This window comes from Faecalibacterium longum (genome assembly GCF_040094125.1).
Lineage (GTDB): Bacteria > Bacillota > Clostridia > Oscillospirales > Ruminococcaceae > Faecalibacterium > Faecalibacterium longum.
Genome location: NZ_JBBNIH010000157.1, coordinates 1 through 57,671, shown reverse-complemented (window position 1 = coordinate 57,671; position 57,671 = coordinate 1). Strand labels below are relative to the sequence as shown.

Here is a 57,671-nt window from a genome sequence, read left to right as displayed (position 1 = left end):
CCAGTATATAAGCTGTGGGCGCTGCTGATCGCGCTGGGCGGCGCAGCCGTGATGTTCGGCGCGGCAAAGAAGGTCTGCCCGCCCCGGGTGGTGGAGCATGAAGTGCCTTTCCACACCGGCAGCGGCGATGTGGACGAGATGCTGGCCGACATCCAGCAGAAGCTGGACGCCCTCCACGCGCTGAACGAGGCCCTGCCCGACCCGGAGCTTTCCGCCGCCATGACCCGGATGGAAAAGGCAGGCCACTCCATCATGGAGACGGTGGAGGCCAGTCCCGCCAAGGCAAAGCAGATACGCCGCTTTGCGAACTACTATCTGCCCGACGCGGTGAATGTGCTGGAGCAGTACGCAAAACTCGCCCGCCAGGGCGTGCGGGGCGAAAATGCCGCTTCGATTCGGGCAGAGGTGGAGCGGAACGCGGCTTCCATCGCCACTGCATTCGAAAACCAGCTGGATGCACTGTATGCCGCTGAAAGCATGGACCTCTCGGCGGATCTGACGGTATTGCAGAATATGCTCAAAGGACAAGGCTTAGGCTAAACGTCTGATTTGGAAAGGAAGGAATCTCCCATGGCTGATAATACGTTCAATTTTGACTTAGACGCACCCGCTGTTCCCACCCTGACCCTCGACCCGGTGGAAGCACCTGCCGCCGAGGAAAAGCAGCCCGAACCCGCTGCGGCCCCCGAGGCCGAACAGGTCAAGCTCAGCCCCGAGGAGCAGGCGATGGTGGACGCCTTCGCTCAGAAGATCGACATCACCAACAGCCAGCAGGTGCTGCAGTACGGTTCCGCCTGCCAGAAGAAGATCGGTGACTTCTCCGAGGCGGCACTTTCCAAAGTGTCCACCAAAGACCTTGGCGAGGTGGGCGGCATGATCACCGACCTTATCGGGGAGCTGAAGAACTTTGACGCCGCCGAAGAGGAAAAGGGCATCCTCGGCTTCTTCAAGAAAAAGGGTAACCAGCTCGACAACATGAAGACCAAGTACAGCAAAGCGGAAACGAACGTCGAGACCATCCAGTCCGCCCTCGAAAAGCATCAGGTGCAGCTGCTCAAGGATATTGCGATGCTGGACAAGATGTATGAGCTGAACATGGCCTATTTCAAAGAGCTGAGCATGTATATCCTCGCGGGCAAGAAGAAGCTGGCCGACTTCCGCGCCCACGAGCTGCAGCAGGCGATGGACAAGGCAAAGGCTTCCGGCCTGCCTGAGGACGCACAGGCCGCACGCGATCTGGCCGACCAGTGCGAGCGCTTTGAGAAAAAGCTCTACGACCTTGAGCTGACCCGCACCATCAGCCTGCAGATGGGTCCTCAGATCCGGCTTTTGCAGAACAATAACTCCATGATGGCCGAGAAGATACAGTCCACCATCGTCAACACCATCCCCCTGTGGAAGAACCAGATGGTGCTGGCACTGGGTCTGGCCCACAGCCAGCAGGCTATGCAGGCCGAACGTGCCGTCACCGACATGACCAACGAGCTGCTGAAAAAGAACGCCGACGCCCTCAAGATGGGCACCATCGAGACGGCCAAGGAGTCTCAGCGCGGTGTTGTGGACATCGAGACCCTGCAGCAGACCAACAAGAGCCTGATCGAAACGCTGGACGAGCTGAACAAGATCCAGAGCGAGGGCCGCGCAAAGCGTGCCGCTGCCGAGCAGGAGCTCACCCGCATCGAAGACGAGCTGAAACAGAAGATGATGGAGATCCGGAGCTGAAATGGCAAACGCAGATTTTTCCAGACAACAGAATCAACCCACCGGCGGCTTTGACGCTTCCAGCTATCGCGCCGCAGCGCCCGCCGAGGAGGAAGTGCGGCTGACGCCCTTCCAGCAGAAGCTGGCAAGCCTCGAAAAGGCCCTGCCTGCCGCGCTGAGCAAGCAGGCCGTGGCCGTGGCGCTTTGCATCGTGGTGATGCTGGGGTGCTTTGTCGGCTTTGGCGGGGCGAAGCTCCGGGCAAAGTACGACACGGTGAAGAACGGGTTCACCACTGGCGTGGCCGCAGACAGCGGCTATACCCTGAATGAGGAGTTGACCACACGGCTCAACACGGCCGCCAACATCATCACCACCGCGTCCAACACACTGGGTGCAGACCGCACCGAAGTGCAGACGGCACAGGCTGCGCTGGACTCTTTTTCCGCCTGCCTCGGGGCGGTGCAGTCCGATGGCAAGATTCACGCACCGGACTCTCTGAGTGTTTACACCGGCGGCAGGATGCATATGCTCTACCAGTCGAACGAGACGCTTGGCACAGCCATCGGCCAGCTCTACGCAAAATTGCAGGAGCAGGCCGCAGACCCCATGAAGATGGGCGCAGTGCAGGGGCAGTACAGCCAGTTCAACAGTGCGCAAACCATCATCAGCAACCTGCATTATAACGATGCAGTCCAGAGCTACCAAAAAGACGTCGGCGGCTTCCCGGCCAGCGTGCTGGGCAAACTGTTCGGCATACAGGAGGTGGAACTTTTCGCATGAAGACGATGAAAACATTCTCCCGCCGCATTGCGGCACTGCTTCTTGTCGTGACCGTCGGCATCACGGCGCTGGCACCGGCGGCTTCGGCCTCCAGCATCCAGCTGCCCAGCCTGCCGAAAGATCAATGCGTGGTGGACGCCGCCGGTGTGCTGAGCGACAGCACCACCTCGGAGCTCGAGACCCTCAACGCACAGCTCTCTTCCAGCTGCGACGGCGCACAGATCGGCGTGCTGACCGTGGACTACACCGGCAGCGCCACCACCGAGGACTACGCCACTGAAGCCTTCAACACCTGGGGCATCGGCAGTTCCAGCAAGAACAACGACGTACTCATCCTGCTGGTGATGCAGTCGGACCAGTACGCCGACGGTGACTACTATCTGACCTACGGTGACGGCTTCCGCAGCACCATGCTGGCCGACCAGGCAAGCACCCTCGTGCAGACCATGGAGGACGATTTCGCCGCCAAGAAGTACGACGCCGCCGTCCTCACCTGCGCCACCAATGTGGCCAATACCATCGCAGAGGTGTACGGGGTCACTCTGAGCGGCGGGACCATCTATTCCGACGGCTCTGACACCCAGACCACCCGGCCCTCTGTCGAGCCCGTCCCGCCCCAGAAGCACTACTCCATCTGGGAAAACTTTATCGGCGGCATTTTCTCCATGCTTGCTTATATCATCCTGTTTATCGCAGTTTTCTTTATCTTTATCACCCCTCTCGGCCACTCCTTCGGCTGGTTCTGGGGGCCGTTTGGCTGGTTCGGCGCACGGCGTTGGCACAGAGGCCCGCGCCCTCCCCGCGGCCCTTACGATGACTTCGGCCCCGGCGGTGGTTTTTATGGCGGCCCTCGCGGCCCGAGAGGCCCACGGGGGCCGCGTCCTCCCCGCGGCGGCGGCTTCGGTGGAAGCGGCTTTGGCGGTATGGGCGGCGGCTCCGGTTTTGGCGGAGCCGGGCGCGGCGGCGGCAGCTTCGGCGGCTTCGGCGGCATGGGCGGCGGCAGCAGCCACGGCGGCGGAGCCGGACGCGGACGCTGATTCGATAACTAAAAAGGCACCGTGCTTCGAGCAGAAGCACGGTGCCTTTTGCTTTATTTCGGCTGGTTACTGTCCTTGATGAACTTCATAATACAGCATCCCATCACGATGACAGGAAGCACGATTCGCAGGCCCATCGGGTCGTCCCAGCTGATGAACTCGTCTATAAAGTACCCTGCGAGCCATGCCGCCAGTGTAAAAACGGTTGCCCATCCATAACTCATATTACCGCCTCCAATCTTACTTGATGCAGCTCGAGCAGGGGCTGTAGCCTGCGGCCACGGCCTCATCATAGCTGGAGAAGAGGATCTGGTTCTTCTCTGCCGGGAGGTTGGCGCAGCTGGGCAGATGGAACTTTTTGCTGTTCACGTTGCCGATGTACGCCTGCTGGGCCGTGCTGGATGCTGCCGGGTCAGTGGGGTTCAGCTCAGCGTCGGTGGCAAAGTGTTCCGTTGCCACCGTGTAGTTCTGGCCGTCGCTGCCGATGGTGATGGTGCCTTGCAGGTCGGTGCGGTAGACGTCCACCTTTGCGTCCCGCAGGATGCTTAACGTCTCCTCGTGGGGGTGGCCGTACTTGTTGCCTGTGCCGCAGGAGATGACGCCCATTTCGGGCAGCACTGCGTTCAGAAACAGGTAGCTGGTGCTGGTGCTGGAGCCGTGGTGCCCTACCTGCAGCACATCGGCTTTCAGGTTGGCACCGCTGTTTACAAGGTCAGTCTCGGCGGTATTTTCCATGTCGCCGGTCAGCAGAAAGCTGGTGACGCCGTAGTCGATGCGCAGCACCAGCGAGGTGTTGTTGGTCTCGCTGTACTGCGTTACCGGGCCCAGCAGGGTAACGGTGGCGCTGCCCAGCGGCCAGACGGTGCCCACGGAGGGCACTTCCAGCTGCAAGCCCTGCTGCTGGGTGTACTTGACAAAATCGTTGAAGCATTTGGTGCTGCCCTCGGTCACAGGGCTGTAAGCGTGCCCCGCCGGGAATTTTGCCATTACGGCGGCAAGCCCGCCTACATGGTCCTCGTGGGCGTGAGAGCAGAACACATATTGCAGCTGCTCGACCCCCTGACTCTGCAAGTAGGAGACTACCAGACTGCCGTCGTCCACATTGCCGCCGTCGTAGAGCATGAACTGTCCGTCACACTCCACCAGCACGCTCAGCGCCTGCCCCACGTCGATGAAGTGCATCTGGAAGGCGGCGTCCTGCCCGTCGGAAGGCGTCGTTTCGGTCTGAGAAGCTGCCGGGTTCGGCATGACGTCGCCGCTGCCTCCCGGGACGATGGAAGAGGTGTCACAGCCCACGAGGCCCAGCGCAAGGGCTGCGGCCAGCGCCAGCGCAGCGAGGCGGCTCATGAGCGTTTGAGCGGTCACTTTTTCTTTTTTGAAGTTTTCCACGATGTATTCTCTTTCTGTTGATTGCTTTTCGGTTTATGCGCAGGAGCCGAATGGGGCGCAAAACGTGCGCCGGGGCTGGGCTGACGGCCTGCCGGGGCGGCGGAGCGGCTCTGCGGCTTGCCGCCCTTTCCTCTGGGCCGGACGGTGTAGGTGCCGTCGCTGTGGATGGTCACATCGGCGGCCTCGGCTCTGCGGGCCGAACGCTGGACCGCAATGCGGCCCTCAGCGGGAACCAGCAGGGGGATGAGGTCTTCGCGGTGGGTCATTTTCAGCGCCTTGATGACCTTTTCGGCGTTGCGGGGCTCATAATACTGGAGCAGGGCGCGCTGAAGCGCCTTGCCCTCAGCGGTCTTTTCCACAAACACCGGCTTCAAAGTGTAGGGGTCGAGGCCGGTGTAGAACATACAGGTGCTCACGGTGCCGGGCGTGGGATAAAAATCCTGCACCTGCTCGGGGCGCATATGGTTCTTGTAGAGGTATTCGGCCAGATAGACGGCATCCTTGAGGGTGCTGCCCGGGTGGCTGGACATGAGATACGGCACGAGGTACTGCTTTTTTCCTGCCTTCCTGCTCAGCTCGTAGAACTTATCCTTGAACTTGTTGAAGGTTTCGATCGGCGGCTTGCCCATGTAGGCGAGGGTGTTGGGGGCGCAGTGCTCCGGCGCGACTTTCAGCTGGCCGGAAACGTGGTACTCCACCAGCTCCTTAAAGAAAGTGTCATCGGGGTCGGCCATCAGGTAATCGAAGCGGATGCCGCTGCGGATGAACACCTTCTTGACGCCGGGCAGCTCCCGGACGCGACGGAGGATTTTCAGGTAATCGCTGTGGTCCACGATCATGTGGGAACAGGTGGTGGGGGCGAGGCAGTGCTTGCCGCCGTTGCACATACCCCGCAGCATCTGCTCGCGGCAGGATGGGAAACGGAAGTTGGCGGTGGGGCCGCCGATGTCGTGGATGTAGCCCTTGAAATCCGGCTCGTGGGTCATCCGCTCTGCTTCGGCCACGATGCTGTCGGCGCTGCGGCTGGTGACGCGTCGGCCCTGATGCAGCTGGATGGCGCAGAAATTGCAGCCGCCGAAGCAGCCGCGGTTCTGGATGATGGAGAACTGCACCTCGCGGATGGCAGGCACACCGCCCATGGCCTCGTAGATGGGGTGGTAGCGGCGGGTGTAAGGCAGGGCGTAGACCTTATCCAGCTCCCAGCGGACGAGGGGCTTTGCGGGGATGTTCTGCACGAGGTACTTCTCGCTCTGCTTCTGGACGATGATATTGCCGCTGACGACGTCCTGATTGTCCATCTGGATGCGGCAGGCTTTCGCATAAGCCACCTTATCGGAGGCGACCTTCCTGAAGCCCGCGCACTCCACATACCGCTCGGGCAGGTGGTCGAAGTCGGTCAGGTAGCAGGTGCCGTCCACATCGGTGATGCTCTCCACCGGCTCCCCTGCCGCCAGACGGCGGGCAATTTCCACGGTCTGGTGTTCACCCATGCCGAAGCTGATGATGTCCGCGCCAGAGTCCTCGGCGATGCTGGGCAGGACGGTGTCCAGCCAGTAGTCGTAGTGGGCAAAGCGGCGGAGCGATGCTTCCAGACCGCCCAGAATGACGGGCAGGTCGGGGTATGCCTGCTTGGCAAGTCTGGTGTAGACGGTGGCGCTGCGGTCGGGCCGTGCGCCGCCCTTGCCGCCGGGCGAATACTCGTCCTCCGCGCGGGGGATCTTTGCGACGGAATAGTGACTCACCATGCTGTCCACATTGCCGCCGCCGATGAAGAAGCCGTACTTCGGCTTTCCGAACCGCTTGAAGTCCTCGCAGTCGGTGTAGCGGGGCTGGGCCAGCACGCCCACCTTGTAGCCCTCGGCTTCCAGCAGGCGGCTGATGATGGCGGTGCCAAAGCTGGGGTGGTCCACATAGGCGTCGCCGCCCACCACCACGAAGTCCAGCTGGTCCCATCCCCGGGCCTCCATGTCGGCCCGGCTGATGGGGAGAAATTCGGTGTAATGTTCCATAGTTATCCTTTTTCTTTCATTATGCCTGCCCTATACAGCAGGGCTCTATTGCTTCCGAAATCAAAAATTCTATTCCTATTCATCCAGCGTGAGCCTGTCCGGTACGCCAGTGGCTTCCCTGGTAGGGGAGCTGGCAAAGCCGTCCGGCTTTGACTGAGAGGTTATTCATCCGGCTGATTCATCTGCATTTCCAGCCACTGCTGGCGGCTGATGAGGACAGCGCGGGGCTTTGCGCCCTCGTAGGGGCCGATAATGCCCTTTTCTTCCATCTCGTCCATGATGCGGGCGGCGCGGGCATAACCCAGCTTGCAGCGGCGCTGCAGCAGGCTGGTAGACGCCTGGCCGGCGTCGATGACCACCTCCACGGCCTGCTTGAGCATCGGGTCACTGCCGCCCTCCTCGTCGGAGTCGGCAGAGCTGCTGCCCTTCTTGCCGTCCTGGATGGCGTGTTTTTCCATAGCCTCTATCATGGCTTCGTCGTACTGGACGGTGGCGCTCTTCTTGATGAAGTCCAGCACACGGCTGATCTCCTCATCCCGCACAAAGGTACCCTGGATACGGGTGGGCTTGGGTGCGCCCACGGGCATGAAGAGCATATCGCCCATGCCCAGCAGCTTTTCGGCACCGGCACCGTCGAGGATGGTGCGGCTGTCCACCTGACTGGACACGGCGAAGGCGATGCGGCTGGGGATATTGGCCTTGATGAGGCCGGTGATGACGTCCACGCTGGGGCGCTGGGTCGCCACGATGAGGTGCATACCGGCGGCGCGGGCCTTCTGGGCGATGCGGCAGATGGAGTCTTCGACATCCTTGCCGACGACCATCATCAAATCGGCCAGCTCGTCGATGATGATGGCGATATAGGGCATCTTCTCGAGGTTCGGGTCCGTTGCAGCCAGCTTATTGAAGGACTTGATGTCGCGGACGTTGTTCTCCGCGAAGAGGTGGTAGCGGCGCTCCATCTCCTGCACTGCGCCGCCCAGTGCGCCGGCCGCCTTGCGGGGCTCGGTGACGACGGGCATCAGCAGGTGGGGGATGCCGTTGTACTCAGCCAGCTCGACGACCTTGGGGTCGATGAGCAGGAGCTTGACGTCCTCGGGGCTGGAGCGGAACAACAGGCTCATGATGATGCTGTTGACACAGACCGATTTACCGCTGCCGGTGCTGCCCGCGATGAGCAGATGGGGCATCTTGCACAGGTCGGCCACCTGGGCCACACCGGCGATGTCCTTGCCCAGCGCAATGCCCATCGGCGAGGTCATCCGCAAAAAGCTCTGGCTCTCAAAGACGCTGCGGATGTAGACCGGCGTTTTCTTATGGTTCGGCACCTCGATGCCCACGGCAGGCTTGCCGGGGATGGGTGCCTCCATGCGGACATCGGCCACCGCCAGGTTCAGGGCGATGTCGTCCGCCAGCGAAGTGATGCGGCTTATCTTGACACCCGCCATGGGCTGGACTTCATACCGGGTGACCGACGGGCCGCGGGAAATATCCAGCACACGGGTGCGGACGCCGAAACTTTCCAGCGTGTCCACCAGCTTCTGGGCGTTGGCTTTCAGCTCGTCTTCCGCGCCGGAGTCGCTTTCCTCCGGGGCGCGCTCGAACAGCTCGATGGACGGGTACTGATACTGGAAGCTCTCCTCCGTCTCCGCCTCTTCGGCGGGGGCGTTCGCGGCCTGCTCCTCGGAGACAGCAGGCTTTTCCATGGCGGCTGCCACCAGCGTGTTGAGGTCTTTTTCCTCCACCGGGTCGCTGGTGATGCTGATCCAGCCGTCCTCATCCGGCTCAGAGCGGAACGCCACCGCATTCTCGGCGCTGACCGGCTGCGGGGCCGGTTCCGGAGTCGGGGTCAAATCATAGAGCGGGATGCCGAAAGAGAGCGGCGGCTCAGGTGCGGGCTGCTGTTCCGGCTCTTCTGCCGGGGCAGCGGGCGTGACGGTAGGTGTCACCGTCGGCTCGGGCTGGGCCGTGAAGAAGTCCTCAGCGGCAGTATCCACAGCGTCCGGGACGATGGGAGTCACGGTGGCGCGGATGGGCGCACGGCGGAGCGGGTCCATGCCGAAGGTGCCGCCGGGGCCGAGGATGATGGGCTCGATAGGCTCACTGCCGCCCTCGGTGACGGTGGTATGGTCAGGGCCTAAGTCAATATCAAAGGGCGCACGAGGCCGGGACTTTTCCACCTGTACGGGGGCAGGCTCGGGCTGAGGCGGGGTCTGCGCTTCCGGTGCGGGCGCAGGGGCAGGCTCCGCCTGTTCGCCGCCCTGCATCACCTGATGGCCCCAGTGGAAGACGCCAGCCAGCCAGCCGGGAGGCTGGATATGGAAGGCGGGCGCGGCAGGCTCTTCGCCGCCGTAGTAGTCCTCGCCTTCGCCCACTTCGTCTTCCGGCAGGTCGTCGTCATAGTCTTCATATTCCTCTGCCGCGGCCTCCTCAGCGGCGCGTTCTGCCAGACGCTCAGCCCGGCGGGCGGCATTCTGCTCGTGGACGGCAAGGCCCTTTTCGTGGACGCTGCCGCCCACGTTGCAGAGCCACTGCCAGCACTCGGCGGGCGTAACGTCAAAAATGTACAGACTGGCGCAGGCCGCCAGCGCCGCCATGACCAGATTGGCGGCGGGTCTGCCGCAGAGCAGCAGGAGCGTCCCGCCCAGCACAGCGCCCAGCGCACCGCCCGAGAGCCATGCGCTCATACCATTATGATAACAGGCGGCAGTCATCTGCGCGGCGGTCTGGTCGGTGGGGATGTCAGAAAAGACGATAACCGTGCCGCTGGCGAAGATGAGCCCCAGCACCAGCTTTGCGATATGGGGCAGAAGGTCTTCGCCCCGGGTGTAGAGGATGGCCAGATAGCACAGCGCTGCGCCCAGCACGAAACTTCCGCAGCCGAACACGCCGAACAGGACATCGTGCATCGTGCGCCAAGCCGAGCTGCCCGGCACGAAAGCCAGCGCCATGAGCACCAGCCCCGCAAACAGGGTGATGAGCCCCGCGGGCATCCGGTCCTGTGTCCGGTTCTTGCGGCGCGAGGCTGTGCTGCGCCCGGAGGTCTTGCGTTTTCTCTTTGCCATGTTTCCTAAAACCCGTTCCTTATTTTATATCATGAAGCAGGGCGCGCTCAGGGCGGCTCTGTCGGTGACGATGGAAGAATTTCGATACTACTCGATTCTTTCATTGTACCACGGGAAAAGTCAAATGGCAATTTATTTCCCCTCGATTTCTCGGTAGAGCCATGCCAGCGCGTCCGACAGCCCGCCCAGCTCGTCGATAAGCTTTTCCCGCACGGCTTTTCGGCCATCCAGCACGGTACCCACGTCCATGACCAGCTCGCCCGTGCGCATCATCAGCTCGGTGTACCGCTTCTCCGAGATGCCGCTGTGGGACGCCACGAAGCCGGTGATGCGCTCCTGCATCTGCTCGAACCAGCGCATGGTCTGGGGCACGCCCAGTATCATGCCGGAATGGCGGACGGGGTGGACCGTCATGGTGGCAGTAGGCACGATGAAGCTCCGCTGGGCGCTGACGGCCAGCGGGATGCCGATGGAGTGGCCCCCGCCCAGCACCACCGCCGCACTGGGCTTGGAGATGCTGGCGATGAGCTCCGCCAGCGCAAGCCCCGCCTCCACATCCCCGCCCACCGTATTGAGCAGGACCAGCAGGCCCTCGATGGCGGGGTCCTCCTGCACGGCCACCAGCTGGGGGATGACGTGCTCATACTTGGTGGTCTTCTGGCCCTGAGGCGCTTCCACATGGCCCTCCACCTGCCCGATGACCGTCAGGCAGTGGATGGCGTGAGCTCCCCGGGTACGGTAAACGCTGCCCATATCCTCGATCTGCTCTTTTTCCAGCCGCTGCTGCTCCACGGGGATGTTCTTCTCTTCTTGTGACATTCTGCGTATCCTCCTTTTTGCTTCATTTCAGCTTGTCCGGCATTCCTGCCGGTTATACTTCGGCAAAGATTTCTTTTCTTTCTCAAAAAAATGTGCCAAATGGTTTGACATTCTGTCTTCGCGCTGTATACTTTATACTAGAGATAAGATTGTCAAATATGTATCATTATTGTACAAGAAAGTACAAATCTTTTGCCGGAGCACTCTGCCGCTGCGCACTTCTCCCCGGCAATGCTGCGGATAAAAAGAAAGGAGACCCCCCTATGAACACTCCCGGCAAAGCTTCTCTGCCCGTCATCAAGCGCCTGCCCAAATACTATCGCTACCTGCGCACCCTGAAGAACGACGGCATCACCAGCATCTCGTCCCGTGAGCTGGCCGCCCAGATGGGTACCACTGCCTCTCAGGTGCGGCAGGACTTCAACTGCATCGGCGACGTGAATGGCCGTCAGGGCATCGGCTACTCGGTGGAGAACCTGCTGAGCATCCTTGAGCATCTGCTCTTTGGCAACGGCGACCTCCTGCCCACCATCCTTATTGGCTGCGGCCGTCTGGGCAAGGCTGTGAGCCGCTTCATCACCACCGACACCAACGGCTACAAGCTCATCGCCGCCTTCGACAATGCCCCCGACGAGGTAGGCAAAGAGATCAACGGCATCCAGATTTTACACATTGATGAGCTGGAAGCTTTCTGCGCCGAGCACCACCCCGAGGTGGCTGTGCTCTGTCTGCCCCGCAGCGGCGCAGAGGAGATCAGCGGCCGTCTGGTGGCTCTGGGCATTCAGGGCTTCTGGAACTTCTCCCACTACGATCTGTCTGTCTCCTACCCCGACGTGGTGGTGGAGAACGTCCACCTCGGCGACAGCCTGATGAGCCTGGGCTATCGGCTGCGCAATCAGGACTGAGCACATACTATCAATAATACAGGCCCTCTCCGTCAGGCTTTGGCTGAGAGAGTCCTTTCATGAGGAGACTTTTTCGACATGGCAAAGCTTTATTTCCGTTACGGCGCAATGAACAGCGGCAAGAGCACCGCGCTGATGCAGGTGGCCCACAACTACGAGGAGCAGGGGATGCGGGTGCTCATCCTCAAGCCGAAGGTGGACACCAAGGGCAGCGGCGACCTCGTGAGCCGTCTGGGCGTCCGCCGCCCTGCCGACCTGCTGGTGCCGCCGGACATGGACCTGGTGGAGGCCGTCCGGGCCGCCAGCAGCGAGGGTCGGCCTCTGGCCTGTGTGCTCTGTGACGAGAGCCAGTTCCTCACTGCCGAGCAGGCCGAGCAGCTGTTCATGGTGACGGTAGAGCTGAACATCCCCGTCATCTGCTACGGCCTGCGCTCCGACTTCTCCCTCAAGGGCTTCCCCGGCTCCACCCGGCTTCTGGAGCTGGCCCACACCATCGAGGAGATGAAGACCATCTGCACCTGCGGCCGCAAGGCCACCTGCAACTGCCGCAAGGTCAACGGCCGCTTCGTCTTTGAGGGCGAACAGGTAGCCATCGACCTTGAGAACGACGTCCAGTACGTCAGCATGTGTCCCCAGTGCTATTTCCGGGAGCGCAGCGCCTTCTACGCCGCCCGCCGGTGACTCTTTTTCCTGATTTTATGCCGTCCGCACGCCGGACGGCATTTTTGTATCTTTTCTGCATCCGTGATATATCAGTCGCGCCCCAATTCGCGCGTTTTTTGCACTATTGATATATCAGCTCAGGGTCGGAACTTTCTGTTATCGTCGCTTTTGATGTATACAACGCTCTTTCAACAAATTCTGCCTCGGCTACAAAATTCTTGCAATTCAGGCCAATCTTCTCCTGTTGCATCCCAGTTTTCTATGCAAATCGTTGAAGTATACAAGTTGCACAGTTTTTCGGTCCAAGTTTATTCATTATGGCAATGACGTCAAAACCGGGCAAAAAATAAGCGCAATATTTGTACGTTTTCTGCCGTTATCACTACAATTTGCATCTTTCTTTTTTTTCTTGCCTTTGGTATCATATTTGTATACAACGGATGCTTTGCAGAGGCATCCATGCAAGAAGATGTTTTCTACATAGGAGGAGAACGAAAATGAGCAAGGCAATTTCTCGTCGTGACTTTCTGAAGGTCTCTGGCGCTGTGGGTGCTGCCGGCCTGCTGGCCGCCTGCGGCGGCTCCAGCAACACTGGTTCTACCGCCACTTCCACCGCTGCTTCTTCCGCAGCAGCTTCTGTGGCCGGTCTGTCTTCTGACCCCGTCACCCTGACCATGAGCTGGTGGGGCGGCGAGTCCCGTCACAATGCTTACCAGGAGGCCATCAAGGCTTTCTCTGCTGAGCACAGCACCATCACCGTCAACCCCACCTTCGCTGCATGGTCCGGCTGGGAGGACACCATGTCCACCAAGTTCGCAGGCGGCGTCGCTGAGGATGTCTGCCAGATCAACTGGAACTGGCTGTACAACTACTCCAAGAGCGGCCAGACCTTCATCGACCTGAACAGCGTCTCCGACTATCTGGACCTGACCCAGTGGGACGAGGCCAAGCTGGCTGCCTGCAACGTGGCAAACGCCCAGCAGTGCGTGCCTGTCTCCATGACCGGCCGTATCTTCTACTGGAACAAGACCACCTTCGACAAGGCCGGCATCTCCTTCCCCACCACTCTGGACGAGCTGATGGCTGCCGGCAAGACCTTCCAGGAGAAGCTGGGCGATGACTACTATCCCCTGCACCTGGGCGCATACGACCGTATGATCCTGATGGTCTTCTACCTCGAGTCCAAGTACGGCAAGGACTGGGCAGACCCCACCACCTCTACCCTGAACTACGACGCTGACCAGATCGCTGAGGGCATCGACTTCATCAAGAGCCTGGTGGATGGTCACGTCATCATGAGCCTGCCCACCTACTACGGCTCCAACGGCGACAACGCCGCTCACCAGTCCACCGAGTGGATTACCGGCAAGCTGGCCGGCTGCTTCGAGTGGGACTCCTCCGCTACCAAGTACGCTGACGCTCTGGACGAGGAGAACAAGGCTGGCTTCACCGTGGGCGAGGAGATCAAGTTCGGCGATTACAACGGCGGCTTCTCCAAGGTCTCCATGGGTCTGGCCATCACCAAGACCTGCGAGCATCCCGCAGAGGCAGCTACCCTCATCAACTTCCTGCTGAACGAGGAGAAGGGCGCTTCCATCATGGGTTCTGAGTGCGGCATCCCCGCCTCCAAGGCTGGTCTGGCTGCTGCTCAGGCTGCCGGCGCCGTCAAGGAGCTGGTCGCTGAGGCAAACGGCAAGGTCATGGCCTTCGTTTCCAACCAGCTGGACCCCCTGTTCGAGTCCAACGACCTGAAGGCTACCGGCACCGGCATCTATCAGGAAGTGTTCGACACTCTGGATTACGACAATGCTTCCGGCGCTGACCTGGTCGATACCCTGCTGGACGGCATGGAGTCTGTCGGCTACTCCGTCTAATTTCCGCCTCACGGACTTTTTGCGGCCCGCACACGCGCGGTGTTGACACAGGCCGCCCCGCATAAAGGAGTCTTGCAAGGGGCATCCCTTCCACCTACGGACGGATGCCCCTTTTTTGCAAGACGGTGATGACATTTTTTTGACAAAAATGTGTCCAAACTATTGTGCGGCGTACGAGACATATCCTTATAAAAGGAGGATTCCCGGATGAAAGAAAGCAAAGCGCCCTCTCTCGGGCGTACCCCGGCCCAGAAGTTTTTTGACAAATGGCAGGGCCTGTTCTACCTGATCCCCTGGATCATCGGCTTCGTCGTCTTTAAGGCCATTCCGTTCGGCCAGTCTCTGTACTACAGCTTTACGGATATGGACTTCTTCAACGGCATCCATCAGTATGGCATCATGAACTATGTGGACGCCTTTACCACTCCCAAGATCACCAAGGCGCTCATCACCACCTTCAAGTACAGCTTCATCACTGTGCCTCTGAAGCTGGTCTTCGCACTGTTCATCGCCTACATCCTGAACTTCAAGATTGCCTGCGTGAACGTGTTCCGCACCGTCTACTACATTCCCTCCATCCTCGGCGGCTCTGTTGCTATCGCCGTGCTGTGGAAGGCCGTGTTCCGTGATGACGGTCTGGTCAACACCCTCATCCGTATGCTGACCTTCGGCCACTTCCAGGGTCCTTCCTGGCTGAGCGACCCCGGCTACGCACTGTGGATCATCTGCTTCCTGCGTATCTGGCAGTTCGGCTCCGCCATGGTGCTGTTCCTCGCCGCTCTGAAGGGCGTGCCGGCCGACCTGTACGAGGCTGCCACCATCGACGGCGCTGGCAAATGGAAACAGTTCTTCTCCATCACCGTCCCGATGATCACCCCCATCATCTTCTACAACCTGGTCACTCAGATCTGCCAGGCTTTCCAGGAGTTCAATGGCCCGTTCATCATCACCAACGGCGGTCCCCGCGGTTCCACCACCCTCATCTCCATTCTGGTCTACAACTACGCATTCAAGTCCAACCAGATGGGCATGGCTTCCGCACTGGCATGGATCATGTTCGTCATCGTCTGCATCCTGACGATCATCGCCTTCACCAGCCAGAAGAAGTGGGTCTACTACTCGGATGAAAGGTAAGGTGTGACAGTATGGGAATGAAAGCTTCTAACGCCATCGCGACGTTTTTCAAGTACTTCGTCCTGATCCTGGTGGGCCTCATCATGATCTATCCCCTGCTGTGGATGATCAGCGCCACCTTTAAGGACAACAGCGAGATCTTTGCAGGCATCGGCCTGTGGATCAAGAACCCCACTCTGGAGGGCTACAAGAACGCGCTGAACAACTTCGGCGGTTCCATCAACATCCTGCAGGCCATGCTGAACACTTACAGCTACGTTCTGCCCAAGGTCATCTGCACCGTGGTCTCCTCCTGCATTGCAGCTTACGGCTTTGGCCGCTTCGACTTCCCGGGCCGGAAGATCCTGTTCAGCATCATGCTGGCCACCCTGTTCCTGCCTCAGGTCGTCCTGAACGTGCCTCAGTTCCTGCTGTACACCAAGTTCGGCTGGGTCAACAGCCCGTTCTATCTGGCCATCTGGGTCCACTGCGCATTCGCAACTGAGACCTATTTCGTCTACCAGCTGGTGCAGTTCATGCGCAACGTCCCCCGCGACCTGGACGAGGCTGCCGCCATCGACGGCTGCTCCTCCTTCCAGACCCTGTACAAGGTCATCGTCCCGATGCTGATGCCCGCTCTGGTGTCCTGCGCACTGTTCCAGTTCATGTGGAGCTGCAACGACTTCATGGGTCCCCTGCTTTACGTCCAGACCCCTGCAAAGTACCCCATGTCCCTGTTCGTCAAGCTGTCCATGGACGGTGATACGGGCTTTGCCTGGAACCGTATTCTGGCCCTGTCCCTGATCTCTATCCTGCCGCAGCTCATCGTGTTCTTCTGCGCACAGGATCAGTTCGTCGAAGGTATCTCCGCCGGTGCTGTCAAGGGCTAAGCTGAAGCCCCCGCCGCTCGGATAATCCCGACAAACATGAATGCCCCCTGTGCCTCTTCCCGTAGAGAGGACGCAGGGGGCATTTTTTGCGGAGGTATCAACCTCTCAGTCTCGCTATCGCTCGACAGCTCCCCTACCGAGGGGAGCCTCTGGCGAAGAGGTGAAGCTTTATGAAATGCCAAGGCCTCTCCTCGATAGGAGAGGTGGCACGCCGTCAGGCGTGACGGAGAGGTTTATTTCCTACTTTTTCTATATTGCAGCGGCCCGACGCCCATCGTCTCCCGAAAAACGCGGCGGAAGTGGGCCGCAGAGGCGAAACCGGTCTGCTCGGCCACGCTGCCGATGCTCAGCTCTGTCGTTTCCAGAAGCTTCTGTGCCGCCTCGATGCGGCGGGCGTTGATGTAGTCCACGATGGACTGCCCCGTCACCCGCCGGAACAGCCGGCTCAGATAGTAGGGCGAGATGTAGAATCGCGCTGCCACCTCGGTGAGGGAAAGCTTCTGCTGGTAGTTTGCCGCAAGGTAGGCGCATATCTGCTCCACCGTCTCGTTGCGGGGGCGGGCATCGGCGGCGCTCTGCGCCCGGTGCTCCTGCTCCACATAGTGGAGCGTCAGTGCCAGATACAGCCCGCCGGGATACTCCGGCTCGCCCATGGCGCCCCGCATCATCTCCAGCAGCGTCCGCAGACGGCTGGCCCACTGGACGCTGCCGTAAAGGACCATCTGACTTCCCGGTGCAAAAAGGCGGAGGAAATCTTCGCCGGTGGCGTTCTTCATCTCGTGGAGCACTGCCAGCGGGAACTCGCACCCCAGCATTTCCGGCTGGGTGTGGCCTGCCTGCGATACCACCCACGCCCCTGGCCCCAGCAGCAGTGCGCAGCCGGGGCTGACCAGGAGCGACATGTCCCCGCACTGGACCGTGCAGCTGCCGCCTGAAAACAGAACGATATGGCACATCTCGGCAGGCAGCTCGAGCCGCCCGCCGGCCAGCTTGAGCGCTCCCGCCGTGATCTTCGCGTTGAGTTTTTCCCGTTCGGCGCGCATCCGCCCTTCCCCCTTCTTGCTATGCCTGCCCCGCCGGGGCAGTGCTCTGATATTCTTATCTCCAGTGTACCATGCCCGCCCTCTGCGGGCAAGCCGCAAATCTACGCAAATAACTCAGGAGGCTGTAAAAATGAATCTGTCTCTCATCCGTTCTATGACCCGCAGCGCCGTCTTCGAGCTGGAAAATGGCAAGTGCTTCCGCCCGGAGCACCCCTTCGCCGTGGCTCTGAACGGCAAGACCATTTACGAAAGCTGCAACACCAACGTGTTCTCCCTCTTTTCCCTGACTCCGTCCACCACCTACACCGTGGAGGTAGACACCGAGGGTGAGCACCTGAAACTGGATTTCACCACCGAGGCCGAGAGCTTCTTTGTGGACGCATCCCGCTATGGCCTCGTCGCCGATGGCGAGACCGACAACACCGGCAGGCTGCAGGCTGCTCTTTCCACCTGCCCCAGGGGCGGCACGGTATATGTCCCCGCTGGCCGCTACCGCACCGCCAGCCTCTTCATGAAGAGCTGCACCACCCTCTACCTCGAGAAGGGTGCTGTGCTGCTGGGCGACAATGACCGCACCCACTACCCCATCCTGCCTGGCGTCATCCCCAGCGAGAACGAAGTGGACGAATACTACCTCACCGGCTGGGAGGGCAACCCGCTGAACAGCTTTGCGGGCCTGCTGAACATCACCCAGGTGCATGACGTCGTCGTCACCGGTGAAGGCACACTGGACTGCGACGCCCAGAACGGCGACTGGTGGGTCGATCCCAAGGTCAAGCGCATCGCATGGCGTCCCCGCGCCGTGGCGATGGTGGACAGCGAGAACGTCTGCCTCCACGGCATCACCGTGCAGAACAGCTACTCCTGGACCATCCACCCCATCTTCGTCAAACACCTCGACCTGCTGAACTTCAACATCAACAATCCCTACAACGCCCCCAACACCGACGGCATCGACCCCGAAAGCTGCGAGTACATCCGCATCATCGGCGTGAACATCCACGTCGGTGACGACTGCATCGCCATGAAGGCCAGCAAGGTCTTCCTCGGCATGAAGCTCAAGAAGAGCTGCGAGCACACCGTCATCCGCAACTGCCTGCTGGACAAGGGCCACGGCGGCATCGTCATCGGCAGCGAGATGAGCGGCGGCGTCAAGGACATGGTGGTCACCCAGTGCCTCATGGACCACACCGACCGCGGCCTCCGCGTCAAGACCCGCCGCGGCCGCGGCAACACCGCCGTCATCGACGGTCTGGTGTTCCGCAACGTGGAGATGCGGGGCGTCAAGGCTCCCTTCGTCATCAATATGTTCTACTTCTGCGACCCGGACGGCCACAGCCCCTATGTCCAGTGCCGCGAGGCTCTGCCCGTGGACGAGTACACCCCGAAGCTCGGCACCCTGACCATGGAAGACATCGTGGCCACCGACGCACAGTTTGCGGGCTGCTACTTTGACGGCCTGCCCGAGCAGCCCATCGAGGGCGTCTCCATGAAGAACGTCACCATCACCTTCGACCCCGACGCAAAGGAGGGTCAGGCTGCCATGGCCGACAACCGCCCGCTGGTCAAGAAGCTGGCCATCTACGCCGAGAACGTCAAGAACATCGAGCTGCACAACGTCAAGATCGAGGGCTACGAGGGCGAGCGCCTGCGCTTTGCCAACGTCGGCCATTTTGAGGAGGACTAAGCCATGACTCATGAAGAGATTTTGTCCATGCTGGGCGATTATGTGGACTACCTCATCGCCAATTCCAGCGCCGAGGCACCCATGTGGAACATCGAGAAGGTCCGCAGCGGCAAGCCCAACAAGTGGAACTACATCGACGGCTGCATGATCACCGCCTGCCTGAGCCTGTATAAGACCACCGGCGACGAGAAGTATCTGAAATTTTCCAGGGATTTCATCGACTGGTTCGTGCAGGAAGACGGCTCCATCAAGACCTACGACCCGAAGGAGTACAACCTCGACAACGTGAATCAGGGCAAAAACCTGTTCATCCTCTACGACATCTTCGGCGACGAGAAGTACCGCAAGGCCATCGACACCATCCGCAGCCAGCTGCTCACCCAGCCCCGCACCAAGGAGGGCAACTTCTGGCACAAGGACATTTATCCGTGGCAGGTCTGGCTGGACGGCACCTACATGGCCCAGCCCTTCTATATGGAGTACGAGACCCGCTACAACAAGATGCAGGGCTGCATCGACAGCTACAAGCAGTTCATGAACATCAAGAAGCACATGCGGGATGAGAAGACCGGCCTGTACTACCACGGCTACGACGAGAGCCGCCAGATGTACTGGGCCGACCCCGTCACCGGCTGCAGCCCCAACTTCTGGCTGCGGGCCATGGGCTGGTTCATGGTGGCGATGGTGGACGTGCTGGAGCGGATGGATGAGCAGCTGTACAACGAGTACCGCGGCATCATGGCGATGTTCAAGCAGACCATTGAGGACGTCCACAAGTTCCAGGACGAGGAGACCGGCATGTTCTGGCAGGTGATGGACCACCCCGGCGTCGAGGGCAACTACCTCGAGACCAGCGGCACGGCCCTCTTCGCCTACGCCGTGCTCAAGGGCGTGCGTCTCGGCTACCTGCCCAAGCGGATGGCCGCATGGGCCGAGAAAGCCTTCTACGGCACCTGTGACAAGTATCTGAGCAAGAACCCGGACGGCAGCCTGCAGCTGGACGGCATCTGCCTCGTGGCCGGCCTCGGCGGCAAGGACCACCGCGACGGCTCGCTGGCTTACTATTTCAGTGAGCCAGTGGTCTGCAACGACGCAAAGGGCGTCGGCCCGCTGGTGCTGGCCTATACCGAGATGATAGCACGGAAGTAAGAAAGACCGTATCGCGCAAGAAAGCGCCCCGGCTCCCTCACTGCACGAGGGAGCCGGGGCGCTTTTTGATGAGGTCCATTTTTTATTAGCCGCTTAACTTAACGGCATTGGCCGGATGGCTCGTTTTGCTTATTTGTTTTTTACCAGCAGCGCCTGATAGGGCTTCAGTTCCACATCCGCCAGCCAGACGGAAGCTCCATCTGCGGTGTGATACTTGCCGCCCAGAGCGTCCAGACCGGCTCCTGCCGGGTACTCGGTAAAGTTGAACAGTCCCACCAGCGTTTCCTCGCCGCGCTTGCGTACCAGCGCCAGCACACCGGGGTTGTGGCTGTCCCATGTGGTCACCCACGCATCCGGGGCAAAGCAGGGGTCTGCCCGCATTTGGCGCAGCTGCTCCATGCCCTGCCACAACTTGTTTTGCAGCGTGCCTTTTTGGGTGCGCTGTTTGGCATCCTCCCAGTTGAACTTGCTGCGATGCAGATTGCGGCTGTCCTCCACACGGTCAGGGTCGTTTTTGTAATCCCAGCCGTTGCACTGGGCGATCTCGTCCCCGCAGTTCAGCATGGGGAAGCCCTGCAAGAATGCCATAGCAGTGTGCAGCAGCAGGTCGCGCTTCACGGCATAATCCAGCGCAATTTTATCGTTTTTCTCAAGTGCCTGTTCGATACCGCACAGGCTGGCGGTGGTGCCGCAGCTGCGGGCATCGCCGGTGGCAGGGTCGTAGTTGTACAGCTCGCCCTTTGCCCAGCTGCCGGGGAAGTTGCCCTCGTAGAAGTGGTAGAGATATTCTTTATGTTTCTGCGGGTCGATACCAAGCCGGTTTTCCACCGCCTCGTCCAGACCCCAGCCAATATCATCGTGGCAGCGCAGATAGTTCACGAACCAGCAGTTGTCTGGCAGAGCGTGGAGGGCATCCAGCTGGGCTTTCAGCAACCGAGTATCCCGGCTGGCAAGGGCACCCCACAGGTTGACCATGGTGGATACGTTGTAGAGCATATGGCATTCCGGTTTTTCCGGGGTGCCGAAGTACGCTGCCAGCTCCTTGGGAGCCATGACCACCTCGCCCTTGAGGATGACCGCCGGGCAGACGCATTCCAGCACCATGCGGAGCATCCGCACGATGGTGTGTACCTGCGGCAGATTGCGGCAGGTGGTGCCCAGCTGCTTCCAGATGTAGGGCACGGCGTCAATGCGGAACACCTCTACGCCGAGGTTGGCAAGATGCAGGATGCTCTTGGTCATGTCCACGAACACCGCCGGGTTTGCGTAGTTCAGATCCCACTGGTAGTCGTGGAAGGTGGTCAGCACCCACTTGTGCATCTCCTCACACCATGTAAAGTTGCCGGGGGCAGTGTTGGGGAACACCTGCGGCACAGTCTGCTCGTACTGGTCGGGGATGGTGCGGTCGTCATAGAGATGGTAATACGCCTGAAACCACGGGTCACCTGCCTTTGCCTCCATGGCCCAGCGGTGGGTGCTGGCGGTGTGGTTCATCACGAAATCCAGACACAGGCTGATGCCCGCCTTGCGCAGTTCACGGGTCAGATCTTCCAGATCCTTGTTGGTGCCAAGGGCAGGGTCTACGGTGTCGAAATCCTCCACCGCATAGCCGCCATCGTTGTGGGGATGGGGCATCTGCAGCAGGGGCATCAGGTGCAGATAGGTCAGCTTCTGCTCTTTGAGGTAGGGCAGCTTCTTTGCCAGCTCTTTCAAGTTCCCGGCAAAGAGGTCGGTGTACATGGTCATGCCGAACATATTGCCACGCTTGTACCAGTCCGGGTCGGCAGAGCGTACCTTATCCAGTGCTTTCAGCTCGGCACTGCGGGCGTTGTAGGCTTCTGCCATCTCCCGCTCCAGAACCTCCAGCCCTTCCCGGTTGTGGTACAGCTCCATGAACAGCCATTCCAGCTCGTCCTTGTGCTTGGCAAACCGGGACGCAAATTCCTGTTTCGCTGCCATGGTTCAGCCCTCCACTTCTGCAAGGGTGGGCATGGCAGGGATGGCACCATGCCGGCTGGTGGTGATGCTGGCCGCTTTGTTGGCAAAAGCCAGAATGCCTTCCAGCTTGTCCACGGTGAGGTTGTTCAGATCCTCTTTGCAGAGCTTGGACAGAGCCGCTCCAAAGAAGGTGTCGCCTGCGCCGTTGGTGTCGCCTACCTTGCAGGGAACGCCAGCCACATGACCGGTTTTCTCTCCAAAACGGTAGAATACGCCGTTTGCACCCAAGGTGACGAAAATCAGCCGGATGCCATTCTGTGCCAGCTGTGCTGTGCCGCTTTCGCAATCAGTGGTGCCGGTGAGCAGGGGCAGCTCTTCATCGGACACTTTCAGAATATCCACCAGTGGCAGGGGAGCTTTCATCTGGGCAATGGCTTCCTCTTTGTTCTTCCAGAGGTTTGCACGGTAGTTGGGGTCATAAGTAATGACAGCACCCATCTTTTTGGCACGGGCGGCGGCATCCAGTGTGGCGGTGCGGGAAGGGTCGGCGGTCAGGCTGACAGAACCGAAGTGGACGATTTTGGCAGCTTTCAGAGCGCCCTCCGAAATGTCCTCTTTGCTCAGCATCACATCGGCGTTAGCACTGCGGTAGAAGCTGAAATCCCGCTCACCGGTAGCATCCACCGAGACCACCGCCATGGTGGTGGGGTGGTCTGCATCCACCGCCATGCCGGAAACGTCCACCTTGTTCTCTGCCAGAACCTCTTTCAGGTAGCGGCCAAAGGCATCTGCACCCACCTTGCCGATAAAGGCAGTCTGTGCGCCCAGCCGGGCGGCAGCCACCGCCAGATTGGCCGGAGCACCGCCGGGGTTTGCGGCAAACTGAGGGATGCCGCGCTCATCCTTGCCGGTCTGGGTCAGGTCGATCAAAACTTCACCAATCGTTAAAATGTCCATGATAATTCTCCTTATTCTTGATGTGAAACCCAACGATCACCGCTGGAACAGATAATGAATGTAAGCGGCTGCACGCTCCGGGTGCGGTGCATTCTGCACTACCCCAAGATAGACCTTGCCAGAAAAACCTGCCTGCCTGACAAACGGCGTGTCCGAAATATCCAGCACTGTCCCACCGGCGTTCAAACCCGACAGTGCATGGAAAGACGCATCCAGTGTCCGCAGATCGAGAAAATAATCATCTGCCAACAGTCGATCCCGTGCATATTCGTCCATCAGAACAACATCTAACCGCTGGGCACTGACTGCACCCAGCAGCTTCATCTCCGAAGCATATACATACTGCTCCTCTGCGCGTTCGCTTTCGCTGAGCAGCAAGCCGGACAGCAGATCGACCTGTTGCTTTTTGGTCAGACCCTGCGCCTCGGCAAAGCCGGTGGTAAGCTGTTCCGTCAGATCAGACCCGGCAGTGATATTTACCAGACCAAGGTAAAGCACATCCTCTTTTTTCGTCACATGACGGTAGGCTGCATACCCGAGGATATAGACGACGATGAGCACGATCGCAATGGGCAGCTTGTAATATGCCCAGATGTGCTCCCACTTTTTGCGTCCATGGAGGGAGCGGAGCGTATCCCGGTCAGTTTTTGTCATGGTCGTATTCCTCGTGTACTGCATCAGGGTCTCCACCGATCAGATAGAGGATCCGAAGCATCAGAAAGGAGCAGATCATGGCGCAGAAGCCCATGCCCAGCAGGAATGCAGGCGTGAACACAAACACTATGACGTACCCCATGATGCCATAGACCGCCGCCATCAGCAGGGTGCAAAACAGATACCGGACACCCACGAGAAACGCCGTTTTCAGGATGCCGAAGGTGGTGTTTTCAAACCGTGCCAGCAGAGGAAAGACATACAGCAGAACGATGCCGTACAGAACTGCCGCACCAATAAGCACTGCCGTGAGCAGCGTCCAGAAAATGTTTTCGCTCCACATTCGGCACAGCACAAAGCCATCCGCAGCCAGAAAACTGCCGACTGCCAGCAGGATAAGCCAGAGTTTTGTGGCAGGCTTAAAATTTTCCCGGAACGCCTTAAAAAACATCCGGGTCAGACCATCGTCCCGATCTTCCGCCATTTTGAGCGTGACGTAGAACAATGCGGTCGTAGAAGCCCCTATGGTAACGATGGGCAGGCTGCACACGAGCCATAAGATGTTCAGATAAGCACTGTAAGTCAATTTCGTCAGCACAGCAAACAACGGCTTGTCCGTATTGCACAGGTCACGCATGGTGGTTCTCCTTTCGCTCAATCTCCTGTGGATTCGCGCAGGATCAGGTTGGTTTCCGTATAGACGGTGCGATAGTTCAGCGATGGCTCTTCGATGCGGGTCATAAGCAGATTGGCAGCGGTGTAGCCCATGATCTGTCCATGGATATGGATCGAAGTCAGACGGGGGACAAAGTAGGAAGCCTCCTGACTGTCATCGAAGCCGCAGACCCAGATATCATCGGGAACCGAATACCCCAGCTCATTCAATGCCTTGACCAGATCCATGGCAACAAAGTCATTGGCGCAGACAAAGGCATCCGGCATCGTTTTGAACCGACGTATGGTTTCGTACAGGGATACCGGATAGTTCTGCTGTCCAGATGGCATCGCACAGGTGCTCAGGCCTTCTGTCAGACCAAAGTACTCCATTGCATCCTTATAAGCCATATAACGCTCAAAGAAGGACTGACAGTGGTTTTTATCCCCCGCAAAGCTGATGCGTTTTTTGCCGTGCTGGACCATGTGGGCCACCGCATTCTGAATCTCAATGCGGTTTTCCATATAAAGGCGGTCAGCTTTAAGAGGAGGACGCATATCCATCACAGGGGTGTCTACAAACAGCAGCGGAACATCCAGATCGCACAGCATCTGTGCGTAGTCATAGTCGAATACTTCAAAACAGATGATGCCGGCTGTGTGCTGGATGTTGAGAGAAGATGGAAGTTTTTTCTCTTTCAGCTCTATGGGAGAAATGCGATGAATGGTCATGCAGCTGTGCAGATGGTCGATTTCCGACTGGAAACGATCCAGCATCATGGAGGAAAAGTGAGAGTTGTTCAGAAAACGGGTCGTCAGCATGGCGATTTCCCGTTTGTCACTCGGCAGAATGAAAGGCCCTGCTGTTTTTGCAGCGTCTTCCTGAAACAGCGGCAGATAGGCAAACTGCTTATAGCCCATTTCGGCGGCTTTGCGCAGGATCTTCTCCCGTGTGGCATCTGCCAGCACACCGGTGTTGTTGATGGCCTTTGAAACTGTGTTGCGGGAAAGCTGCAGTTCGCTTGCAATATCCTGAATGGTGACCTTGGTTGCCATAAGTCATCCTCTTTCTTTATAATACAGGAGCGGATGTTCTTTTTTATAGATAAAGTCTGGTGACGGATCTTATTCTTTGTGACTCCAGTATAGTGCAAATGCACAAATTAGTCAAATGTAAAAATGCAAATCATCATTTTGCATATTTACGCACTTTCGAATTTGTGCATCTGTACAAATCCACAGTATTTTTTGATATATACCATGAATTATCGTTGACATTCGCTTGCTTGCGTGATATAAATGAATTACAGAGTTTTACATTTGCACAATCAAAGTGAAAAACGTAAAATTCAAAGGTGCAAATGTAAAACGCAAATCAAGCGGCAAGCAAATCAAAAAGGAGGAGAATGATTCATGAAAGCAAAGACGGCCTCGCCGGAAACGGCTGTGCTGACAGCAGAACGCAAGCTGCACAACACATGGGTCTACATCAAACGGCATTGGCAGCTTTACCTGTTGTTCCTGCTGCCTGCCGTGGTGCTGACGCTGGTGTTCAAGTACGCTCCCATGGGCGGTGTGCTGATCGCATTCCAGAAGTACAATCCCTTCAAGGGCATCTGGGGCAGCGAGTGGGTAGGCTTCAAAAACTTTACCCGCTTCATGTCCTCGCCGGACTTCCAGCGCTATCTGATCAACACCCTGAAGCTGAGCGTCTACGGTCTGCTGTGGGGCTTCCCGATCCCCATCCTGCTGGCATTCCTGCTCAACCGTATCGAGAGCAAGAAGATCAAGCAGAAGGTGCAGCTGGTGCTGTATATGCCCAACTTCATTTCGGTCATCGTGCTGTGCGGTATCGTCCGGGTGCTGCTGAGTGTCACCGGTCCGGTGAACGGCCTGCTTCACACCAGCATCAACTTCATGACGCTGCCGGAAGCGTTCCGCCCCATCTACATCATCAGCGGCATCTGGCAGGGTGCCGGCTGGGCATCCATCATGTACACCGCATCCCTTTCTAACGCCAGCAAAGATCTGAAGGAAGCTGCGATGATCGACGGCGCAAACCTGATCCAGCAGATCATGACGGTGGAGTGGCCCGCCATTAAGGATATGGTCGTTATTCAGTTCATCCTGCAGGCAGGCAACATCATGAGCATCGGTTTTGAAAAAGCCTATGCCCTGCAAACTGACCTGAACCTGAACACCGCCGAGATCATTGCAACGTACGTTTATAAAAAGGGCCTGTTGGACGGCGATTACAGCTTTTCCACGGCAGTCGGTCTGTTCAACACCGTTGTCAACGTCATCCTGCTGATCGCAGTGAACAAGGTCGTTGCCAAAATGAACGATGGCAAGGGCTTGTAAGGAGGGGTTTACCATGGCAAAACAGAAAAAATCAAAAATGGCCCTCTACACCAGACAAGATAAGATCATCCTGTACTGCGGCTACGCACTTCTGGGCTTGTTCCTGCTGGCGATCATCGTTCCGATGATCTACATCGTCATCGCGTCCTTTATGGACCCGGTCACTCTGCAAAACAAGGGCATCTCCTTTGATTTCAGCAAGTGGAGTCTGGATGCTTACCAGCGTGTCGTTTCGGACAAGCAGATCTGGGTCGGCTTCAAGAACGCAATCCTTTACTCGATCATCTTCACCATCATCTCGGTAGCTGTGACGATGCTTGCCGCTTATCCCATGTCGCTGCCGGACTTCAAAGGCAAAAAGATCTTCAACGCCTTGTTTGTGATCACGATGTTTTTCAGCGGCGGTCTGATCCCCACCTACCTGCTCATCAACAATCTGGGTCTGCTGGATTCCATGTGGGCGGTCATTCTGCCGGGAGCATTCAGCGTGTGGAACATGATCATTGCCCGTACCTATTATCAAGGCATCCCGCGTGAGCTGCGTGAAGCTGCGGATGTGGATGGAGCCAGCGAGATGCTTTACTTCTTCAAGATCCTGCTGCCCGTCTGTATGCCGGTGGTGGCAGTTCTGGCTCTGTGGCAGTTCGTGGCGATGTGGAACAGCTACTTTGACGCCATGATCTACCTGAACAGCGCATCGAAGCAGCCGCTGCAGCTGGTGCTGCGTTCCATCCTGATCCAGAGCCAGCCGGAATCCGGCATGATCGCAGATATCCAAAGTACTGCCGAACGTGCGAAGATGGCAGAGCTGCTCAAATATGCAACCATTATTATTTCCAGTCTGCCGCTGCTGGTGATGTATCCCTTCTTCCAGAAGTATTTTGATGCCGGCATCATGGCTGGTTCCATTAAAGGCTGAGGATATTCCAGAATTTTATGAGCCGGTACGCTCATCTGTTACACGAAAAAAGAAACATGAAAAAGGAGAAAATACCATGAAAAAGCTGATCTCTCGCCGCAACTTCCTCAAGGTCTGCGCTCTGGCGGGCTCTGCCGCTGCTCTGTCTGCCTGTGGCGGCGGCCAATCCACCGGCAGCAACAATTCTGCTGCCGCAGCTGTGGATGTGACTGGTGCCGTTACATTTCCGCTGTCCGAAAAGGTCACCTTTACCGGTATGACCAGCTTCCCTGTGGGCAGCGAACCCGAGCCGAACAACCGCACCATCTTCAAGCGTCTGGAAGAACAGACCAATGTGCATATCGACTGGACCGCCATCCAGTCCGACCAGTGGAGCGATAAGATCACCCTGAATATGTCCAACCCCAACACCCTGACGGATTTTGTTTTTACTGCTGATTTTACCGACAGCAATCTGCTGCGCTACGCAGATCAGGGTGTCATCCTCAATCTGGAAGACTACATTGACAACAATATGCCTTATCTCCAGAAGGTCTTTGAGCAGTACCCGGAGTACCGCACCATGTGCACCGACAGCGATGGCCACATCTGGGCACTGCCCTGGATCGAGCAGCTCGGCGCAGAAAAGACCGCCATCCAGACCATTGGCAACATGAGCTTCATCAATACCAAGTGGCTGAACTTCCTCGGTCTGTCGATGCCCACCACAGTGGACGAGTTTGAGCAGGTTCTGATGGCATTCCGTGATAACGCCGCTTCTCTCAAGGCAGAGTATGGCATTGACGGCGACATCATCCCCATGTCCTGCATCGTCAACAACGGCGATCAGGACCCCAGCATCCTCATCAATGGCTTTGGCGAAGGCTACGGCGACGCTGACAAGGACCGTCATATTGCCGTTACCAACGACCGGAAAGTCATCTGTGCCGCCACCCAGCAGGGCTACCGCGATGGTCTGGACTGGCTGCACAAGCTGTACGCCGAGAAGCTCATCGACCCGGAGTGCTTCACGCAGGAGTGGTCCACCTATGTTTCCAAGGGCAAGGCTGGCCGCTATGGTGTCTGCTTCAGCTGGGATGTTGCCAACATCGACAACCTGACCGACTGGGAGCCGCTGCCTGCCCTGACCGCCGACACCCGAAATATCACTCCGCAGAACGGCTCTTTCACCAGCGGCTTTGCCCGCGGCAGATGCGTTGTCACCGCAAAGGCGGCTAATCCTGCACTGGTTTGTGCATGGCTGGATCAGATGTACGCCCCCCTCCAGTCTCCGCAGAACAACTGGGGTACCTACGGCGATGCGGAAGGCTTTAACATTTTTGAACTGTCCACCAACGATAAGGGCGAGCCCATGCTGAAGCACGCTCCTCTGGGCGATGCTTCTCCCGTGGAAGTCCGTGAAGCGCAGTGTGTCAGTGGGCCTCTGGCGGTTCTGGATGATTACTATGGTGTATACGTTACCTGCCCGGACGATGCACAGTATCGTCTGGACTGGATCAAGGAGATCTACACCCCGGATATGAACAACGATTATGTCTATCCCAATGTCTTTATGAGCAACGAGGACACCGAGCAGGTCTCTAACCTGCAGGCAGATCTGCAGACCTACATGAATACGCAGAAGGCCAACTGGATCATGAACGGCACTACGGATGCAGAGTGGAACGAATATCTGAGCAAGCTGGAAGCCTACGGCCTGTCCGACTATCTGGGCATTATGCAGAAATATCTGGATGCTTACTACGCATAAGAATTCTTTCCTTTGGAGGATTCCATGAACGATTTGACTTTACAAAAAGCCCGTGCCTACGAGGCCGAGCATGGCGCTGCCATTTCCCCGGCGGAACGCCCTGCCTACCACATGACTCCTTATGTGGGCTGGCTCAACGACCCCAACGGCTTCTCTTATTATAAAGGGAAGTATCACCAGTTCTATCAGTATAACCCCTACGATGTGCGGTGGGCGCCCATGCACTGGGGTCACGCCGTCAGCACCGACCTGCTGCACTGGGAGTATCTGCCCTGTGCGCTCGCACCGGATTCCCCGGCAGATAACGGCCCCGGCTGTTTCTCCGGCTCTGCCACCCAGATGGATGACGGCAGGCAGCTGCTGATGTACACCAGCGTGGTGGCAGAAAAGCAGCCCAATGGGGAGATGCGGGACATCCAGACCCAGAGCATTGCCATCGGTGATGGACTGAACTACGAAAAGCCTGCCTGCAACCCGGTGCTGACCCAGAAAGACCTGCCGGAAGGCTTCAGCAAGTTCGACTTCCGGGACCCCAAGATCTGGCGGGAGGCTGACGGCACCTACTCTGCCGTCACCGTCTGCCTTGCCGAGGATGGCAGCGGCGCAGCAGCACTGTTCCAGAGCAAGGACGGCTTCGACTGGCACTTTGTCACGGTGCTGGAACGCTGCAACAATCAGTACGGCAAAATGTGGGAATGCCCGGACTTCTTCCCGCTGGACGGCAAGCAGGTCCTGATGCTGGGGCCCATGGAGATGCTGCCCAAGGGCGAGTTCCACAACGGTCACAACGTGATCGCCTTCATCGGCAGCTACGACGAAGCCACCCACACATTCACCAGGGAAAACGTGCAGCAGATGGACAGCGGCATCGACTTCTACGCTACCCAGACCACCCTTGCCCCGGATGGCCGCCGGCTCATGACCGCATGGCTGCAGACCTGGTCGGACACCGAGGATAAGCCGCAGGGCTGCAAGTGGTTCGGGCAGACCATCTGCCCGCGCGAACTGCACATCAAGGACGGGCGCATCGTTCAGACCCCGGTGCGGGAGCTGGATGCCGTCCACGGTAAGCGAACCTTCCACGAAAATGTGACGGTGCAAAACGAAACCTCTCTGGAAGGTATCAAGGGTCGGGTGGCCGACCTGACCGTCACGGTGCAGCCCGGCGAATACCGTTCCTTTACCCTGAAACTGGCTGCTGACGCAGACCATCACACCAGCCTGACCTACGACCCCTACACCTCCGAGCTGACGCTGGACCGCAGCCATGCCGGTTCCCGTGCAGACATCGTTCACAGCCGCAGCTGCAAAGTACGCAGCCAGAACGGTGCGCTCAAGCTCCGCATTCTGCTGGATAAAAACAGCGTGGAGGTCTTTGTCAACGATGGTGAGCAAACCATGACCGCATGGATCTACACCCCGCAGTCTGCCGATGGCATCACCTTTGCTGCCGATGGCAAAGCAACTGTTACGGTGGAGCAGTTTGAACTGGACCTGTAATCTGATATTTCCTTCATTTCTCCTTCATTGAATACAGCCCCGCTTTGGCTTCTCCTTCGCCAAAGCGGGGCTGTGTTTGTTATGTCATTGATCTTTCAGCCTGCCGTGGTCACAGCTGAGGGAGAGATAATGCTCGATCTCCCCACCCAGCACAAGCTGCGCATACTCCAAGGGCTTGTTGTAGAGCAGCCAGTCCAGTTCTGCCCGCTGTGCCGGGGTGTTGCCGTACTCGTCCTCGACGGCGATGCAGTCGATAGCAAGGGTAGTGCCACCCTCGAACCAGGCTTCCACCCGATTGGTATCCATATTGTAACGGCAAGAAAGCCGTTTGTTCATAAGGAAACCTCCATGTTTTTCACATTTACTTCTTCTGCGGTGGAAAGTTTCAGCTGTCCGTTTGCAAATATATAAAGCCACTTCCTGATGCAACCCTTTGCAGGTCTGCACTCATCCACCACACACCCGCTTCTTACGTCAAACCCGAACAACGCTCTTTTTGCTCTGCACAAAATCATACATCGTTTGGCGTAAAATTGGCGTATGGCGCAATTTTCGTTGGAAATCCATCAAAAGAAAAAGCCTGAAACTTCTCGGTACATCAAGAAGTTTCAGGCTTTGTTTCGCTTAAATTGGAAATTTACTGCTCAATCGGCTTCATCGTGGGGACAGGTCAAGGAAGGCTCACAAATGGCTTTATTTTCCTTTATAAGCCTATCCATGCGGCTTTCTTTTTCCTGCTCCCGTACGTCACCCTACGCAACTCTCCACAACTTACCGGCAATTTGGTGTAAAAGTGGTGTAGTAGTTGGTGTAGTAGATTTCAGACCGAAATGCCCAGTTTACCGTTCAGATTTGTAAAGGAATGGGCTTTGGCTTCCTTGGTGGCTTCTGCGTAAATCTCCATCGTGGTGCTGATGTCCCGGTGTCCCATGATATCCTGAATGATCTTCAGGTTGGTCTCATTTTCGCACAGCCGGGTACAGAATGTGTGCCGGAGATTATGGCAGGAGAAAGGCGGCAGCAGCTGCGGTTCCCGCTTTTCCTTTTCGGCCTTTTCCAGCTCGGCTTCGTTGTAGGCCACACTGATGCGCTTGATGGCGCGGTTGACCGTCTGCGGATTCTGCGGCTGGCCGAAGCGGTTCAGGAATACGAAGTCCGAGATTCCGTCGATTTCGTATTCGCATACCAGTTCCAGCTCCTGCTGGTTGGTGCGTTCCTGCTCCAGCGCTTTCCGCACTTCGGGCAAGATTGGAATTGCCCGCTTACCGGCGGCAGTCTTGGGGGTGGACATGGTGAAATAGCAGCCACCGACCTCGTGGTCATGGTACACCAGATTGTGCTGGATGGTGATAAACCCACTCTCGAAGTCGATGTCACCCCAGCACAGGCCAACCGTTTCCGAGATGCGGCATCCGGTACCCAGCATGAAGGTGAACATCGGGAGCCAGTGCTGGAACTTCGGCGTTTTCTTGATGAAATTCAGAAACGCCTGCTGCTGGGGCAGGGTCAGAGCGTGTCGTTTGGGCGTTTCGTACTGGTGGGCGGCTTTAATGGCCGTCAGGACACCATCCGTGGGATTCACACGGATGTACTCATCGTCCACCGCCACCGCAAAGACCTGATGGAGAACATTCTGGATGGTTTCCAGCGTGTTCAACGCCATCTTGCCATTGCGGACGATGCCATTGTAGTAGCTGCGGATATCCGACTTGCGAATGTCCTTGAGCTTCATCATGCCGATCTCATCCCGGACGAACCGATTGTACATATAAACGTAATTGGCGAAGGTATGCTCTTTCAAGCCCACCTTGTTCTTACGCCACAGTTCAAACAGGTCATTCAGGGTCAGGCTGCACTCCGGGATGCGGAGGCCATCTGCCAAGTCGTGCTGGATCTTCTCTTCCTTTTCGCGCAGCCCCTCCAAGGTTGCATCATAGATGGTATGGCGTTTTCCGTTTTTCGCAGTCCAACGGTACATATACAGCCCATCGCTCTTGCGGTAGACCTCGCCATCCTTCAAAACACGGCCTTTATTATCTTTACGTCTTTGCATATAAACTCTCCTTTTCATTCACAGAATGTTGAAAAGGAGCCTTACGCCATGAGTATACCATGACGCAAGACTCCCTGCAACATCAAACGGTCAATTTTTGAACCGCATCAGATCGAGAATGCCTTGTCCAGATATTCGTCCAGCTTACGGCGTTTGATCAGCCGTTTGGTTCCGTTCCAAAGGACGAACTTGCATTCATCGCTATCGGTCATTGACCGCAGTTTATTGATACCGATCCCAGAGTAAGCCGCCGCTTCCTCCAAGGTCAGATTACTCTTTTGCCAAATCGGAACTTGTCGGGACTTAGTCCCTCCATCTTGCTGACGCAAGACCGTTCCGTTGCTTAAAGTCCCCACTGGGGACTTCATTGCTTCGCAAACGCAAACTTCTTTCACTTGCACCTCCATATCCTTGTAACCGGGTGCCGGGGCAGAAAGTGCCAGCTTTCTGCTCCGAACTCTCCCGATGAGGTTCAGATTTCCGAGTGCCCCTCCTGTGTGCGGGGTTGTGCCGCTGGTTTGTTTTGTGCCTGTTCTGCCTGCAAGCGGTTCAGCAGTTGCAGAACGGAATCTCGTGCTTTCTCCTTGACCTGCTCCTTGCCCTTCTGCCGGACTTCCGGCTTCAGCAGCTTCTCCTGCAAGCGGGTAGTGGTGGTTTGCATGGTCTTGAGAAACTTGTCCAGCACAGTGTCCAGATGTTTGGCAGTGTACTCCCGTGTAACCTTGGGAGCCTTTCTCTCTGGCGACAGCACCCACTTCTTCGTGTCCTCGATCATCCGCATATCTTCCTTGCGGGTCTCGGTGCGTACCACGTCCGTCACGACCTCCACCGCCTTGTCATAGGCCGCAGCCGAAACATTTTCCAGCAGGGTCTCCATATCCGAAACTTTCAGGGTCAGTTCGTCCAGCTTGCTCTGCTGGGCGGCAAGCTGCTCCTTCTGCTTGGCAAGGATGAAGTCCTGCTTTTCGAGATACTTGCGGTTGCCGTACTCCGCTTCTTCCTCCAATTCCAGACCATGACGTTTGGCGATTTCAAACAGCATCTTCCGGCAGGCTGCATCGAAGGTGATTTTGCGGTTGTTGCGGCGGCTGAGGGGCTTGTCCGGGTCGGGCAGGTTGAAGCCCAACACTTCCAATGCCTTTTCCTGCTGGGGTGCCACCTCGCCGTACTTGTTCCCGCAGTCGAACACATGACGCTCGTGGATGTGGGGTGTGCTTTCGTCCAGATGCAGCGCCCAGTCCAGAACGTGAACGTGTTCGCCAAACTTAGTCTTGAACTCGTCAATGAACTCGGTGACGATGTTCAGCAAGTCCTCTGCCGAAGCGTGTTCATCCAGCGTTCCAAGTTGGTAGATGGTCTCTTCCGGACAGGTCTTGCGGCTGGACAGCAGGTCAGGAATGGAGCGGTTGCGCTCCGTGTGCCGGATCTTGGCGTTGCGTTCGTTCTGGCTTTCAACAAAGGCCGTGTAGTGGGTTTCGTAGAACTGCCGTTCCACATCCGAGAAAGTCGCAGCCAAATCATCCGGGTCTTGCGGGTCGAGAGCCGAACGGAAACCGTGAAAGCAGTCCCAGTAGATGTTGCCCTTGGCTCGTTCCGGGTCGATGTGCTCACTGTTAGCAAGGTTAAAACTGCGGTCATTGTGCTTTGGGTTATAGGTGCCGTGTGCTCCGGCTCGTCCATTGTGTCGTGTTAACTTCAGATAGACATCCCTCCGTTTCAACATCTTGGCAGGGAGAACGCAGCAGCGAAGCTGCTGAATCTGCCGCCGTTTTGCGCCAGATAATACCCAGTAGCATATGACGCACAGCATCATATCACTGGGGCAAAGGGCTGCACCCTCTGCACTCCTGCACCGGGCAAGCTGACAAGCAACGATTTGCGAATCCCTGCCCGCAGCTCGTCCGGCTTTTTCAGTGGGTCATTTTGACCCACTGGTTTTGCCTGTTACCAAAATGGTAACAGGCAGATAGACGGTCTGATAACGGCCATCTCACACTGATTCCCATTTTGGGGATTTGGGTGGATGCTGGCAAGTGCCGCTTTCCGGCACTTAACGCTATGGGGTTGGTTGGTGGTCGTTTTGACCACCAACCAAAGCCCCTTATATGGCGCGTTTTCGGTCAATCGCTGCGTACGTGCGTACAGAGAAAGCCGACTGCTGCGTACACACGTACGCAGCAAAACACCCAAATTCTCCTTTATAGGGGGTCATACTCGCCAACTGTTGGGAGTAAGGTCGGGCTGCACAAGGGCTTCAATGCCGATAAAGCCCCGGACACGCCGCCCGGACGAATTGACGATGTTGTTGGTGGATTCCAGATTATACCTGCGCTGGTTGGCGATCAGCGCATCGCTGAACCCTCTGGCCTTGATCGCATTCAGGCTGTTCTCCTCGCACCACATCTTGTAGACCTCATACAGCTCTTTCGAGCTGGTGCAGGCATCCGCCTTCAGGCGGATGTAGCCCTCGGATTCGAGGAAATCAAACACATTGTTGTTGTCCCGCTTCACCAGTTCCCGGTTGCGCTTGGCACGGTCACTCTCGGTGAACTGGAAGCCATTCTTCACCAGCCGCTGCAAGCCCTCAAATGCCCACAGCAGGATGCCCTCGACCTCTGCCGCCATCTTCTCGGCAATGTCCGGGTCATCCACACGAGACAGGGGCTTATCCTTGGTGGTCAAGATGAGCTGACGACGATAGAAACCGTCCGAGCGGTCATACAATGCCTGCAAATCGCCATTGCTGAACGCCAGCAGGCGGGCGTACATCCAACCCTGATAGCTCTGCTTGCCCTTGCGCTCCAAGTCCATCTGCCCCTGTGCGGTCACGATGGACTTGACATAGTTGGTCTGGCGCAGGGCTTCCATCCGCATATCGTCGTCCACGCAGAGCAGGGTGTGCTCCAGGTCAGCACGGGCGAAGCGGTTCTCCGAGATCTTGCCGATGCTGCCATCCTTCATGTTGCAGCCGAACAGCCGGGACAGCACCACACCGATCTGCGACTTGCCCTCGCCGCCGTTGCCCTTGATGACCATCATGCGCTGGCCCTTATTGCTGGGAATCAGGCAGTAGCCGATGAACTCCTGCACGGTGGGGATGTCCTCCGGGTAGAGCAGGTCGGACAGAAACCGCAGCCAGTGGACGGGCTGGGCGGCTTTCGGGTCATACTTGACAGGCAGGCGGTTGCGCACGATCTCCGGCTTGCCCTCCTGAAAGGTACCGTCCAGATACAGGGTGCCGTTTGCCAGTGCGATGCGGTCGGTGACAGGCGGAAAGTCCTCCACCTGTGCCGCCAGTTTCAGCACGTCCACCACATTGGTGACCTTCTTGGCAAGGTTCGCCCCGACGTATTCACGCATCATCTCGAAGATCTCACACCGCAGGGGCATGGGGTCCACCATTCTGCCGTCCGGGGTGAAAAATGCGCCATTCGAGTAAAGCAGTTGGTGGATGCTCAGAAAATCGTCACAGAACAGGGATTCGTTGAAAAAACCTTTCTTGAACCATGCAGGGGTAAAATTACTCATAGGCACACCGTCCTTTCTTGGCGTTACGGAAAAACGATGTGATCATTTTGAGCACATCGTTTTTCTCCGCAACTGGGAAATCAACATCCTGCCGTTCTCCCTGCATGGCTTTCCTGCCCCCTTCCGGCGGCGTTTTCCGGCTCTCCCACTTGGGGGTCATCGCCGGGTATCCCATGCAGACGGTCATGCGGTTTTCAAGGTTCAACAGGCAAAACGGCAACAAAAAAGCCGTCACAAAACAGACCAGCCATGCCTTCGCTTTTTCTGGAAGGTCATGCTAGTCGGTTATGTAACGGCTGAAAGCCAAAATGTTCAGCCCCGCAGGGTCTGAACGAATATGTAAAAATATGTTATATTCAATTGTTGGGATAGATTACCACAAAAATCGAGCCGTGTCAACAAAAAGTTTTGGGAATACGCTGATTTCGGCAGGGTGCAAGAAAAAGCAAGGGAAACTTTGGCAAAAAGAGAGAGGGCTGGACGACGCCTACCCTCTTGACAAGGCAATAATAGTCAAAAAGTTTCGTACCCATCTTCATCCCGGTTTCGTCCCGGTTTGCAGAATGCCCTTGCAATCCGAAAGGAGCCGTGCTATAATGCCGCTGTAATTGAATCAGAAATCTTCAGGGCAGGGTGCGATTCCCTACCGGTGGTACAGCCCACGAGCCGTAAGGCATGATTCGGTGAAACTCCGAAGCCGACAGTACAGTCTGGATGAAAGAAGATACCAAGCGCAGAGCCCGCACGGTTCGGCGCTTGTGGAGGCTGCTCTGGGATGCGTTTGCATTCTGGAGCTTTCTTTTTTGCACAAGGGTCCCTTGTGTCTTTTCGGCTTGCCCTGAACGTTTTTGTTCAGGGCTTTTTCTTTTGGAGGCAACACGATGAACGACAAAGAGTATATGCGTCTGGCTTTGCAGCTTGCAAAAAAGGGTTGCGGATGGACATCTCCCAACCCGATGGTGGGTGCCGTGGTCGCAAAAGAGGGCAGGATCATCGGACAGGGCTGGCACCAGAGATACGGTCAGGCTCATGCGGAGCGCAATGCGCTGGCATCCTGCACCGAAGATCCGCAGGGAGCGACCCTGTATGTGACATTGGAGCCGTGCTGCCATTACGGAAAGCAGCCGCCCTGCGTGGATACGATTCTGGACGCGGGCATTCACCGGGTGGTCGTGGGTTCTGCTGACCCGAATCCGCTGGTGGCTGGAAAAGGAATTGCAATCCTGCGCGCACACGGCATAGATGTGACCGAAAATGTTCTGCAAGAGGAATGCGATGCGCTGAACAAGGTATTCTTCCACTATATCACCACAAAACGCCCTTTCGTTTCCATGAAATACGCCATGACGATGGATGGAAAAATCGCCACATACACAGGCGCTTCTAAATGGATCACCGGGGAAATTGCCCGGAATCATGTTCAACGGCAGCGACACCGATTCCGCGGCATTATGGTGGGAGTCGGAACCATCCTAGCAGATGACCCGCTGCTGACCTGCCGGATAGAGGGTGGCCGTGATCCCGTCCGGATCATCTGTGATACACATTTGCGGACACCGCTGCAATCACAGGTGGTCATGACCGCCAAACAGGTTCCGACCATTCTTGCGACCTGCTGCGGCGACCCGGAGAAGCAGGCGGCATATCAACAGGCCGGGTGCCGGGTCCTTTGTCTGGAAGCGCATTGCGGTCATGTGAATCTTCTGCAACTGATGGAACAGCTGGGGCAGGAGCAGATCGACAGCATTCTGCTGGAAGGCGGCGGAACCTTGAACTGGTCTGCACTGGAAAGCGGCATCGTGCAGCAGGTACAGGCTTACATTGCCCCGAAGCTGTTCGGAGGAAGGGATGCCAAAGTACCCATTGAGGGTGCAGGTGTCCCGCTTCCGGATGCTGCATTCCGCCTGAAGAACAGCCGATTGGAACAGCTTGGCAAAGATTTCCTGATCGAAAGTGAGGTGGAGTACCCGTGTTTACCGGAATCGTGGAAGAAGTCGGAACAATAAAATCCATCAATCGGGGACAGCATTCTGCCGTACTGACTGTTCGTGCAAAAACGGTTCTGGAAGAAACCAGAATCGGTGACAGCATCGCCGTCAACGGCATCTGTCTGACCGTCAGGCAGCTCTTCCCGGATAGCTTTGCTGCGGATGTCATGCACGAGACCTTGAACCGCTCTGCACTTGCACAGCTCACCGTTGGAAGTGCTGTCAATCTGGAACGTGCCATGCCGGCCAACGGACGTTTTGGCGGACACATCGTAGCAGGCCATGTGGATGGCGTCGGACGCATTGCTAATATCCGAAAAGACGATACGGCTATCTGGTACACCATTCATGCAGATCCTGCAATCCTTCGCTATGTCGTTGAAAAAGGCTCTATCACAATAGACGGTATCAGCCTGACCGTGGCTGCGGTGGAACCTACGGGCTTTTCCGTGTCCACGATACCGCACACCGTCCGTCAGACGAACCTGAACCAACGGCACAAAGGGGATTTTGTCAATTTGGAAACCGATGTTGTTGGAAAATATATCGAGAGGCTGCTTCCATCAGAAACACCGAAGCAAAACACGCTCACAAAAGAAATGCTGCTGCGCTGCGGCTTTTAAGGAGAGTTTACGATGAACTTCAATACCATTCCCGAAGCTTTGCAAGACCTGAAGCAAGGAAAAATCATTCTGGTAACGGATGACCCCGACCGTGAAAACGAGGGGGACTTCATCTGTGCTGCCGAATTTGCCACCACCGAAAACATCAACTTTATGGCGACCCACGGCAAAGGTCTGATCTGTATGCCGATGTCCGAGGCTTTCGTCCAGAAGCTGCAATTTCCGCAGATGGTGCAGTATAACACCGACAACCATGAAACGGCATTTACGGTGTCCATCGACCACGTTTCTACTTCTACGGGCATTTCTGCCGCAGAGCGTTCCATTACGGCGATGGCTTGTGTGGACGATCACGCAAAAGCAGAAGATTTCCGCAGACCGGGCCATATGTTCCCCCTTCTGGCAAAAAAGAACGGTGTGTTGGAGCGCAACGGTCACACGGAAGCAACCGTTGACCTGTGCCGTCTGGCAGGGCTGAAAGAATGCGGCCTGTGCTGCGAGATCATGCGGGAGGATGGCACGATGATGCGCACCGCTGAACTGGCAAAGCTGGCAGAGCGTTTCCAGATCAAATTCATCACCATCCGTGATTTACAGGAGTACCGCAAGTGTCACGATAAACTGGTCGATCAGGTGACGGCAGTGAACCTGCCCACCAAGTATGGCACCTTCAGAGCTTATGGTTTTGTGAGCCGCCTGAACGGAGAGCATCACATTGCACTGGTAAAAGGTGACATTGGCGATGGAAAGGATATTCTGTGCCGCGTCCACTCGGAATGCCTGACAGGAGATACATTTGGCTCTTTGCGTTGTGACTGCGGCCAACAGCTGGCCGCTGCCATGACGCAGATCGAAAAAGAAGACCGGGGTATCCTGCTCTATATGCGGCAGGAAGGCCGGGGCATCGGTCTGATCAACAAGCTGCGTGCCTATGAACTTCAGGAGCAGGGCATGGATACGCTGGAAGCCAATCTCGCTCTTGGGTTCCATGGAGATGAACGGGAGTATTATCTCGGCGCACAGATCCTCCGGGAACTTGGCGTAAAAAGCCTGCGCCTGCTTACCAATAACCCGGACAAAGTATATCAGCTCTCCGAGTTTGGGCTGGAGATCTCCGAGCGCGTACCCATTCAGATGACGGCGACCCCGTATGACCTGTTTTACCTGAAAACGAAGCAGGCACGGATGGGGCATCTTCTGGAATATTAACAACGAAAGAGGTATTTAAAAATGAAAACATTTGAAGGTAAGCTGGTTTCTCAGAACATCAAGGTCGGTATCGTAGCTGCCCGCTTCAACGAATTTATCACGTCCAAACTTCTGAGCGGAGCAATGGATGGTCTGCTCCGGCACGATGTGCAGGACGCTGATATTCATGTTGCATGGGTTCCGGGTGCTTTTGAGATCCCACTGGTTGCCTCTAAAATGGCAAAAAGCGGAAAGTATGATGCTGTGATCTGCCTTGGTGCCGTGATTCGCGGTTCTACCAGCCATTACGACTATGTGTGCAATGAGGTTTCCAAAGGCATTGCCACGGTCTCGCTGGAAAGCGGGGTTCCCGTCCTCTTTGGTGTTCTGACCACCGAAAACATCGAACAGGCCATCGAGCGGGCAGGCACCAAAGCAGGTAATAAAGGCTATGACTGTGCAGTCAGTGCCATCGAGATGGTAAACCTGCTCCGGGAAATGGATACCGCCGCAGAGTAAAATACACGCAGGAGTTTGCCATGATCGTTATAAAGACCCGACAGCCTGACCCGGAATTAGAGCAGAAGATCCGGATGCTTCTGGAACGAGAGCACATCGAGGCAGAGCAAATATCCATTGATTCATGGGAGAAGTTGGTTCTTCCGGGGCTTACACTGGACGGAATGACCCACGAAGTGTCGTGCAACGGCAGAAAAGTCTCCCTTACACGACTGGAGTTCGATTTGCTGCTGATGCTTGCCTCCCACGAAGGACAAATCTTCTCAAAAGAAGAGCTTTTCCGTGCTGTGTGGGGACAAAACTGTGACGACACCTTAAAGGTCGTGGCAAATACCGTTTCCAATCTGCGAAAGAAGCTGGCCGGCTGCGGTAGCTTTATCCGCACTACCCACGGCGGCTATGCTTTTGTAAGCCAAAAGGAGAACGACCCGGCATGACCAGGATCTTATTTATTTGTCTCGGAAATATCTGCCGAAGCCCGATGGCGGAGTATGTGATGAAAGACCTTACGTCCAAGGCAGGACTATCCGAGCAATTTGAAATCGCATCAGCCGCCACCAGTGCATGGGAAATCGGAAATCCGGTCTATCCTCCTGCACGGCAGAAGCTGGCAGAACATGGCATCGACTGCAACGGCAAGACCGCCCGGCAGATGACCCGGCTGGATTATGCACGGTATGATCATCTGATTGGCATGGACGAAAGTAATCTGTGCGACATCCTGCGGCTTGTCGGCGGAGACCCACAGCATAAAGTCTCGCTGCTGATGGCGCATACGGATCATCCCCGTGAAGTGGCAGACCCATGGTTCACGGGAGATTTTGAAGCCACATGGCAGGATATACTGGAAGGATGCACGGCATTGCTTGAGGAACTGCGCTAAATTGGCGTAAATTTTGGCGTATGCCAAATCAGGAGTGTTTGACACTTGCCAACGACAAATTGATTTAACCACAGGAGAAGTTGCCTGTCAGCATAAAATCTCTATACGAAACAAAAAGCGGCAGCTACGTTGTATTTTCACAACATAGCTGCCGCATTTTTGCGTTTGGGGTTCAGTGTACCTACTACACCAATCCGCCTATTCGATTCTTACACCACACCGCTTTGTAAGGCTCCTTTTCGGGAAAACGTCCCAAAATTGGTGTAGTTGTGGTGTAGTACCGCAGATGTTGCTTGAAATCCGTTCAAAATTTCATCGTACCTGCGTTTTAATTTTGTGTTTTACTGCTCAATCGGCTTCATCGTGGGGAACAGCAGCACGTCACGGATAGAAGCGCTGTCCGTCAGCAGCATGACCAGACGGTCAACACCGAAGCCGAGGCCGCCCGTGGGAGGCAGACCGTACTCCAGAGCGTTGACGTAGTCGTAATCGACCTGTGCCTTGCAGTCGGGCTCGATGGCCTTGCGCTCGGCGACCTGACGCTCGAAGCGGCCCTTCTGGTCGATGGGGTCGTTCAGCTCACTGAAAGCGTTGCCGTACTCGGTGCAGTCGATGAAGTACTCAAAACGCTCGGTGAAAGCGGGATCATCCGGCTTGCGCTTGGCCAGCGGGCTGATCTCGACGGGGTAATCATAGATGAAGGTGGGCTGGATGAGCTTGTCCTCGACGAAGGCGTCGAAGAACTCGGCCAGGATGGCGCCCTTGGTGGGAACCTCGGGCAGCTCCACATGGTGCTCCTTGGCAGCGGCGATGGCGTCCTCATCGGTCTTCCAGTCGTTGAAGTCAACGCCGGAATACTTCTTGACGGCCTCGATCATGGTCAAACGCTCCCAGTGGCCCATGTCGATCTGCTTACCCTGATAGGGGATGACCAGGCTGCCGCAGATCTTCTGAGCGAGGCGCTTATACAGCTCCTCCACCAGGTCCATCATACCGTGGAAATCGGTGAACGCCTGATACAGCTCGATGGTGGTGAACTCGGGGTTGTGCTTGGGGTCCATGCCCTCGTTGCGGAAGATGCGGCCCACCTCATAGACGCGGTCCATGCCGCCCACGATGAGGCGCTTCAGGTACAGCTCCGTCTCGATGCGGAGCACCATGTCCATGTTCAGGGTGTTGTGATGGGTGTAGAAGGGACGTGCGGATGCACCGATCTCGAACGGGGTCAGGATGGGGGTATCGACCTCGAGGAAGCCCTTCTCGTCCAGATAAGCACGAATCTCCTTCAGGATCTTGCTGCGCTTGACAAAGGTCTCCTTGACCTCGGGGTTTGCGATGAGGTCAACATAGCGCTGACGATAACGCATCTCGGTATCGGTCAGGCCGTGGAACTTCTCGGGCAGGGGGCGCAGGCTCTTGGCCAGCAGAGTGATCTCCTCGGCACGGGCGCTCAGCTCACCGGTCTTGGTGCGGAACACCTCACCCTTGACGCCGATGATGTCGCCCACGTCCAGCTTCTTGAAAGCAGCGTAAGCGTCGTCGCCCAGCTCGTCACGGCGGACGTAGAGCTGGATGTCGCCCTTATCGTCGCGCAGATGGGCAAAGCTTGCCTTGCCCATGACGCGCTTGGACATCAGACGACCGGCCAGTGCGACCTTCTTACCGCTGTCGGTCTCGTTGGGCAGGTCCTTGAACTCTTCCTTCAGGTCAGCAGAGTAAGCATCCTGAGGGAACTTGGTCAGGGTAAAGGGGTCGTGGCCTGCAGCCTGCAGGTCTGCCAGCTTCTGGCGGCGCACCTGCACCTGCTCGCTCTCAGACAGGCCCTGTGCGGGGTTCTTCTTCTGTTCTTCCATAATTTCCTCCCGCTTGGCTCAGTTTGCAGAGTGGGTGATGCCCAGCACCTTGTAGTTGACGGTATGGCCGGTGGGCAGCAGGACTTCGGCGGTGTCGCCGACAGCCTTCTCCAGCAGGGCGTGGCCCACAGGGCTCTCGTCGCTGATCTTGCCGTTCAGGGGGTCAGCCTCGGTGCGGCCCACGATGTCGTACTCCTCGACCTCGTCCTCACCCTCCATCTGGATGGTGACGTGAGTACCGACAGAGACGTTCTCAACGCTCAGCTCGCTCTCGTCGATGACGACAGCGTTCTTGACCATCTGCTCCAGCTCGGTGATGCGGTTCTCGACCAGACCCTGGGTGTTCTTGGCCTCATCGTACTCGCTGTTCTCGGACAGGTCGCCGTGGCTGCGGGCTTCCTTGATCTCTTCTGCCAGCTCCTTGCGGCGGACAGTCTTCAGGTATTCCAGTTCCTCCTGCATTGCCTTCAGGCCAGCAGCGGACATCTTGATCTCTTGTGCCATTTGGAAATCTCCTTATCTATTTTTTGGGGTACGGCAGAGTGTCATAAAACATAAAACCGCACACGAATGCCATTTTGACCTATTCATTATAATAGCAAGCCGCGGCCTTGTCAATAAAAACTGCCGCCCTGCGGGCCAAAAAGGCCGCAAAAAAGCCCCGCCGACAGAGGGAAGTGCCGACAGGGCTTGGAAAATGTCTTATTCAGTCGTCTGCGGATTCATCCAGATTGCCCAGCTTCCTGGCCTGCTCGACCACGGCGGGAACCAGCATCTCAGGCAGGATCTCGTAGCGGGCGAACTCGGTAGTGAACCAGCCGCGGCCCTGGGTGGTCTGACGGATGAAGGTGGTGAAGTTGGCCAGCTCAGCCAGAGGCACTTCGGCGATGATGGTCTGCAAGCCGTCCTCGTCGGGCTCCATGCCCAACACGCGGCCGCGGCGCTTGGTGACATCGCCCATGATGTCGCCGGTATTGTCGTTGGGAACATGAGCTTTCAGGGTGTGGATAGGCTCGAGGATGACAGGGCCAGCCTCGGGCATTGCGGCCTTATAAGCCAGCTTTGCAGCCATGATAAAGGCCATTTCGGAGCTGTCCACGGGGTGGTAGCTGCCGTCCAGCAGGGTGGCTTTCAGGCCGACCACAGGATAACCGGCCAGCACACCCTTCTCAGCGGCAAGGCGGACACCCTTTTCAACAGCCGGGAAGAAGTTCTTCGGCACGCTGCCGCCGAACACCTTCTCTTCGAAGACGACCTGCTCGCTGTCGCAGGGCTCGAAGTTGATGACGACATCGCCGAACTGGCCGTGGCCGCCGGTCTGCTTCTTATGACGGCCCTGCTTCTGGCAGGCCTTGCGGATGGACTCGCGGTAAGCGATACGCGGAGCCTCGAGGCCAATTTCCACGCCGAACTTATTCTTCAGCTTGGCTTTGACCACGTCGAGGTGCTGCTCGCCCAGACCGCCGATGATCTGCTGATGGGTCTCGGCGTTGTTGACGTAGCTCAGGGTGGGGTCTTCTTCCATCAGACGGGCCAAAGCGCTGCTGATCTTGCCCTCGTCGCCCTTCTTGGCGACGGTGACAGCCATGAACAGGCTGGGCTTCGGGAAGACGGGTGCGGGCAGCTTGACCACGCGGGAAGCGTCGCAGAGGGTGTCGCCGGTCTTTGCGCTGACCAGTTTTGCCACAGCGCCGATGTCACCGGCACCGATGCTCTCGGCCTCAGTCTGCTTCTTGCCCATAACAGTGAGGGGCTTGCCCATCTTCTCGGTCTCACCGGTGCGGGCGTTGACGAGAGAAGCGCCTGCGGTGATCTTACCGCTGACGACGCGCAGATAGCTCAGCTTGCCCACGAAGGGGTCGGCCACAGTCTTGAAGACGTAGGCAGCGGTAGGCTCGCTCTCTGCACAGGTCAGCTCGACGGGTTCGCCGTTGGCATCCTCAGCCAGAACGCTGTTGTGCTCCGGGCTGGGCAGCAGCTTATGCATATTGTACAGCAGCATATCCAGAGCCTGCTGGTTGACAGCGCTGCCGCAGAACACAGGGGTGATGAGGCCATCCTTGACGCCCTTGCGCATACCATCGACGATCTCTTCGGTGGTGAATGCCTCGCCGCCGAAGAACTTCTCCATCAGCTCGTCGTCGGTCTCGGCGATGGCCTCGCTCATAGCCTCGATAAGGCCCTGGAAGCGGTGGCCGATGTCGGGCAGATCGACCTGCACCTGCTTGCCGCCCTCATACTTGAAGGCTTTCTGGCTGAACAGATTGATGTACACGGGGGTGCCGTCGTCGAGCTTCGCCGGGACGACGCAGGGGCAGACGGTGGAGCCGAACTTTATCTTCATGTCCTCGAGAATCTTGAAGTAGTTCGCGTTCTCCAAATCGCACTTCGAGACGAAGACCATCGTTGCCTTGCCGTTCTTGCGGGCCAGCTGGAACGCTTTTTCCGCACCGACGGTCACGCCGCTGCGGCCCGACACGCACACCAGCACACTCTCGGCTGCACGGATGCCCTCGTACTCGCCTGCCTCAAAGTCGAACAGGCCCGGAGCGTCGATGAGGTTGTACTTGATGCCCTCATACTCCACCGGCACGACCGATGCCGACAGACTGGCCTTCCGCTTTGCTTCCTCGGGGTCAAAGTCCGAAATCGTGGTGCCGTCCTCGACCCGGCCCATACGCTCGGCAGCGCCCGAAAAATAGACCAATGCCTCGGTCAGCGTCGTTTTGCCGCTGCCGGCATGGCCTGCGATCAAGATATTACGGATGTTGTTGCTTGCGTATTTCATATCGGTTTTTCCCTCATTTCCGCCGCACAGAGCATTCTCTCTGTTTTTGTGGCATATTTTACAAAGATAATACCACACTTCAAACGATTTTTGAATATTTCATTTGAAATTTTCGGCTTTTACCCTGCCAAACTTCCCAGCTTTGTTTTGTGCATTTTGCCTTGAGGGCAAATATTTTATTGTAAAAGCTGCCGTAGCACGCTATAATAGGGCCACCGAACCCAATTTTTATGCAGAACAAGGAGCACCACACGATGAAACGCACGGATTACATCAACTGGGACGAATACTTCATGGGCATTGCCCTGCTCACGGCCATGCGCTCCAAGGACCCCAGCAGTCAGGTGGGCGCCTGCATCGTCAGCCCGGAAAACAAGATCCTCTCTCTGGGCTACAACGGTATGCCCATCGGCTGCGACGACGACGCTATGCCGTGGGAGCGGGAGGGTGAGCCGCTGAATACGAAATATATGTACGTCTGCCACGCTGAGCTGAACGCCATCCTCAACAGCGCCCACAACAACCTCAAGGGCGCGCGGGTGTACGTCACCCTCTTCCCCTGCAACGAGTGTACCAAGGCCATCATCCAGTCCGGCATCGCCGAGGTCGTCTACTACAGCGACAAGTACCACGACACCGATTCCAGCGTAGCTGCGCGGTTCATGTTCAAAAAGGCCGGCGTCCGGCTCACCCCCTACCAGCCCAGCGGGCGGAAGGCGGAGCTGGAGTTGTAAGATGTTAAATTTTTTCATAGCACCTTGATTTTTGCATTGGATCGCAATTTTGACAGGTGCGTCAAGTGCTTCCTCTTGACCCCACCTTTGCTCTGTATTATAATAGGGTCTGTGAAAGTATAAATATTCAAATTTTGGCGCATAGAGAGGAATATATACAATGAATCTTACGAACCGCAGCTTTTTGAAGCTTCTCGATTACACTCCCGAAGAGATCGAAGGTCTGCTGGACCTCGCCGCCGACCTGAAGGCAAAGAAAAAGGCCGGCATCCTCCACGATGCTCTGCGCGGCAAGAACATTGCCCTTATCTTCGAGAAGACCTCCACCCGCACCCGTTGCAGCTTCGAGGTCGCCGCCCACGACCTGGGCATGGAAGTCACCTACCTCGACCCGTCGGGCAGCCAGATCGGCAAAAAGGAGTCCATCGCCGACACCGCCCGGGTGCTGGGCCGGATGTTCGATGGCATCGAGTACCGCGGCTACGGCCAGAGCATCGTGGAAGACCTGGCCCACTACGCCGGTGTGCCGGTGTGGAACGGCCTGACCAACGAGTTCCACCCCACCCAGATCCTCGCCGACTTCCTCACCATCCGGGAGCACTTCGGCCACCTCAAGGGCATCAACTTCGTTTACTTCGGCGACGCCCGCTACAACATGGGCAACAGCCTGATGGTGGGCTGCGCCAAGATGGGCCTCAACTTCACCGCCTGCGCCCCCAAGAAGTACCAGCCGGACGCTGCACTGGTGGAGCAGTGCAAGGCCACCGCCGCCGAGACGGGTGCGACCATCTCCTTCGAGGAAGACCCTGCCAAGGCCGCAAAGGGCGCAGACGTCCTCTACACCGATGTCTGGCTGTCTATGGGCGAGCCGGTCGAGGTCTGGGCCGAACGCATCAACGACCTGGCCGCATATCAAATCAACCAGGACCTGATGAATATCGCCGGCCCCAAGGCCGTGTTCATGCACTGCCTGCCCGCCTACCACGACCACAAGACCACCGTGGGCAGGGAGATGGGCGAGCGCTTTGGCCGCGACGCGATGGAGGTCACCGACGAAGTCTTCGAAGGCCCCCAGAGCATCGTCTTCGACGAGGCCGAGAACCGGATGCACACCATCAAGGCTGTCATGGCGGCCACGCTGGGCTATAACGGCTGATGGGCGGAGGACACGTTTCGCGCCCCGATTTCGGGATGCCGCAGCCCGACCCGGCCCACCCGCTGACGGAGTTTTACTGCCTGTTGCAGCGGGCCTTAGACCGGGAGGGCGTGTTTGCCCTGCCCGCGCTGTATGCGCAGTTCCGCGCACCGGCCCGGCGCATCTACGCCGACGAGGCGGCGGATTTTCTCACCCTCTCCCCCGACGAAGAGGCAGGTTCTGCCCGTCTGCTGGCCCCGGCGCAGCTGCAGCTGCTCTATTCCTCCCTGCACGTCATGCCGGATGGTGCGCCCGCCGCGCTGCTGCTCACCGAAGAATGCACCCGGACGGTATACGCCGTCCAGCTGCTGCCGCCCTTCGTCTGGGAAGACCCGCTCCCTCCCCTGCCGGACGCTCCGGCGGCGCTGAGCCTCACCCTCACCATGCGGGACGTGGAAGAGATAGACGCCTGCCCCGCCGCGCTGGGCCACCGTCTCGCCTGCGACAAGGCGGGCAAGCGCTGGCTCCACCATCCCCGGGCCGAGACCTATCTCTCCGAGCGGGTAGCCCTCTTCCAGCGGCTCTACCGATAACTGAACAGAAGCTCTCAGGGTCATTTGCCAAAACATGGCGGCAAATGGCCCTTTTGTTTTTGGCGTATTCATGTTATACTTTGGGTACCTTGTACGATGCCGGGCGGAAGATTTTTCCGCTCTGCACCATAAACTGCAATAATCGGGGCCGCTCATCCGTATACAGGGTGAATGTCCCCAATCAAAGATAATTTTTCCACCGGGTCCTGCTGTACACAGGACATCAAAGGAGCATAGAACTATGGGACAGCTGACCAAAAACGAGATTTTTGCGCTGGCCGTGCAGCGATACAGTGACACGGTGTTCCGAGCTGCCATGCACAACTGCAGCTGCACCGCCGATGCGGAAGATGTGGTGCAGGATGTTTTCGAAAAGCTGCTGTGCTACAATGGCCGCTTCGAGAGCGAGGAACACCTGAAAGCCTGGCTGCTGCGTGTGACCATCAACCGCTGCCACGACCTGACCCGCGCCGCCCGCCAGAAGGACACCGAGCTGGACGAGAATCTTCCTGCTCCGGACCAGATGGAAGACGGCAGTGTGCTGGACGCCGTGCGCGCCCTGCCCGAGAACTACCGCAACGCGGTCTACCTCCACTACTACGAGGGGTACACCGCCGCCGAGGTGGGCCGGATGCTGGGCGCACCCACCAACACGGTGCTCAGCTGGCTTCGCCGCGCCCGCGCACAGTTACATACGATGCTGAAGGAGGAGATCGAAGATGAGGTGGTATGAGTACAAGATGGAGGTAGACGACCTTCACGCTTCGGACGACCTGAAAGCAAAGCTCCTCGCCATGCAGCCGGCAGAAGAGGCGCCGAAACCCGCCAGGAAACCGAAAAAAGCCATCCACTTTCCCCGCAAGACTCTGAGCATCGCCGCCTGCGGCCTGCTCTGCGGCGTTGGTCTGTATGCGGCAGTCCACTCCCCCTTCAGCCTGCTGCCTGCGGGCGGCGCGGCCCTCAGCTCTGCCCCTGAGACGGCCTCCTACGCCGCCGCCTACTCGATGGACGACGTGAACAGCGCCCTTGCCGCACCCAAGATGGCCGTCCCGGCCGGTGGAAGCGCCGATGCCATGAGTGACCGCGATGCAGGCGGCACCGGCACCCTCAGCGCCGAGGCCGCGCAGACAAGCACAAAGCTCATCTACACGGCCAACCTCACCATCGAGAGCAAGGACTTTGACGCCGCCCGCACCGCCCTCACCGACGCCGTGAGCGCCGCCGGGGGCTATCTGGAATCCAGCAATGAATCCTCTTACACCGGCTCGAGCCGCACCCTCTCCCTCACCATCCGCGTCCCGCAGGACAACTACGCGAGCTTCCTCGAAGCCGCCGCGCAGGCGGGCAACCTCGTGGACAAGAGCGAGCAGGTGCAGGACGTCACCACCCAGTATATGGACATCGAGGCCCGGCTCTCCAACCTGACGGCCCAGCGCACACGTTTGCAGGAGCTTCAGGCCAGCGCCGAAAACCTCTCCGATCTACTGGAGATCGAATCTTCTCTCAGCGACGTCCAGTACCAGATCGAGAGCTGGCAGTCGCAGCTGGACTGGTACAGCCAGCAGGTGTCCTGCTCCACGGTCTACCTCTCGCTGGACGAGGTGAAGGAATACACCCCCACTGAGGAATCCTACCTCTCCCGGCTGTCCAGCGCCCTCCGCAATGGCTGGACGGGCTTCGTCTCCGGCATCCAGCAGCTGACGGTCTGGGTCGTGGGCGTCTGGCCCGTGCTGGTCGTTCTGGCCGCAGCCGCCCTCGTCGTCCGCTTCGTGCGCCGCCGCACCCGCAAGTGATATTCGATCTGTCGAAGCGCCCCGGAATGGGGCGCTTTTTGTTTCCGGCAGCGGCCTTTTCGAAAAAGTCATATTCTTTTTGAAAAAACGCTTGACAAGTTCCCCGCCTTGTGGTATTATACTTGAGCAGTCAGCGAGAGGCCGACAGCAAAAAGTAAATATCGCGGGGTGGAGCAGTCTGGTAGCTCGTCGGGCTCATAACCCGAAGGTCGTTGGTTCAAATCCGGCCCCCGCAACCACCAAGCATCTTGATTTTATCAAGATGCTTTTTCTTTTTTGCACACAAAACGAGAGACCGCACAGCTGTGCGGCCTCTCGTTTGCGTTTATATCTTTTACAGCATCCCGTGCCGACGCTGTTCGGCTTCCAGCTCCTGATTCAGGGCCGCCTTGCGGTGGTCGAGCAGGAGGTCTTTGTTGTACTGGAAATACCGCTCACAGCCGTTTTCGGCAATGAACGCATGGGCGGCGGGCGAGAGGGTCAGTTCGGTGACGAAGACCACCATCTCCTGACTTTCGGCGAATGCCTGCTCCATAAAGTCGAAGGCCGCTTCCAGCGCGGCGCTGGCCGCCTGCTGGGCAGTGTCCCGGGCATCCGACAGGGTGCCGAACTGGGTGCGCAGCACCTTGAAGGCGGCGTCCGCGTCCGGCGCGGCGGCGCGCAGAAGCTCTTTCTCCCAGCTGCGCAGGGTCTTGGCAGTCTGCAAGCGGGCTTCCAGCGTGGGCTTATCCAGCAGACCGGCGGTGCGCTTTTTCTGGGTCTCAGCCTCGTAGTCGGCGGTCATCTGGTCAAAGAGCTGCGCCCAGCAGTTCGGCTCCTGTGCCAGCTCTGCGGGCATCTCGGCAAAGGCTTTCTTCGTCTCCCGCAGGAAGGCATAGCAGCTGTCGGCCACAGCGTCTGCCCGCCGGGAGGCAGAGAAGCGCGTCTCGAGGCCGGACAGGATAAGGTTCACGAGGCTCAGCTTCTCGTCGAAGGGGGCCTGCAGCAGCCGCGCAAAAGCGGCAGGCTTGGCCTGACCGGCCAGAATGTCCTCCACGCCGTAGTCGTCACGGTACTTGTAGTAGAGGTCGAGGTAGGCCGAGAAGTCCTCGGCGATCTTCTGGTGCTGGATATACTGGCGGATGAGCTCTTCATCGGCCTGTAGGCCCAGCGACTCATAGGTATTGAGCAGGTTGGAGAGGTCTTCCCAACCGCGGGCGGTGACGAACTGGGTGCCGTCCACGTCGGCGTTTATCTGGTAGAAGTTCTGGGGGTGCAGTTCGAGATAGCTCAGGATAGCACTGTGGATGTGGGCTGCACGGGCGTAGTCCTTCCAGACCGGCAGATCCGGCTCAATGTCCATCCGGCGGACGCGGTCGAGGGTGACAATATCGAAATCGCGGACAGATTTATTGTACTCCGGCGGGTTGCCTGCCGCCACGATGACCCAGCCCGCAGGCACGGCCTGATTGCCGAAGGTCTTGCACTGCAAAAACTGCAGCATGGTGGGGGCCAGCGTCTCGGAGACACAGTTGATCTCGTCGATGAAGAGGATGCCCTCTTTCAGGCCGGTGGCCTCCATCTTGGCGTAGACACTGGCGATGATCTCGCTCATGGTGTACTCCGTCACAGAGACGTCCCGGCCGCCGTAGTTGCGCTGACGGATGAAGGGCAGGCCCACGGCGCTCTGGCGGGTGTGATGGGTGATGGTATAGGCCACCAGCGCCACGCCGCACTCCCGCGCCGCCTGCTCCATGACCTGGGTCTTGCCGATGCCCGGAGGCCCCATCAGCAGGATAGGGCGCTGGCGGATGGCCGGGATGGCGTATTCGCCCAGAGCATTTTTGGCGAGGTACGCTTTGACGGTATGCTCGATCTCTTCTTTGGCTCGTTTGATGTTCATATTCTTTCCCTCGTTATCACGAATTGTTGAGGTCACGGTAGAGGTCGTCTTCCTCCGCCAGCGCTTCGGACAGGGCCGAGGCGCTGCGGGCTGCCTCACCGGTAAATTCTTCTTCGTCCAGCACTACTTTCATCGCCCAGGGCGGCACATTGGCGTCGTCGAAGCGGTCGCCCAGAAATAGAAATGCCGTGTCGTAAGCCGGGCGTCGGGCCGGGTAAGTACCCATACCGTCGGTAAAATAGAGCAGACCCCGGAGGTTCGAGAACTTCTTCTCGGCGCAGAGCTGGCTGACGTACTCGAAGGCGGGCCGGAAATCGGTGCCGCCGCCGCCCCGCAGCTCGAAATGGTTCATGGCACGGATGAGGTCGTCTTCGTTTTTGACGGGAATATCCTGCCGCACCGCGTTGTCGGCCTGGATGAGGTGGAGATTCATCCGATGGAAGAAATTCTCCCTGCCCTTCAGCAGAGTGTACGTCTCGGCCAGAAAGGCCCGCACCAGCTCACCCGAGGTGGAGTAGCTGGTGTCGATGACGAGGGCCAGCTCTTCTATCTTCTTGCTCTCCCGGGTCTCCAGCGGCTCGATGAGGGGCAGGTTGCCGTAGACCGACAGGCCATAGGTGTAAAAGTTCAAATCGAACTCGTCCGGGTCGAGGTGGACTTCCTCCCGGGTGACGCAGAACCGGCGCAGGAAGTCGCCGTAGCTGCGGCGGCTGCGGTTTGCGGCTTTGATCTGCTCCCGCATGGCATCCGCGCCCTCACCGGCCTCTTTGTCCCGGAGTTCCAGCTCTGTCTGCATCCGCTCGCCGATTTTTTGCCACGTCCTCTGGGGCAGCGGCGCAGGCATCTGCTGAGGCTGTTCGGGGGCATCTTTGGGCCAGAGGCGGTGGTCGTCGGTGTAGAATTCTTTTTCCAGCTGGCGGAGCACGCCGGGCGTCTGCCGCACCAGCCAGCGGTAGATGGGAGCTGCAGCAACCACTTTTTCCTGCGCGATGATCTCCTCATAGGCGTGTTGGCGCACCCACGTCAGGGGGCGCTGGACGCTCTTGCGGCCAAGACCGTCGATGACGTTCTCCACCGCAATGTCACACGCAAGGTCCCACAGGCGTTTGTCCCGCTTGCCGCGCAGCCAGAGATGGCGGAAGATGCAGTGGAACACCGTGTGGAGGTAGAGCCGGTTGAGATATTTGGGGTTCTTCTGGTAGAGCCGAAGCAGGGCGCTGGGCTGGTAGCAGAGGATGGTCCCATCCGTCGCCAGCACACCGCACCGCTCGTCGGCGGTGGGCGTCAGGGCCGAGAGGGCCTGGTCTAAAAAGCGGAAGTCCAGATACAGCCCGCTGCGCACCACGGCCAGCACCTCGCCGCCCATCCGGGCCTGCCACTCTTCGTGAGTCTCAGGCCGGGCCGACTGGAAGGGCTTGCGGGGGTCAAAAAACTTTTCCTTCTCAGAAATCAAAATCATACCTCTTCTTTTGGGGCGCAGCGGCACGCTTTTTGTGCTCTGCGTCGGCCAGCAGGGCGGCAGCTTCGGCATTGTCGGCCTTGGCCGCGAGGGCAGCGCCCTCGGCAAAGGCATCCGTATCCATCACATCCAGCGCCAGCAGGACTTTGATGCCCTCGGTGTCCTGCGCCTTGAGCAGACGGGTCAGCACCCGCCCGGTGTTGGTCTTGAGGAAGTCCCGGTATGCATCCCGGGCGGCATCGCTCAGCTGCCACGGCCAGCGCAGGCGGTCGAAGCAGAGCATCGCCATCACGGAAGCGTCGTCGGCGTCGTGGCCCTGCGGGAAGATGGCGTCGTACTCCGCCGGGAGAAGCTTATTTTCGAGAAAGCACTGCCGGTAGTGGTAGCCCTGCCCCGAAAAGGTGTGGAGCAGGATGTGGGCGGGCGTCTCCTCGATGTCCTCCCAGTAGGCGGGATACCACAGCCCCGCCCGGGGTGCGGCCTCCCCCACCGGCCAGAACAGCGCCCGCACGGCCTCGGTGATGCTGCCCACGAGGGCGAACAGGCCGGTGGCCTGCTCGGGCGTAGCGCGGATGACGAGGTCTTCCAGCGCAAAGCAGTTGAGGAAGACATCGCTGCCCATGGTCAGCTCTCCTGTCCCGGCAGTCAGGCGGCGCAGCCTGCGGCAGTTGTAGAATGTGCAGCTGCCGATGACCCGCAGACTATCCGGCAGGGTGACTTCTTCGAGGAAGTTCCCGCAGATGGGGTGGAGCTCGTCGTCCTGCGCCGGGGCGGCGGGGGCGTCGAAGTCAAAGCTGTACCGCTCTTTGCCGCTCACATCCCGGCCAAAAGCACGGGTCAGACAGAGCTTGCCGTCCTCGGCCCGCTCATAGCGGCAGATCTTTTCCGGTCCGGGCAGACCCCGGGGCTTTTCAGAAAAACAGTAATCTCCCAGTTCGGTGATGGGCCACTGGCCCTCCCCTTCCGGCGCAGGAACAGCCCCGGGCAGCTTTACGCAGGGCTCGCCTCCGTACACCCGCACAAGGCGGGCCGTGCCGCCCGCCAGCGGCAGAATATCCAGTATCATAAGAACCTCGCTCACAAAAAAGCTGCCGCACAGGCACGCCGTGCAGCAGCTCCGTTCAAAACTTCATCACTGTGCGGCCTGTGCAAGGCAATCGTTCATTGCCGCAAATACCGCGTCGCTGGTCATGGTGCTGCCGGAGACAGCATCCACTCCGACGGTCGAGCCAGCCGCCAGCAGGGAGGCCGACAGCGTCTCTGCCGCCTTGCCGCCCAGCTCCGGCGTCTCGCCGGAAGCATCTATCACAACATTCGTCACCTTGCCGCCGGTGATGGTCACGGTAACGCCCACCTCGCTCAGACAGCCCTGCGCACTGGAGGTGTAGGTGCCGTCGGTGTAGGTGTCGGCGTTATCGGCAGCAGGAACCGTGCCGGTGTTGGCGATATAGAGGGCCAGCACGATGCCGAGGATGACGTCCAGCACCAGCATGAGGATAATGTTGCGGGTCATGTGTTTTTTCATGGTCTGTGAAGTGCTCCTTTTGCGATGTTTGGGGTCCGCTCGTTATTTTGCGGGCTTGAAGCTGTCGCGCAGGGTCACGACACGATTGTACACGCCGGGGTTCTTCGAGTCGGGAGTGAAGAAACCGGTGCGCACGAACTGGAACTTATCGCCGGGCTTTGCGTCGGCCAGAGCCTCTTCCAGCTTGCAGCCCTTGCAGACGACAACGCTGTCGGGATTCAGATAATCCTTGTAGTCGCTGCCCTCGGGGATGGCATTCATGTTCGCCTCGGTGAAGAGCTTGTCGTACAGGCGTACCTCGGCATCCACGGCGTGGGCGGCGCTCACCCAGTGGATGGTACCCTTGACCTTGCGGCCATCGGCAGGGCTGCCGTTGCCGGTCTCGAGGTCGGCGGTGCAGTGGATAACAGCGATGCTGCCGTCGGGGTTCTTCTCGACGCTCTCGCACTTGACGATATAGCCGCCCATCAGACGGACTTCGCCGCCGACGGTCAGGCGCTTGAACTTCGGAGGCGGCACCTCGGCGAAGTCCTCGTTCTCGATCCACAGCTCCTTGGTGAAGGCGACCTTGCGGGTAGTGGTGTCGTTGGCTTCACGGTTGGGGTTGTTGGCGATGTCGAAATACTCGGTCTTGTCGGCGGGGTAGTTGTCCACCACCAGCTTGACGGGGTCCAGCACGGCGATGCGGCGCTGCGCGGTCAGGTCCAGCTCGCTGCGGATGCAGGCTTCCAGCTGGCGCATATCAATGAGGTTGTCGGACTTGGAGATGCCGGCCTCACGCACGAAAGTGAAGATGGAAGAAGCGGTGTAGCCGCGGCGGCGCAGGCCGCACAGGGTGGGCATGCGGGGGTCATCCCAGCCGTCCACGATGCCCATCTCCACCAGCTCACGCAGATAGCGCTTGCTCATGACGGTGTTGGTCATGTTCAGGCGGGCAAACTCGCGCTGCTTGGGGAACTCGGTGCCAAAAATGTTCTCGATGACCCAGTTGTACAGCGGGCGGTGGTTCTCGAACTCGAGGCTGCACATGCTGTGGGTGATGCCCTCGATGGCGTCCTGGATGGGGTGGGCAAAATCGTACATCGGGTAGATGCACCACTTATTGCCCTGACGGTGATGCTCGGCGTACTTGATACGGTAGATGGCCGGGTCACGCATATTCATGTTGGGGCTGGCGAGGTCGATTTTAGCGCGGAGGGTCTTTTCGCCCTCCTTGAACTCGCCTGCACGCATCCGGCGGAAGAGGTCGAGGTTCTCTTCCGGGGTGCGGTCGCGCCACGGAGAGGGACGGGAGGGCTTGCCTGCGTCGCTGCCGCGGTACTCGCGCATCTCGTCGCGGGTCAGGTCATCGACATATGCCTTGCCCTCGAGGATGAGCTTCTCGGCGTACTCATAGCACTTGTCGAAGTAGTCGCTGCCGTAGAAGATGCCGCCGTTGGGGTCGGCACCCAGCCAGTGCAGGTCCTCGATGATGCTGTTGACATACTCCTCCCCTTCACGGGCGGGGTTGGTGTCGTCGAGGCGGAGGTTGAACTTGCCGCCGTACTGGTTTGCGATGGACCAGTTGATATAGATCGCCTTGGCGCTGCCGATGTGCAGGTAGCCGTTGGGCTCCGGCGGGAAGCGGGTATGGATCTCGCTGATTTTGCCTTCGGCGAGGTCGGCGTCAATGATCTCAGTCAAAAAGTTTTTATCTGCCATAGTGGCGTTCCCCCTGTCAGGGCATAGCAAGCCCGGAATTACACTTTTGATACCCCTTATAATACACTATTTCCCTCTTTCCTTCAAGGTGGAAAGCCGAAGTTCCACCTGTTTTCGGCGTCGTTTTGCGAAAAAGCTTTCCCTGTCTCCCGCTTTTTGCAAAAAAGGCGAAATTCATGCTTGACATTCCGCACAGAATCTTATATAATAATCAAGCATTCAGCGAATGCGACAGATAGATAGGGGTATAGCTCAGTTGGTAGAGCAGCGGTCTCCAAAACCGCGTGCCGTGAGTTCGAGACTTACTACCCCTGCCACAAGCGCACAGAGAGTACTCTGTGCGTTTTGTTTTTGTATTTTTCCCTGAATGTCAGACTTTCCCAAACTTTTTTGACATTTTCCGAAATTCATGCTTGACAACAGCGCGTTTCTCAGGTATAATAACACACGTTCCGGCGGTCAACCGCCAGAAACGATGCACTTGAGCGATCATGGCCCGGTAGCTCAGTTGGTTAGAGCACCAGCCTGTCACGCTGGGGGTCGTCGGTTCGAGCCCGATCCGGGTCGC

Annotated in this window: 51 protein-coding genes, 3 tRNA genes and 1 riboswitch (1 of these 55 running past the window's edge); of the genes, 29 read left to right on the top strand and 25 right to left on the bottom strand. The window is 57.9% G+C overall.

Going from position 1 to position 57,671, the window contains the following annotated elements:
- The 4 genes in view from AAAU26_RS10130 to AAAU26_RS10115 are tightly spaced (at most 30 nt apart) and all read left to right on the top strand, a layout consistent with a single transcriptional unit that may run on beyond the window.
- Positions 1–540, top strand: the 3' portion of a protein-coding gene (locus AAAU26_RS10130) for a 5-bromo-4-chloroindolyl phosphate hydrolysis family protein (RefSeq protein WP_227618958.1). The gene continues 87 nt to the left of window position 1, outside the view; 540 of the gene's 627 nt are visible here — the last part of the coding sequence; its start codon lies off the left edge, out of view; its stop codon occupies positions 538–540.
- Positions 541–570: 30 nt separating this feature from the next.
- On the top strand, positions 571–1,722 hold the full coding sequence (locus tag AAAU26_RS10125) for a toxic anion resistance protein (protein ID WP_217211348.1): 1,152 nt from the start codon (positions 571–573) through the stop codon (positions 1,720–1,722).
- A gap of 1 nt (position 1,723) precedes the next feature.
- Positions 1,724–2,482 (top strand): LemA family protein, encoded by a 759-nt coding sequence (locus AAAU26_RS10120; RefSeq protein ID WP_227618957.1) that lies wholly within the window; start codon positions 1,724–1,726, stop codon positions 2,480–2,482.
- Positions 2,479–3,519 (top strand): TPM domain-containing protein, encoded by a 1,041-nt coding sequence (locus AAAU26_RS10115; RefSeq protein ID WP_227618956.1) that lies wholly within the window; start codon positions 2,479–2,481, stop codon positions 3,517–3,519. The genes AAAU26_RS10120 and AAAU26_RS10115 overlap by 4 nt, the downstream gene beginning before the upstream one ends.
- 53 nt (positions 3,520–3,572) lie before the next feature.
- Here AAAU26_RS10115 and AAAU26_RS10110 read toward each other — a convergent pair whose 3' ends face one another.
- From AAAU26_RS10110 to AAAU26_RS10090, 5 genes are all read right to left on the bottom strand, one after another.
- Positions 3,573–3,743: a hypothetical protein gene (locus AAAU26_RS10110; RefSeq protein ID WP_174235886.1), complete on the bottom strand. Its 171-nt coding sequence runs from the start codon at positions 3,741–3,743 to the stop codon at positions 3,573–3,575.
- Positions 3,744–3,759: 16 nt separating this feature from the next.
- The gene (locus AAAU26_RS10105; protein WP_227618955.1) at positions 3,760–4,908 is read right to left on the bottom strand and encodes an MBL fold metallo-hydrolase; all 1,149 of its coding nucleotides are present in this window, start codon (positions 4,906–4,908) and stop codon (positions 3,760–3,762) included.
- A complete protein-coding gene (locus AAAU26_RS10100) occupies positions 4,881–6,917 on the bottom strand; it encodes a YgiQ family radical SAM protein (RefSeq protein ID WP_227618954.1) in 2,037 nt (678 codons plus the stop codon). Before AAAU26_RS10100 ends, AAAU26_RS10105 begins: the two co-directional genes overlap by 28 nt.
- Before the next feature lie 161 nt (positions 6,918–7,078).
- A complete protein-coding gene (locus AAAU26_RS10095; protein ID WP_227618953.1) occupies positions 7,079–9,982 on the bottom strand; it encodes a DNA translocase FtsK in 2,904 nt (967 codons plus the stop codon).
- Between the two features lie 132 nt (positions 9,983–10,114).
- Complete coding sequence (locus AAAU26_RS10090; protein WP_149793551.1) at positions 10,115–10,801, bottom strand: ClpP family protease; 687 nt, start codon at positions 10,799–10,801, stop codon at positions 10,115–10,117.
- 263 nt (positions 10,802–11,064) lie between these two features.
- Between AAAU26_RS10090 and AAAU26_RS10085 the strand changes: the two genes are divergently transcribed.
- The 5 genes from AAAU26_RS10085 (at position 11,065) to AAAU26_RS10065 (ending at position 16,246) form a co-directional block, all read left to right on the top strand.
- Positions 11,065–11,706, top strand: coding sequence for a redox-sensing transcriptional repressor Rex (locus AAAU26_RS10085; RefSeq protein ID WP_149793550.1), 642 nt, complete (start codon positions 11,065–11,067; stop codon positions 11,704–11,706).
- Between the two features lie 78 nt (positions 11,707–11,784).
- Entirely contained in the window at positions 11,785–12,387 is a 603-nt protein-coding gene (locus AAAU26_RS10080; RefSeq protein WP_015565365.1) for a thymidine kinase, read from the top strand.
- A gap of 479 nt (positions 12,388–12,866) precedes the next feature.
- Positions 12,867–14,243 (top strand): ABC transporter substrate-binding protein, encoded by a 1,377-nt coding sequence (locus AAAU26_RS10075; protein WP_227618952.1) that lies wholly within the window; start codon positions 12,867–12,869, stop codon positions 14,241–14,243.
- A 207-nt stretch (positions 14,244–14,450) separates the two neighbouring features.
- Positions 14,451–15,377 carry a carbohydrate ABC transporter permease gene (locus AAAU26_RS10070; RefSeq protein ID WP_158396132.1) on the top strand — a complete coding sequence of 309 codons (927 nt, stop codon included), beginning with the start codon at positions 14,451–14,453 and terminating at the stop codon, positions 15,375–15,377.
- Positions 15,378–15,394: 17 nt separating this feature from the next.
- A complete protein-coding gene (locus tag AAAU26_RS10065) occupies positions 15,395–16,246 on the top strand; it encodes a carbohydrate ABC transporter permease (protein ID WP_431602798.1) in 852 nt (283 codons plus the stop codon).
- A gap of 233 nt (positions 16,247–16,479) precedes the next feature.
- On the opposite strand, the gene AAAU26_RS10060 is transcribed toward AAAU26_RS10065, so the two are convergent.
- A complete protein-coding gene (locus tag AAAU26_RS10060) occupies positions 16,480–17,289 on the bottom strand; it encodes an AraC family transcriptional regulator (RefSeq protein WP_227618951.1) in 810 nt (269 codons plus the stop codon).
- Between the two features lie 130 nt (positions 17,290–17,419).
- Here AAAU26_RS10060 and AAAU26_RS10055 point away from each other — a divergent pair, with 130 nt between their 5' ends.
- Both AAAU26_RS10055 and AAAU26_RS10050 read left to right on the top strand, forming a co-directional pair.
- Complete coding sequence (locus tag AAAU26_RS10055) at positions 17,420–18,976, top strand: glycoside hydrolase family 28 protein (RefSeq protein ID WP_158396128.1); 1,557 nt, start codon at positions 17,420–17,422, stop codon at positions 18,974–18,976.
- 3 nt (positions 18,977–18,979) lie between these two features.
- Complete coding sequence (locus AAAU26_RS10050) at positions 18,980–20,125, top strand: glycoside hydrolase family 88/105 protein (RefSeq protein ID WP_227618950.1); 1,146 nt, start codon at positions 18,980–18,982, stop codon at positions 20,123–20,125.
- Between the two features lie 129 nt (positions 20,126–20,254).
- Here the strand turns inward: AAAU26_RS10050 and AAAU26_RS10045 are convergent, their stop codons facing one another.
- From AAAU26_RS10045 to AAAU26_RS10025, 5 genes are read right to left on the bottom strand one after another with little or no spacing between them, the layout of a single operon-like run.
- A complete protein-coding gene (locus AAAU26_RS10045) occupies positions 20,255–22,084 on the bottom strand; it encodes an alpha-amylase family protein (protein WP_227618949.1) in 1,830 nt (609 codons plus the stop codon).
- A gap of 3 nt (positions 22,085–22,087) precedes the next feature.
- A complete protein-coding gene (locus AAAU26_RS10040; RefSeq protein WP_227618948.1) occupies positions 22,088–23,020 on the bottom strand; it encodes a carbohydrate kinase family protein in 933 nt (310 codons plus the stop codon).
- Positions 23,021–23,056: 36 nt separating this feature from the next.
- Positions 23,057–23,674 carry a hypothetical protein gene (locus AAAU26_RS10035; RefSeq protein ID WP_015564179.1) on the bottom strand — a complete coding sequence of 206 codons (618 nt, stop codon included), beginning with the start codon at positions 23,672–23,674 and terminating at the stop codon, positions 23,057–23,059.
- Entirely contained in the window at positions 23,661–24,311 is a 651-nt protein-coding gene (locus AAAU26_RS10030; RefSeq protein WP_227618947.1) for a YesL family protein, read from the bottom strand. Before AAAU26_RS10030 ends, AAAU26_RS10035 begins: the two co-directional genes overlap by 14 nt.
- A gap of 17 nt (positions 24,312–24,328) precedes the next feature.
- A complete protein-coding gene (locus tag AAAU26_RS10025) occupies positions 24,329–25,384 on the bottom strand; it encodes a LacI family DNA-binding transcriptional regulator (RefSeq protein WP_227618946.1) in 1,056 nt (351 codons plus the stop codon).
- Positions 25,385–25,741: 357 nt separating this feature from the next.
- On the opposite strand from AAAU26_RS10025, the gene AAAU26_RS10020 reads away from it, so the two are divergent.
- From AAAU26_RS10020 to AAAU26_RS10005, 4 genes are all read left to right on the top strand, one after another.
- Positions 25,742–26,689, top strand: a complete 948-nt coding sequence (locus AAAU26_RS10020) for an ABC transporter permease (protein ID WP_112114530.1) — start codon at positions 25,742–25,744, stop codon at positions 26,687–26,689.
- On the top strand, positions 26,673–27,608 hold the full coding sequence (locus tag AAAU26_RS10015) for a carbohydrate ABC transporter permease (protein WP_158396116.1): 936 nt from the start codon (positions 26,673–26,675) through the stop codon (positions 27,606–27,608). Before AAAU26_RS10020 ends, AAAU26_RS10015 begins: the two co-directional genes overlap by 17 nt.
- 76 nt (positions 27,609–27,684) lie before the next feature.
- Positions 27,685–29,358, top strand: a complete 1,674-nt coding sequence (locus AAAU26_RS10010; RefSeq protein WP_217211400.1) for an extracellular solute-binding protein — start codon at positions 27,685–27,687, stop codon at positions 29,356–29,358.
- A gap of 24 nt (positions 29,359–29,382) precedes the next feature.
- Positions 29,383–30,858: a glycoside hydrolase family 32 protein gene (locus AAAU26_RS10005; protein ID WP_227618945.1), complete on the top strand. Its 1,476-nt coding sequence runs from the start codon at positions 29,383–29,385 to the stop codon at positions 30,856–30,858.
- An 84-nt stretch (positions 30,859–30,942) separates the two neighbouring features.
- Here the strand turns inward: AAAU26_RS10005 and AAAU26_RS10000 are convergent, their stop codons facing one another.
- The 6 genes from AAAU26_RS10000 to AAAU26_RS09975 form a co-directional block, all read right to left on the bottom strand.
- On the bottom strand, positions 30,943–31,194 hold the full coding sequence (locus AAAU26_RS10000; RefSeq protein WP_227618944.1) for a DUF6061 family protein: 252 nt from the start codon (positions 31,192–31,194) through the stop codon (positions 30,943–30,945).
- Between the two features lie 484 nt (positions 31,195–31,678).
- Positions 31,679–32,911, bottom strand: coding sequence for a site-specific integrase (locus AAAU26_RS09995; protein WP_227618943.1), 1,233 nt, complete (start codon positions 32,909–32,911; stop codon positions 31,679–31,681).
- Between the two features lie 107 nt (positions 32,912–33,018).
- On the bottom strand, positions 33,019–33,306 hold the full coding sequence (locus tag AAAU26_RS09990) for an excisionase (RefSeq protein WP_430407823.1): 288 nt from the start codon (positions 33,304–33,306) through the stop codon (positions 33,019–33,021).
- Positions 33,307–33,383: 77 nt separating this feature from the next.
- A complete protein-coding gene (locus tag AAAU26_RS09985; protein ID WP_227618942.1) occupies positions 33,384–34,724 on the bottom strand; it encodes a plasmid recombination protein in 1,341 nt (446 codons plus the stop codon).
- Between the two features lie 395 nt (positions 34,725–35,119).
- A complete protein-coding gene (locus tag AAAU26_RS09980; protein ID WP_015565343.1) occupies positions 35,120–36,439 on the bottom strand; it encodes a DNA primase family protein in 1,320 nt (439 codons plus the stop codon).
- Positions 36,432–36,674 (bottom strand): hypothetical protein, encoded by a 243-nt coding sequence (locus AAAU26_RS09975; RefSeq protein WP_162789028.1) that lies wholly within the window; start codon positions 36,672–36,674, stop codon positions 36,432–36,434. The genes AAAU26_RS09980 and AAAU26_RS09975 overlap by 8 nt, the downstream gene beginning before the upstream one ends.
- Before the next feature lie 380 nt (positions 36,675–37,054).
- Positions 37,055–37,169, top strand: a riboswitch (FMN riboswitch).
- Positions 37,170–37,320: 151 nt separating this feature from the next.
- Here AAAU26_RS09975 and ribD point away from each other — a divergent pair.
- The 6 genes from ribD to AAAU26_RS09945 are packed head-to-tail and all read left to right on the top strand — an operon-like array spanning position 37,321 to position 41,640.
- Complete coding sequence (gene ribD / locus AAAU26_RS09970) at positions 37,321–38,445, top strand: bifunctional diaminohydroxyphosphoribosylaminopyrimidine deaminase/5-amino-6-(5-phosphoribosylamino)uracil reductase RibD (protein WP_154276951.1); 1,125 nt, start codon at positions 37,321–37,323, stop codon at positions 38,443–38,445.
- Entirely contained in the window at positions 38,409–39,050 is a 642-nt protein-coding gene (locus tag AAAU26_RS09965) for a riboflavin synthase (protein ID WP_173016472.1), read from the top strand. The genes ribD and AAAU26_RS09965 overlap by 37 nt, the downstream gene beginning before the upstream one ends.
- Positions 39,051–39,062: 12 nt before the next feature.
- On the top strand, positions 39,063–40,259 hold the full coding sequence (locus tag AAAU26_RS09960; protein WP_005944126.1) for a bifunctional 3,4-dihydroxy-2-butanone-4-phosphate synthase/GTP cyclohydrolase II: 1,197 nt from the start codon (positions 39,063–39,065) through the stop codon (positions 40,257–40,259).
- A 21-nt stretch (positions 40,260–40,280) separates the two neighbouring features.
- Positions 40,281–40,757: a 6,7-dimethyl-8-ribityllumazine synthase gene (gene ribH, locus AAAU26_RS09955; RefSeq protein ID WP_097781396.1), complete on the top strand. Its 477-nt coding sequence runs from the start codon at positions 40,281–40,283 to the stop codon at positions 40,755–40,757.
- Positions 40,758–40,777: 20 nt separating this feature from the next.
- Positions 40,778–41,194 (top strand): winged helix-turn-helix domain-containing protein, encoded by a 417-nt coding sequence (locus AAAU26_RS09950; protein WP_005944121.1) that lies wholly within the window; start codon positions 40,778–40,780, stop codon positions 41,192–41,194.
- Entirely contained in the window at positions 41,191–41,640 is a 450-nt protein-coding gene (locus AAAU26_RS09945; protein ID WP_015565338.1) for a low molecular weight protein-tyrosine-phosphatase, read from the top strand. The genes AAAU26_RS09950 and AAAU26_RS09945 overlap by 4 nt, the downstream gene beginning before the upstream one ends.
- Before the next feature lie 341 nt (positions 41,641–41,981).
- Here the strand turns inward: AAAU26_RS09945 and lysS are convergent, their stop codons facing one another.
- From lysS to AAAU26_RS09930, 3 genes are all read right to left on the bottom strand, one after another.
- Entirely contained in the window at positions 41,982–43,493 is a 1,512-nt protein-coding gene (gene lysS, locus AAAU26_RS09940; protein ID WP_227618941.1) for a lysine--tRNA ligase, read from the bottom strand.
- Between the two features lie 18 nt (positions 43,494–43,511).
- On the bottom strand, positions 43,512–43,997 hold the full coding sequence (gene greA / locus AAAU26_RS09935; RefSeq protein ID WP_149793528.1) for a transcription elongation factor GreA: 486 nt from the start codon (positions 43,995–43,997) through the stop codon (positions 43,512–43,514).
- Positions 43,998–44,199: 202 nt separating this feature from the next.
- Entirely contained in the window at positions 44,200–46,281 is a 2,082-nt protein-coding gene (locus AAAU26_RS09930) for an elongation factor G (protein WP_227618940.1), read from the bottom strand.
- Positions 46,282–46,535: 254 nt separating this feature from the next.
- On the opposite strand from AAAU26_RS09930, the gene AAAU26_RS09925 reads away from it, so the two are divergent.
- From AAAU26_RS09925 to AAAU26_RS09900, 6 genes are all read left to right on the top strand, one after another.
- Positions 46,536–47,015: a deoxycytidylate deaminase gene (locus AAAU26_RS09925; protein WP_227618939.1), complete on the top strand. Its 480-nt coding sequence runs from the start codon at positions 46,536–46,538 to the stop codon at positions 47,013–47,015.
- 160 nt (positions 47,016–47,175) lie between these two features.
- Entirely contained in the window at positions 47,176–48,171 is a 996-nt protein-coding gene (argF, locus tag AAAU26_RS09920; RefSeq protein WP_227618938.1) for an ornithine carbamoyltransferase, read from the top strand.
- The gene (locus AAAU26_RS09915; protein ID WP_207676816.1) at positions 48,171–48,743 is read left to right on the top strand and encodes a hypothetical protein; all 573 of its coding nucleotides are present in this window, start codon (positions 48,171–48,173) and stop codon (positions 48,741–48,743) included. Before argF ends, AAAU26_RS09915 begins: the two co-directional genes overlap by 1 nt.
- Before the next feature lie 241 nt (positions 48,744–48,984).
- Positions 48,985–49,476: an RNA polymerase sigma factor gene (locus tag AAAU26_RS09910; RefSeq protein ID WP_149793524.1), complete on the top strand. Its 492-nt coding sequence runs from the start codon at positions 48,985–48,987 to the stop codon at positions 49,474–49,476.
- Positions 49,463–50,536: a DUF4349 domain-containing protein gene (locus tag AAAU26_RS09905; protein ID WP_227618937.1), complete on the top strand. Its 1,074-nt coding sequence runs from the start codon at positions 49,463–49,465 to the stop codon at positions 50,534–50,536. Before AAAU26_RS09910 ends, AAAU26_RS09905 begins: the two co-directional genes overlap by 14 nt.
- A 162-nt stretch (positions 50,537–50,698) precedes the next feature.
- Positions 50,699–50,775 (top strand) — tRNA-Met (locus AAAU26_RS09900).
- Between the two features lie 95 nt (positions 50,776–50,870).
- On the opposite strand, the gene AAAU26_RS09895 is transcribed toward AAAU26_RS09900, so the two are convergent.
- The 5 genes from AAAU26_RS09895 to AAAU26_RS09875 all read right to left on the bottom strand — a co-directional run bounded on the left by AAAU26_RS09895 (position 50,871) and on the right by AAAU26_RS09875 (position 57,103).
- The gene (locus AAAU26_RS09895; RefSeq protein WP_227618936.1) at positions 50,871–52,418 is read right to left on the bottom strand and encodes an ATP-binding protein; all 1,548 of its coding nucleotides are present in this window, start codon (positions 52,416–52,418) and stop codon (positions 50,871–50,873) included.
- Positions 52,419–52,434: 16 nt separating this feature from the next.
- Positions 52,435–53,877 (bottom strand): vWA domain-containing protein, encoded by a 1,443-nt coding sequence (locus AAAU26_RS09890; RefSeq protein ID WP_227618935.1) that lies wholly within the window; start codon positions 53,875–53,877, stop codon positions 52,435–52,437.
- Positions 53,861–54,943, bottom strand: a complete 1,083-nt coding sequence (locus tag AAAU26_RS09885; RefSeq protein WP_227618934.1) for a leucine-rich repeat protein — start codon at positions 54,941–54,943, stop codon at positions 53,861–53,863. The genes AAAU26_RS09890 and AAAU26_RS09885 overlap by 17 nt, the downstream gene beginning before the upstream one ends.
- A gap of 66 nt (positions 54,944–55,009) precedes the next feature.
- A complete protein-coding gene (locus AAAU26_RS09880) occupies positions 55,010–55,402 on the bottom strand; it encodes an FMN-binding protein (protein ID WP_227618933.1) in 393 nt (130 codons plus the stop codon).
- Between the two features lie 42 nt (positions 55,403–55,444).
- Entirely contained in the window at positions 55,445–57,103 is a 1,659-nt protein-coding gene (locus AAAU26_RS09875) for a glutamine--tRNA ligase/YqeY domain fusion protein (RefSeq protein WP_227618932.1), read from the bottom strand.
- Between the two features lie 241 nt (positions 57,104–57,344).
- On the opposite strand from AAAU26_RS09875, the gene AAAU26_RS09870 reads away from it, so the two are divergent.
- Positions 57,345–57,420: transfer RNA gene (locus AAAU26_RS09870), tRNA-Trp, on the top strand.
- A 176-nt stretch (positions 57,421–57,596) separates the two neighbouring features.
- Positions 57,597–57,670 (top strand) — tRNA-Asp (locus AAAU26_RS09865).
- Position 57,671: the final 1 nt, after the last annotated feature.

Coding starts and splice junctions, on each gene's coding strand:
- AAAU26_RS09950 (WP_005944121.1), top strand. CDS start 40,778: ATGATCGTTATAAAGACCCGACAGCCTGACCCGGAATTAGAGCAGAAG.
- AAAU26_RS10020 (WP_112114530.1), top strand. CDS start 25,742: ATGAAAGCAAAGACGGCCTCGCCGGAAACGGCTGTGCTGACAGCAGAA.
- AAAU26_RS10045 (WP_227618949.1), bottom strand. CDS start 22,084: ATGGCAGCGAAACAGGAATTTGCGTCCCGGTTTGCCAAGCACAAGGAC.
- AAAU26_RS10075 (WP_227618952.1), top strand. CDS start 12,867: ATGAGCAAGGCAATTTCTCGTCGTGACTTTCTGAAGGTCTCTGGCGCT.
- AAAU26_RS10090 (WP_149793551.1), bottom strand. CDS start 10,801: ATGTCACAAGAAGAGAAGAACATCCCCGTGGAGCAGCAGCGGCTGGAA.
- AAAU26_RS10025 (WP_227618946.1), bottom strand. CDS start 25,384: ATGGCAACCAAGGTCACCATTCAGGATATTGCAAGCGAACTGCAGCTT.
- AAAU26_RS09925 (WP_227618939.1), top strand. CDS start 46,536: ATGAAACGCACGGATTACATCAACTGGGACGAATACTTCATGGGCATT.
- AAAU26_RS09985 (WP_227618942.1), bottom strand. CDS start 34,724: ATGATGCTGTGCGTCATATGCTACTGGGTATTATCTGGCGCAAAACGG.
- AAAU26_RS10030 (WP_227618947.1), bottom strand. CDS start 24,311: ATGCGTGACCTGTGCAATACGGACAAGCCGTTGTTTGCTGTGCTGACG.
- AAAU26_RS10120 (WP_227618957.1), top strand. CDS start 1,724: ATGGCAAACGCAGATTTTTCCAGACAACAGAATCAACCCACCGGCGGC.
- AAAU26_RS09905 (WP_227618937.1), top strand. CDS start 49,463: ATGAGGTGGTATGAGTACAAGATGGAGGTAGACGACCTTCACGCTTCG.
- greA (WP_149793528.1), bottom strand. CDS start 43,997: ATGGCACAAGAGATCAAGATGTCCGCTGCTGGCCTGAAGGCAATGCAG.
- AAAU26_RS10060 (WP_227618951.1), bottom strand. CDS start 17,289: ATGCGCGCCGAACGGGAAAAACTCAACGCGAAGATCACGGCGGGAGCG.
- AAAU26_RS10010 (WP_217211400.1), top strand. CDS start 27,685: ATGAAAAAGCTGATCTCTCGCCGCAACTTCCTCAAGGTCTGCGCTCTG.
- AAAU26_RS09945 (WP_015565338.1), top strand. CDS start 41,191: ATGACCAGGATCTTATTTATTTGTCTCGGAAATATCTGCCGAAGCCCG.
- ribH (WP_097781396.1), top strand. CDS start 40,281: ATGAAAACATTTGAAGGTAAGCTGGTTTCTCAGAACATCAAGGTCGGT.
- AAAU26_RS10040 (WP_227618948.1), bottom strand. CDS start 23,020: ATGGACATTTTAACGATTGGTGAAGTTTTGATCGACCTGACCCAGACC.
- AAAU26_RS09930 (WP_227618940.1), bottom strand. CDS start 46,281: ATGAAATACGCAAGCAACAACATCCGTAATATCTTGATCGCAGGCCAT.
- AAAU26_RS10035 (WP_015564179.1), bottom strand. CDS start 23,674: ATGACAAAAACTGACCGGGATACGCTCCGCTCCCTCCATGGACGCAAA.
- AAAU26_RS09880 (WP_227618933.1), bottom strand. CDS start 55,402: ATGAAAAAACACATGACCCGCAACATTATCCTCATGCTGGTGCTGGAC.
- AAAU26_RS10080 (WP_015565365.1), top strand. CDS start 11,785: ATGGCAAAGCTTTATTTCCGTTACGGCGCAATGAACAGCGGCAAGAGC.
- AAAU26_RS10065 (WP_431602798.1), top strand. CDS start 15,395: ATGAAAGCTTCTAACGCCATCGCGACGTTTTTCAAGTACTTCGTCCTG.
- AAAU26_RS10055 (WP_158396128.1), top strand. CDS start 17,420: ATGAATCTGTCTCTCATCCGTTCTATGACCCGCAGCGCCGTCTTCGAG.
- AAAU26_RS09910 (WP_149793524.1), top strand. CDS start 48,985: ATGGGACAGCTGACCAAAAACGAGATTTTTGCGCTGGCCGTGCAGCGA.
- AAAU26_RS10085 (WP_149793550.1), top strand. CDS start 11,065: ATGAACACTCCCGGCAAAGCTTCTCTGCCCGTCATCAAGCGCCTGCCC.
- AAAU26_RS10070 (WP_158396132.1), top strand. CDS start 14,451: ATGAAAGAAAGCAAAGCGCCCTCTCTCGGGCGTACCCCGGCCCAGAAG.
- AAAU26_RS09875 (WP_227618932.1), bottom strand. CDS start 57,103: ATGGCAGATAAAAACTTTTTGACTGAGATCATTGACGCCGACCTCGCC.
- AAAU26_RS10095 (WP_227618953.1), bottom strand. CDS start 9,982: ATGGCAAAGAGAAAACGCAAGACCTCCGGGCGCAGCACAGCCTCGCGC.
- AAAU26_RS09960 (WP_005944126.1), top strand. CDS start 39,063: ATGAACTTCAATACCATTCCCGAAGCTTTGCAAGACCTGAAGCAAGGA.
- AAAU26_RS09995 (WP_227618943.1), bottom strand. CDS start 32,911: ATGCAAAGACGTAAAGATAATAAAGGCCGTGTTTTGAAGGATGGCGAG.
- lysS (WP_227618941.1), bottom strand. CDS start 43,493: ATGGAAGAACAGAAGAAGAACCCCGCACAGGGCCTGTCTGAGAGCGAG.
- AAAU26_RS09885 (WP_227618934.1), bottom strand. CDS start 54,943: ATGATACTGGATATTCTGCCGCTGGCGGGCGGCACGGCCCGCCTTGTG.
- AAAU26_RS10015 (WP_158396116.1), top strand. CDS start 26,673: ATGGCAAGGGCTTGTAAGGAGGGGTTTACCATGGCAAAACAGAAAAAA.
- ribD (WP_154276951.1), top strand. CDS start 37,321: ATGAACGACAAAGAGTATATGCGTCTGGCTTTGCAGCTTGCAAAAAAG.
- AAAU26_RS09915 (WP_207676816.1), top strand. CDS start 48,171: ATGGGCGGAGGACACGTTTCGCGCCCCGATTTCGGGATGCCGCAGCCC.
- AAAU26_RS10000 (WP_227618944.1), bottom strand. CDS start 31,194: ATGAACAAACGGCTTTCTTGCCGTTACAATATGGATACCAATCGGGTG.
- AAAU26_RS09890 (WP_227618935.1), bottom strand. CDS start 53,877: ATGATTTTGATTTCTGAGAAGGAAAAGTTTTTTGACCCCCGCAAGCCC.
- AAAU26_RS10100 (WP_227618954.1), bottom strand. CDS start 6,917: ATGGAACATTACACCGAATTTCTCCCCATCAGCCGGGCCGACATGGAG.
- AAAU26_RS10110 (WP_174235886.1), bottom strand. CDS start 3,743: ATGAGTTATGGATGGGCAACCGTTTTTACACTGGCGGCATGGCTCGCA.
- AAAU26_RS09895 (WP_227618936.1), bottom strand. CDS start 52,418: ATGAACATCAAACGAGCCAAAGAAGAGATCGAGCATACCGTCAAAGCG.
- AAAU26_RS10125 (WP_217211348.1), top strand. CDS start 571: ATGGCTGATAATACGTTCAATTTTGACTTAGACGCACCCGCTGTTCCC.
- AAAU26_RS10050 (WP_227618950.1), top strand. CDS start 18,980: ATGACTCATGAAGAGATTTTGTCCATGCTGGGCGATTATGTGGACTAC.
- AAAU26_RS09980 (WP_015565343.1), bottom strand. CDS start 36,439: ATGAGTAATTTTACCCCTGCATGGTTCAAGAAAGGTTTTTTCAACGAA.
- AAAU26_RS10005 (WP_227618945.1), top strand. CDS start 29,383: ATGAACGATTTGACTTTACAAAAAGCCCGTGCCTACGAGGCCGAGCAT.
- AAAU26_RS10115 (WP_227618956.1), top strand. CDS start 2,479: ATGAAGACGATGAAAACATTCTCCCGCCGCATTGCGGCACTGCTTCTT.
- argF (WP_227618938.1), top strand. CDS start 47,176: ATGAATCTTACGAACCGCAGCTTTTTGAAGCTTCTCGATTACACTCCC.